Below are 46,158 nucleotides of genomic sequence, written 5' to 3'. Positions count from 1 at the left end.
AAATAATTCTGTGACCTGATTCAAAGAAAATAAAAATAAAGGGAAATGATCTTAATGAAATTAAAATCTAATATTTATAACTATTGATAAACTAGAGTTCAGATTTTAGAAAAGTAAATTGGAAACTCATCGAAATGAATCCGTCCACATATTTTTTTAAATAAGGAAATTAAATTAAAAATCTTGGTGGCTAAAGCTTTATGATCTTTAAACCACCGCTGAAAAATTATCATCCAACTTAACTGCATTTGAATGCAGCTTGATTTCAGCAAAATGTTGTATGTCAGATTCTGGAAAGTGTAGTTTCCTTAGACTGTTCCAGTATCCTCATTTTACTTCCTTCTTCCTGAAGAGCGGGATTGATGCGACTGCTCTTTAATTTGATCTGCAAACGCATTTCATTACTTGAATCTGCATTACGCAAGGCTTCGTCATAAGAAATAATTTCCTGGTTATACAAATCAAATAATGCCTGATCAAAGGTCTGCATGCCGAGTTCACGCGAACGCGCCATAATAGTTTTCAACTCGTAAAAATCTCCTTTACGGATAAAATCAGACACCAGTGGCGTATTCAATAAAATTTCAACGGCAGCTCTACGGCCTTGCCCATCCTCGGTACGGATCAAACGTTGCGAAATCACAGCTTTCATATTGGCGGATAAATCCATTAATAGCTGATTGCGGCGTTCTTCCGGGAAGAAATTAATAATGCGGTCTAAAGCCTGATCGGCATTATTAGAATGCAGGGTGGCTAAACACAGATGACCGGATTCAGCAAAGGCAATCGCATGCTCCATACTTTCGGTATCCCGGATTTCACCAATCACGATCACATCCGGTGCCTGACGCATGGTATTGATCAGCGCGTTATGCCAGGAAACACAATCTACGCCAATTTCACGTTGGGTAATCATGGACTTTTTATGTTGATATACGTATTCCACAGGATCTTCTATGGTAATAATATGTCCTTCAGAATAGGTATTGCGGTGATCAATCATGGCTGCAAGTGTGGTAGATTTACCAACACCTGTCGCACCTACAATCAGAACCAGCCCACGTTTTTCCATAATCACTTGTTGCAAAGAGTTTGGTAGTCCTAATTGCTGAAAGCTTGGAATCTCCGTAGTAATGGTTCTGATTACCATCCCAACATTATGCTGTTGCTGAAAGACATTGACCCGGAAGCGTGATACACCTGGTACACTGATACCGAAATTGCATTCCATCACTGATTCAAATTCCTTGATCTGTCGTTCATTCATTAAAGCATAGGCAAACAAACGAGTTTTATCCGCTGCCAGTTTTTGCTGACCAAAAGGCTTCATCAGACCCTGCTGTTTGATACTTGGTGGAAAATCTGCGGTAATAAAAAGATCGGAGCCTCCATATTCAACTACCTTGGTCAGCATATGGTGCATAAATTTACGTGCTTCATCGAGCAATTCGGGTGTATACATATCCAGGTCCCTCAGATCCTGTTCATCGCGTGATATAAAACGGTTTGATGCAGATCCTGAAAAATTATTGTTATTGTGAAATCACTTATTTTCTGATGTTTTTATAAATATATGTTTATTGATTATTATTCTGTATGTTCAACATAGTAAAGATGCTGATCGAAACTTTATAAGCAGTCTTTCTCTCAGTAGCATTCACTCATGCCTTTCCCTAACAGTGTGAGGAAAGGCATGACCGCAAATTTAAGCACTACGCTTTAAACCTTCCAGTCGCAGTGAATCTGTCATATTTAACAACAGTTGTTCGGTTTTTGTCCAGCCCAGACATCCATCTGTAACCGACTGTCCGTAAACCATACCATCTGAAATTTTCTGATTGCCATCAACCAAATGGCTTTCCAGCATCACACCGCGAACATTGGTCTGTAAGCGTTCTGCCACGATCTGTTCTAAAACTTCCGGTTGTAGCATCGGATTTTTAGAACTGTTGCCATGGCTACAGTCAATCACTAATGCCGGCAATTCCGCTGAATGTTTGGCTTTGATTTTTTCGATTTCAGATAACTGGTAGTTCGGACCACTATTTGATCCACGCAGAATCAGATGGGCTTTTGGATTTCCTTTGGAATTTAAAATACATGGTAAACCCGATTGGCTCATGCCCAGGAACTGATGCGGATGAGAAGCTGACTGAATCGCATCTAAAGCAATCTGAATCGAACCATCAGTGCCATTTTTGAAACCGATGCTGTATGGCATATGGCTGGAAATTTCGCGGTGGATCTGAGATTCACTGGTACGTGCACCAATCGCACCCCAAGCCAGTAAATCATCGAAATACGCCGTCGCCATTGGACTGAGGATTTCCGAAGCAATCGGTAAGCCCATACCAATAATTTTCAGGTAAAGTTCGCGAGATTTTTGCAGACCTAACTGCATATTGGATGAACCATCCAGTGCAGGATCGTATAGGAAACCTTTCCAGCCGACTGTGGTACGAGGCTTTTCAATGTAAGCACGCATGACCAGGAAAATCTGATCAGAAATTTGAGCCTGTAACTGTTTTAATTTTTCTGCATATTCAAGTGCGGAGGCTTCATCATGGATGGAGCATGGTCCAGTAATCACCATCAGACGGTGATCTTTACCCTCTAGAATGTTCTGTATGGTTTGTCGCTGTCCGGCAATCTGTTCAGCCAATTGTGGAGACAATGGCAATTGTGCTTTCAGTTCTGCCGGCAGGCTTAATAGAGTTTCAGTTTGCTGTTGTTGTGATGTAATAACGCTATTCATGACTTTCATCCTTTGGACTGATCAATACAGTCCGAACTTTTATTTGAGCTTTATGGGTCTATGTGTCTGGGTGCTAAGGTTCATCAACTGGTTAAAGTAGAACCAATAAAAGTTGCTAAAGTATGAATAATTAAAATAAGTCATGGCTGTCTCCAAAATTAGTAAATATAACAAGCATAAAAAAACCTGATCAGGGTTGCCGATCAGGTATAAACTGGGTGGGCAACCTTTTACTTGCCCGAACGCATTCAGGCAATCATCTAAACTGCCAGAAATAATAATAAGCGTTTGAGTTTACAGGTTGCTTGAGCATGTTATGTCATTTATAAAAATGTGAATATGAAATTTAAAATACGCGGTATATCAGTATTTGACAAGTAAAAATTGTAAAAAAAATATTTATTAGTGTAGCTATTTTTATTTATCAATCCACGTATTTGTCATAGCTATACCAAAGTTTGACAAGATCTGAAGCTACTTCAGACCTTGTCAAGATTCAATGACTCATTATTAAAGCAGAATCAACGTGAAACACGGTTCCAGGCATCGCGGATCGCATATTTAGCCTGCTCCCAGTTCAGACGCGACTCGCCTTTTACCTGTTCCCATTTGATTCTTAAATCGGATTCGACATCTTCAAAACGGGTGTTAGCATCATAATGGGCACGATTTTCATAACCGACCTGATACGCCGTATGATAATCACGATCATAATCCAGATCGCTATAACTTGTACGTGCTTCAGTATAATAAGGCGTATTTAATGAATTTTCACGCCAATATGCTTCTTCTTCGGTTGGGTTTACCACTTCACCTACACCATGACCCGCTAACCCGCCAACCACTGCACCGACTACGCCACCGACAGCAGTTCCAACCGGACCAGCAGCAGAACCAATTGCTGCACCTGCAGCTGCACCGCCTGCAGCACCGACACCTGTACCTACCGGATGCGCACCCGGTTCACCAGTAATTGGATCGGCATTTAAATCATCACGTACTTCTTTTGGAGAATTCTTGATTAAATCACGATCAAAATTATCATTCGACATAGAGCTTATCCTTATTGTTGAAAATTGTTTTCTTAACGCATATCAATATGCTTTCATCACTATAAAGCTCTGAGCCAAAATGACTTTAGAAGGCTTGTGCGGATTCAGTTAAGCTTTGTGAGGGTTTAAGAGGCAAATGTATCCAATTTAAAATAAATAAACATAAAAAAGACCGGTATTTACCGGTCTTTTAAAATTAATCCGCTTAGTCAAAATGAATCACTGTACGGATCGACTTACCTTCATGCATCAGATCAAATGCTTCGTTAATCTGCTCAAGCGGCATGGTATGGGTTACAAATGGTTCCAGCTGGATATCACCTTTCATGGCCTGTTCAACCATTCCTGGCAATTGTGAACGACCTTTTACGCCACCAAATGCCGTCCCCATCCATTTACGGCCAGTCACGAGCTGGAATGGACGAGTCGAAATTTCCTTACCTGCACCAGCGACACCAATAATGACTGATTGACCCCAGCCACGGTGTGCACATTCCAGTGCAGAACGCATTACGTCGACATTACCGATACATTCAAATGAATGATCTACACCCCAGCCTGTCATTTCCACAATGACTTGCTGAATTGGCTTGTCATAGTCTTTTGGATTTAAGAAGTCGGTTGCACCGAACTGTTTTGCCAGTTCAAATTTATCAGCATTGGTATCTACTGCAATAATACGGCTGGCTTTGGCTTGACGGGCACCTTGTACCACTGCCAACCCGATACCACCCAGACCGAATACTGCAACCGTATCACCTTCCTGTACTTTTGCTGTGTTATGTACTGCACCAATACCTGTAGTGACACCACAGCCTAATAAGCAAACGTGTTTATGATTTGCTTCCGGATTGATTTTCGCCAGAGAAACTTCAGCAACCACGGTATATTCAGAGAATGTTGAACAGCCCATGTAATGGTAAATTGGCTCGCCATTATAAGAGAAACGCGTGGTACCATCCGGCATTACCCCTTTACCCTGAGTCGCACGTACAGCAACACACAAGTTAGTTTTTCCAGATTTACAGAACAGACATTCACCACATTCGGCAGTATATAGAGGAATCACGTGATCACCCGGTTTTAAGCTGGTGACACCTTCACCTACTTCAACCACCACACCTGCACCTTCATGGCCCAGAATTGCCGGGAATACACCTTCGGGATCTTCACCAGATAAAGTGAAGGCATCAGTATGACACACGCCCGTATGGCTGATTTTTACCAGAACTTCGCCAGCTTTCGGTGGTGCGACATCAACTTCAACGATCTGTAATGGCTCGCCTGGACCGAACGCTACCGCTGCACGTGATTTCATTTAAAACTATCCTTTGTTTGCTGATTTAACAGATGACTAACAGTAACCTCTTTCTATTCTGAGATTCAACCATTAACATCCTTAGTATGGGAAGAATAAAGCCAAATAATTAATGGAAACTCAATGACTCACCGAACTAAAACACTTTGTATCAGTTTTATTAGCTTATCCATTTTTTTGACAGGCTGTGAGTTAGATCCAAACATATCGACTAAAGCAAAAATTACACCGGTACAATCCCAGCACTGGATTCAAAAAACCGAAGCCCGGGAAAATGTTCAGGAAGGTTTAACCGCTTATTTGCCGCTATATGACGGTTTTATGAGTATTGCAGCACGGCTGCACCTGATCAATCACGCAAAGCATCATCTTGATTTGCAATATTATATCTGGAACGATGATTTTATTGGCAATCTGGTATTGTCCCAGTTGCTGAATGCCGCCGATCGCGGAGTTAAAGTCCGGCTATTAATTGATGACCAGAATGGTACTCAGCTGGATGATAAACTGCTTGCGCTGAGCCAACATCCTAATATCGAAACCAAATTATTTAATCCTTATAAATTTCGTCACTTTCGCGCCCTAGATTATGGGCTGCGTTTAAAGAAAGTGAATCACCGTATGCACAATAAATTGATCATTGCCGATGGCAGTGTGGCTGTCACCGGTGGCCGCAATATCAGTAGTGAATATTTTGAAGCCAGCAATGATTTTCAGTTTACCGATGTCGATATTTTCTTTGCCGGCAATGCGGTCACAGATGCCAACCAGTCTTTTATCAACTTCTGGAATGATACACTGAGTTATGATATCCAGCAGATCTTAGAGGAAAGGTCTAAACCGGATGATTTGATTGAATTAAGAAAATTATTTGCTCAAACCCGTGTGGATGCCAAGGAGACCCAGCGTCGCGTCAATATTGCCGAGCAACAAGTTGCCAAACAATTACAGTCACAACCTGTGCAATGGGCCAGTGCGCACTTTGTTGCCGATTCACCCAGAAAGGCACGTCACACGATAAATGATGAAGACTTCATCTATACCCAGATGTTAGATCTGATGGGTGAACCAAAAAATCAGTTAGACTTGGTGTCTTCCTATTTTGTTCCCACTCAATGGGGAACGGATTATCTGAGCAAGCGTGCCAGAAATGGCTTGAAAATTCGAGTTGTCACCAACTCATTTTTGGCGAATGATGTGCCTGTGGTACATGCCTACTATCAGCAATACCGTAATCAGTTACTCAAAAATGGTATAGAAATCTGGGAATTTAAACCTTATATCGAACGTCGGGAACGTACCTGGTATGAGAAAATGACAGGTAATGTGATTCCAGCTAAAAATAAAAACAGCTCCAGCCTGCATGCCAAGTTTTTCCATGCGAATGGCAAAGTCTTTATCGGCTCTTTTAACTTTGATCCCCGTTCAGCACGCCTGAATACTGAAGTCGGACTGGTGATCGAATCAGAGAAGCTTCAAAATGAAATTGCAGCCTCACTAGATAAATATCTGCCACGTATTGCTTATCAACTTAAGCTGAATGATAAAGGGGAAATTATCTGGCTAGACCAACAGAAAGACGGAAAAATTTTAAAATTTACCCATGATCCTGAAACAACCCGATTCCAGCGTTTTATGATGCATTTAGTCACGACTTTCCCAGCTGAATGGGCAATGTAATGACAAACAGATGACGAAATTGAATTTCAATCTCATTTTAAAGATTGTTAATTTTAGGATTAATTGAAAATCGTGCAGGTTTTAGACGTTTATTCGATCAATACGGTCATGATCTATACCATAGCTCTAGATTGCCTTAAAATTACACTTTTCCAGTTTTCGCGAAGTTTTTTCGCCACACTCCCATGCAATTTTTTGATTTAAGCCGCCAGTTTAAGTTAAGTGATATCCTTACACCAAACAAAACCCTTCAAGAATTATCCGCTCAGGAGTGGTTTCTCGCCAAAATCCGTGTAGAGCATGACTGTATTTCTGATACAGAGGTGATTGAAGGTCAGGCTATCATCCAGTCCAATGAAAATATCCAGATTGAACTGGAATGGCTGATTCAGGATTCTGGCTATGATCTGCAGGTGCTGTTTAAAGGTGTAGAAACTGAAGTTAATGAAGAAACTTTGGTCGTCGTCAAAGGTGCGAAACTGGTTGATGAGCAGCAACAATTACTATCTTCAAAAGCTTTGAGTTTATGGATCGATGGCACGCTGTTGCCTTTATTACCGAATATTCGTCGTGAAATTAAATCCCGTTTAAATCTTTGGGATTATGTGGAATATGATAGTTAATATTTAAAGCTATCACTTAAAACTTTTAGGGCGATTCAATCGCCTTTTTTATTTTAGAATTTCTATAGAGATGAATGGTAAGTCGTAATGTCTCAGCAAGTTTATATATGCTCTATGCTATGTTAATGAAAATAATAAAAAATGAAGATGACCTTATGATGGTAAATATTCAGCCTCAAGATTGGCTTAAGATCCGGAATGTCTTTGCTGATGCCCAGCGTGCTGCCATGCACTGTTCGGTCTCTACAATCAGCTCTGATGGATTTCCTACAAGCAGTCCCATCGGCACTTTATTTTTACATGAATATAAACCCACAGGCTTTTTCTTTGACCGCTACTGTACCAGCCTGAAACAGAACCTTCCACATAGTTCGAAAGCGTGTATTCAAGCAGTAAATAGTAGCCAGTCATTTTGGCTAAAATCTTTAATGAGCGGTAAATTTAGCAGTTATCCAGGTGTACGTTTATATGCAGAAATCAGTGAACTGCGACCTGCAACTGAAGCTGAACTGGAGCTGGTCCATTGCAGAATAAAACTATTAAATTGGACCAAAGGCAGCCGCCTGATCTGGTCTGACTTTACCCATGTTCGGGATTTTCAGGCGCATGGTTTTAAATGGGTGGAATATCCACAAATGATGCCAGATACATAGATTTAATACTTACTATTGGTTGGTAATTAACTATAAGTATGCGTGTATTTTATTTTCTTAATCCCAAAATGAAATATGTGCTTCAATCAAGATAGATTTAACGTAAACAGTATAAGTATCGCATTCACATTTATCGCTAAAGCCTAAATCAGTCCAGCATCTCTAAACAATTCCCGATAGGCTTCCGCTTTTTTCTCCAAAGCCAATGGATAGGCTCGTGATGATGATGGCATTCGATAGAGTTTTAGTTCGCGTCCAGCAAAATGTGCTTTACTCGGCTGCCCGATAGCAGGTTTTTCTGTGCCTTCAGGCATGGATAGCATCAGGGTTTCGGCCGCTTTATCGCCTGTGGTCATAATGCTATGACATAAAGGCATCTGAACAAGCAGTTTGTTGAGGTCAGTTGGCGTAACAATTTCCAGAAATTTATCTGAAGCATTCCCTTTCAATCGCCGGATCTGATACGCCGTATCAAAAATCGCAATACCTTTTTCCAGCAAAAATTCCCGAATCAGCATCTCCTGAAAATTCTTATTGGCAAGATCTAGAAAGTAATCTTTATTATGAAAGAAAATTAAACCAAATATCCGCCACATATCATTTTGATAATTTGGATAATAGAAACGCATTTTCCAACGTGTTTCTGGTGGCGGAAAACTGCCCATCATCAGAAGTTTGGAATTTTCCGGTAAGAAAGGTTCTAGAGGATGGGTTTCAATATCCGACATAAAATTCCATTAAATTAGTATATAGAAATTCTATTCTAAAATTTTTGGCGGATTTTTGTAGCAACTTCCTGTCCCCAAAGCGTATAAACTTCTTTACTCGGGTGAAAACCGTCTTTGGCCATTTCCAGATTAAGTGCCTGATATTGTTTGATATCGTACTCAATCCACTGCATATTGGCTTTCTTGCTGACAAATTTCTCCAGCTCAGAGTTCATGGCTTTGGCATAACGACCAAATAACCAGGCCAATGGATTTGGTAAAGCCGGGAACATGTTCATTGGTGGAACGCCGGCCGCGATAATTAACTCAGGACTAAAGCAACTTTCAATTGTCTGATAAAGTTTCTGCTGCTTTTTAATCCACACATCTGCGGGTATCAGCTTGGTAACATCATTTACACCGACTGAAGTCACCACAACATCATAGTGTTCAGCCGGAATTTTTTCTAATACGCGAATGACGTTGGAAGTCGCATCTCCCGTTTTCGCCTGAAGTTTCCAGCGAATCTGATAATCTTGCTGGAGCTGACTTAAGATTGCCCCAGTTAATGCGTCTTCTTGATGATCTACGCCTACACCGGCTGCTGCCGAATCTCCAACAATCAGGATGGATAAAGGTTTCCCCTGCCCAATCAGACCTTCGCGTTCCCCAGCAGGTTCTGGTAATCGTAGCGTTTTTTTCTTGACGCGATTACCCTGGATGACTAGAGCAGGTATTAAGGCAATCGTGGCAGCTTTGAGCAACATAATAGATTAATTTACATAAGAATAGGATGAATTTTACCCCAGTTTATAATTTTCGAGGGCTTTGTTGCACAAACCTATCATTAAAGGCTTATTCAGCAATATAATTTCCGAATGAATAAGCCTACACCTAAAATCTATCGTACAATGAATTGGTCCTCTTATAATCGTGCCTTAATCAATCGAGGAAATATCTCGATTTGGTTTGATCCTGGCACTCAATGGTATGCCCAGCCAAAAGGCAAACAAGGAAGAAATCAAACTTATTCCGATACAGCCATTCAATGCTGTCTTATGATCAGATCTCTATTTCGACTCTCTTTACGTATGGCAACCAGTTTTGTTCAAAGCCTCATTAAACTTTGCGGGTTAGATTGGACAGCTCCGGATTATTCCAGCCTCTGCAGAAGACAAAAACATATTGATATTGCAATTAGCTATTTTTAGCAGATAGAGCAGGTATTTCAGTATCGGAAGTTACTGCATCACTTAATGATGAAAGCTGTAAAATCATAGCTGAAGAAAATCGAAAAGAATTACTAGATAAAGGCTTATGGGGGGTTCCATCATTTTATGTGGAAGGATACTCCGCCTTATGGGGGCAAGATCGGATTTGGATGCTTGAAAGAGATTTAATTCAAAGCCTGTCTATCTAAATATTGCTAAATGCTTAATTCATTTTTAATGAAAATATTTTGAAATCGATTTTCAAAATTAGGGGAAAATAAATCTATTCTCCTCAAGAAAAATCCCCATTTAATATAATAGCGGTTATACAAAGTGAAATAAGAAATCGTTAAATATATTTTAACGATTTCTTTTAAAGACCAGATCACATTTACCCGGTATCTGTTCACCATTTACATTCATGACAAGAGTCGAACCACGTGCTTTGCCCTTACATGCATTTTGCACAGCGGGAGCGCGCATTGCGTCATAGTCCAAGGCATTTACTTGAGCAGGTTTAAAGCCGATCTGACATGAGCCTTTTATGGTACGACCCTCAATTTTAACCGTAAGCTTTACATGAGGTCCTTTTCCCTCACACAATCGGGTCATATCCGGATTTTTTCCTTCATCAGATGCTGCTTGAGCATATGGCATTGCTGTCAATACCAGAATAATGATAAAAGCTAATTTTTTCATTTGGTTATAAGCCCATATACATATATTCACCAACCCTTAGCTATGCTAAACCATAATGTATGATCATATTTATAAAAAATAATTTCCAGACATTATTTTCTTAATTTTTAAAGTCAAAATGCTTCAATTCCAAAAATAAAAAAGCCCCGTTAGGAGCTTTTTGATCATACAAACAAGAATTATCCTAGTTTATTCACTAGTTTTAGTGGCAATACTTTCATAGCCAAGCCCAACGGTAACCAAGGCCATTTTGGTACATACGCTTTAACCGGTGCTTTTTCAATTTCAGCAGCCAATAAACGCGAACCCGTTTTTTCGTCTACCTCAAATGGCAGTTTTTTCGCACCTTCATTAATTTCAGTACGAATATAACCCGGGAAAATCGTCGTCACTTTAATAGGTGTATCAATCAGCTCTGCACGAATTCCTTCTGCCAGATGCGCGACTCCGGCCTTACTTGCACCGTAAGCGGTCAGGTGTTTTGGCATACCACGCATTGCGCTCATGGATGAAATCATGACCAAATGACCTGAGTTTTGCGCACGAAAAATCTCCACTGCAGCTTCACACTGGGCTAAGGCAGAAATAAAATTGGTTTCCACCGTAGCTTTGTTAATAGCAAAGTTGCCTTTTCCAATACGACGACCTTCACCAACGCCAGCATTCACGATAATTCGGTCAATGCTACCAAACTCTTCCTTAAAGGCACGGAATACTTCAAAGACCTGATCATAGTTGGTCACATCCAGGGTTTTAGCACTCACTTTGATCCCGTACTGGTTTTCCAGTTCCTGCTTTAAAGATTCCAGACGTTCCATACGACGCGCACAGATTGCCAGGTTATAACCTTTTTGTGCAAATTCACGTGCCATACCTGCACCAATTCCGGAACTTGCCCCGGTAATTAGAATTGTTTTAGCCATTTTTTATTCCTTTAAAATCATTTTGTTCCAGATCTTTTAGATCCAGGTGAGTAATTCTGGTTGATTTGCCTTAATAAAATGATGTTCATTCAGACTAAGTAACTGCGGTTCATTACCCACCAAACGCAAAGTCGTCATGCTGGTATTGGCAATGGCCCAGTTTAAGGCAAAAGTTTTGCTTGGACTCAAGCCTAGAATTTTCCCTGCTGCCACAGAGATAACGCCACCCGAAGTAAATACTACAGCATAGCGCGGTCTTTTCTCAGCCAGTTCATCGCATAGATCTTGCAATCCAGATTCAACACGGTTTTTAAAATCTGGCCAGGATTCTTCATATTCATGGTGATAATCTCCCCCCGTCCAGCGTTCAATTGCCCCTTCAAAGATTTTGCTTAAATACGCTCGAGGATTGGCATGTTGTGCCACATCTTCTTTTAATAATTCCGGCTGATTAAATCGCGGCTCATACCTAGCAAAGACTTGAGTATGATTAAACTCATTCCAGGCAGGATTGGTAATCAATTCACTTTCAGGAAAACACTCATCCAGGCACAGTTGCGCCGTTTGCTGATGACGATGCATTGATCCAGCCATCACCACAGGTGCTTCTTTAAGAATAGAGTCGAAATAACGTCCAAGTAACTTGGCTTGCAGTTCACCGTTGGGAGAAAGCTGATCATAGCTTTCTGCTCCAAAAGATGCCTGGCCATGTCGAATCAGGTAAATGGTGGTCATTTTGGCATTAACTCTTTAAATTTATTCATATACTTCTGGGCAAGATCATTGGCTTCGATCTTTTGTTTGCCAATCAGCTTTAAGGCACGGATATGCAATGCATGAATCACCACCCAAAAATCTTTAAACGCCGGGTTATTGGTCTGCTTATGGTAGTAACGATAATAAATCTGCTGGGCAATTACCGCTAAACGGAAAATGCCAAATACTTCATAGAAGGTCCAATTCTCTGGCTGTAATCCAGTTTTTTCCAGGTAGTAATCCACAACCTCCTTACGGGTAAACATCCCTTTTAGATTGGTCGGCTGACGGCGGGTTGCCTTGAAAATTGCATTGTCAGTCTCTTCCACCCAATAGGCTAAGGCAGAACCCAGGTCCATCAGTGGATCGCCTAGAGTCGCCATTTCCCAGTCCAGTACCCCAATCACCTGTGTTGGATTGTCAGGATCCAGAATAACATTATCAAAACGCCAGTCATTGTGAATCACACAGGTTTTAGAATCGGCAGGAATATTATCTTTTAGCCAGTTACGTACATATTTAAATGAAGGCACGTTAATCGTTTTAGCTTTGTCATAACGGCTATCCCAACCTTCTACCTGACGTCGGCAGTAACCCTCACCTTTGCCTAAATTTTCCAGTTCAGTACCGTGATAAGGAACCTGATGCAACTCGATCAGTTTATCAATGACATTAATACAAAGTTCGCGTACCTGAGCTTCACTAAAGTTCATCTCTTTGGGCAAGTTCGCTCGTGGAATAATGCCTTCAATGCGTTTCATCACATAGAAATCACAGCCAATCACTGATTCATCCTGACATAGCAACAACATTTCCGGAACAACTGGATAGTGATCAGCCAGTGCCCGTTGTACATGATATTCACGCGCCATGTCATGTGCAGATTTGGCTTTGGTGCCTTTAGGTGGACGACGCAGAATTAAATCGGCATTGCTATATTTCAGGCGATAAGTCCAGTTCGACGCACCACCAGAATATTGGGTGACTTCAACAGGACCCTCAATATTTTCACCGTGTTCAATCAGCCAGTTTCCTATAGCACGGACATCCAGTTCTTCACCCTCACGAACTTTTCCACCGACATCAATGACTGCCATAATATTTCCTTAAAATCTTTTTACTATCTAAATATCTTTAAACTTAAGACTTATTTTTTACGACGCGTACTATAACCACGTTTTGCCAACTCTAATTTTGCAATCATGCCCTTATGTACTTCATCCGGGCCATCTGCCAAACGTAGCGCACGTGCCTGGGCAAAGAATCCGGTCAATGGTGTATCACGTGAAACACCAGCGCCACCATGAATCTGGATTGCCATATCCACGACTTTTTCCAGCACACTTGGTGCCACGACTTTAATGGCAGAGATTTCTGTCAAAGCCGCCATGTTCCCTAAAGTATCCATTTTATAGGCAGCATACAAGGTTAATAATCGCGCCTGATCAATCGCAACCCGTGCTTCTGCGACCCGTTCCAGATTGCCACCCAGTTTCAAAATCTCTTTACCAAACGCCGTGCGGCTCATGCCACGGTCAATCATCAGTTCTAGAGATTTTTCTGCTGCGCCAATACAACGCATACAGTGATGAATACGACCTGGGCCTAAGCGACCTTGGGCAATTTCAAAGCCCTGGCCAGCGCCCCCAATAAAATTGGATACCGGTACCCGCACATTATCAAAACTAACTTCGCCGTGGCCATGCGGAGCATCATAATCACCAAAGACGGGCAACATACGCTCGATTTTCACACCCGCAGTATCAACTGGAACTAAAACCATGGAATGCTGGTGATGACGGTCTTTAGTTTCATCGGGAGTATGTGCCATAAAGATAATGACTTTGGCATTTGGATCACCCAGACCAGAGGACCACCATTTACGACCATTAAGAACAATTTCATCACCTTCAATGACCGCCGTTGCCTGCATGTTGGTGGCATCACTGGATGCAACTGCGGGTTCAGTCATACAGAACACCGAGCGGATTTTTCCCTCTAATAACGGCATGAGCCATTGCTGTTTCTGTTGTTCAGATCCATAACGCCACAATACTTCCATATTGCCGCTATCTGGAGCATTACAGTTAAATACCGTTGGTGCAATCAGGCTACGTCCAGACAGTTCAGCAATATGCGCATATTCATTGACTGACAATCCTTGACCCAATTCAGCACAAGGCAGGAACATATTCCATAGCCCTGCTGCTTTGGCTTTGGCTTTTAAATTTTCCAGTTCAGCCGGCCATTGCCATTTGGTCCAGTCACCACCCTGATTCAGCTCATGCACCTGATGCCAGAAATCTGCCTCAATTGGCTCGATCTCATCTCTAATAAATTTTCTGGTGCGTTCAACGTAGTCCTGTGCACGTGCTGATAGCTCAAACATGGCAACTTTCCTCTGGATATGATTATTCTGCTTTACAAGACCTTAACCTAAAACCTATTATGAATAAAATGATTTTATTCCATAGTTTAATATGCAACAGATTCATAATAAAAACAGTATTGATCTTCGCAGTTTCCATCGGATCGATATTAATTTATATCCACTTTTTGTTGCTGTCTTTGAACAGAAAAGTATTTCTCGGGCTGCACAAATCCTGTCAATTACCCAGTCTGCTGCCAGTCATGCCTTACAGCGTCTAAGACAGCATCTGCAGGATGATTTGTTTGTACGGACTGGTAGTAAAATGCAGCCAACGCCGTTTGCGGAACAGATTTATTCAGAAATTAAACATGCTCTCATCACCATCCAGAATATTTCCATCCAGAACCAGCAATTTGAGCCCACCTTGGTACAAAATCTAAAGATTGCTGTGCATGATGAAATCGAACCGATGATCTTGCCAAAACTGGTCGCACATTTTCAGAGTTTTAATCTGGATATTCAGTTTGTCAGTATTAAACTGGACCGAAAGAATATTGTTTCTGATTTAGCAACCCAGCAAGTTGATTTTGTGATCGATCTGGAACAGCCTTTGGGCGACAAAATCCAGTTTGAATTACTGGATCAGGATGAGTTTGTCGTCTGTACTCAACAGCAACAAGTCACGGAAAAAAGTTATCTCGCCTCCCCACATATTGGTGTGTCTTCGCGCCGGACTGGGGTATTGGTTGAAGATCTGTATTTAAGCCGTAATCACCTATCCCGGCAAATTTTCCTGCGTTGTCAGCATTACTCGACGGCGTTACAGATTTTGCAGCAGCATCCCTCAGCGATGCTCACCATTCCTCGAAATGTTTTAAATCATTTGCATATTGATAAAAGCCTGAAAATTTTTGAAGTCCCTGTAAAACTGCAGAAAATTAATATGGGGATGTATTGGTATAAGGATTTACAAGAGAATAAGAGACATCAATTTTTACGAAGTGAAATTAATAAAATTTTTGCTTAGGCTATTTTTATAAGTGAATTTTAAAAATGCTTAGGCTATTTATGGAGCCTTAAAAAGTTTATTCCTAAGAATCGCAGCTTGGTTTTTTTGTTATTTGCTTAGGCTATTTTGTTTGCTTAAAAAATCCTCGTATGAATAGTTACAAAGCCTTAAGACGTGAGGCTTTGATCTAGAATGAACACTTTATAAGTCAGCTATTTCTTCACCTGACTACGCTTGTTCTGGATTTTAATTTTGTTGCATCTCTCAACTTCTTGGCAAATTGTACTTGGCCTTGTGGCTCTATGTTTCTCCTATTATTTGCTGCACAAACTTGTAGTGTTTTTACAAGAACTGTTCCGCCCCTTCAAAAAAGGCAAAAAATACTGGTGTCGAGTTAAGGCCGTCAGCGATGGCGACACCCTCACCTGCTATCGTTTCAATATCCGTCGTTCAGAAACCCGCTTACGCTTTGCCTATGTGGATGCACCTGAATCCAGTCAGGCCTATGGCAAGGAATCCCAGCAGCTGGTCGCAAAAATGATCAAGAATAGACTGGTCCGTGTACAAATTACCGATATTGACCGTCATGGACGCTGTGTTGGAGTCATTTACCGACGTCGTAAAAATGTCAATGAAGAACTGATCAAGCGTGGTGCGGCTTGGGTTTATGAAGAATATATCCGTGACAAGAAACACCTCTCCTATCTGATGAGCCTGCAAAGCAATGCCAAGAAAAATAAGAAAGGTCTCTGGCGCGGCACACATCCGGTACGACCAAGTGTTTACCGTAAACAGAAAAAATCCTGAACAGAATAAAGAGCCTTTGGCTCACTGCCGTCTCACAATTTTAATCAGGCTATGTATTAGGTCATCAGAGCAATTCGATAATTTTTAAATATATGATATTATTATATATTTATAATTATATATGCACAGCCTTATCTTCTCTTTAAAAGTTTAAATGGCTTTGTGCAGGCAGAATCATACTTTGGAAAAACTCAAAATAGGCAAAAGTCTTTTATTTCCCCATTACGACGTCGTGTCGTGATGGGGAATGTGTTGCATCCCTGCCACCCGCGCGTATCTAAAATCTAATCACTGCAACTCTGGGACATGCCTTTCCGCTATCTTTTATTTTAGCTGATGCTTATAAATAGTTTCGGTAAATTCGCCAAAGACTGAGACTTTTTCGAACAGATGCTCGCTATACATCAAGTCATCAATTAGACGCTCGGCATCGGCATGCTGTATTCCGCTAAGTTGAGTAACTAATTCAATATTAGCTGACGTGATCTCTTCACAAGTGACGGCAACTGAATCTGTCTTCCTTTTCCATAACAGTTTTTTAAATTCGATTTCAGTTAAATCAAAATGCTGTTGCATCAATTTGTGCTGGATAACCTGTATACCGAATGATTCAAGTAATATTTTCAACCCAGCATCCAGTTCATTTCCGATGACAATCAGGCTCTTACAATTTGGGTCAAGTAAGGCCTTGAATACGGCATAGCGCTGTAAATCTGGCATGGAACAACCATCAGTTGCCAAATCAAAGCAAATATCCATTTCCTGTAAGGCCTGGGTATGGTTTAGTTTCAGCGCTTCTACCCGGAAATATTCTCCCAGCACCTGTTGCAGTTCAGTATTGGCTGGAGCGATAAAGATAGTTTTATGTTTTAGCACGGACAGAATAAGCGGACTAAAGACATAACTCAGTCGAGAAGCATCAAATTGATCCAGCAACATTACATGATGAATTGTTTCAGTATATCCGCGTGTCTGTGCTGCCTCTTTAACTGCGTGGATCAGCTGTTCAGGTAAGGTAATTGCTGGTTGATGTAAATCCATGATTAAATTAGAACTGCTTTTAAAACATTCACTAATAATTGTTGTTAGGTCTAAATCCTGCATAAATTCACCTTAGCCACTGCTCGCATCCAGATTTGCATGTTAAAGAAAACCAAAGATTTTTCCCACCAGATTAGCTCATTTACTCCTTGAAATATCTGTTAAGCCATATCGGAGCAACTGATACATCACTTGAATTTTTATATTTATAAGCGTAAATTAAGCAAATTTAGTTAACTAGGTTAACATTATTCCTTATGGATACTACCTCCCGTTTTAGATTTGCATTATTACGCTGTGCAAGATTGCTCGGGGATGAAATGAATGCTGTGTTAATTGAACACGGCTTAAATTATTCCTTATGGCAAAGTCTGGTCATTATCAAAATGAATGGTCAATGTACAGCACTGGATATCGCCCAGGAACTCAGGATTTCAAAACCTGCTGTAACTAAGCGTTTAAATACTTTGATGGAAATGAACTTTATTGAATCACAACCAATGACAGATAAACGCCAGAAATTACTGCAGCTATCTGAAATGGGTGAACAACAGTTCCAGCAATGTTGCGGCAAAATTGATGTTTTGGAAGCAGAATTACTGCAAGACTTCAATAAAGATGAGCTGAAACGTGCTCATGCTTTTGTTTTAGAGTTTATGCATTCCCTTCAGGCGAGAAAGGAGCTTCAACATGACTGAGGCTCCATCCAAGCTTTGGACGAAAAATTTTATTTTTCTTAGTGCAATGAACTTCCAGCTGGTTCTGGTGTTCTATCTACTGGTCATTGTCAGTGTTGGTTATGCTTTAGCTGAACTGGATGCCACTACTGCACAAGCAGGGTTAATCTCCGGTGTATTCGTGGTCGGGACTTTAGTTGGCCGATTGCTGATAGGAAAATTCCTGCCCAATCTGGGTGCCAAAGCCAGTCTGGTTGCTGGAGCCTTGGGCTTTTTCCTGTTCTCTGGTCTGTATTTTATTCCAGTAGATGTACCTTATCTGATTGCGATCCGCTTTGCTCACGGCTTTATGATGGGTGTCGCAGGGACTGTTATTGGAACTGTCATTGCCCAGACCATTCCAGCAACTCGACGTGCTGAAGGCATTGGCTACTTCAGTACCAGTAGTACGCTAGCCACTGCAGTTGGTCCATTCCTGGCGATCTGGCTAATGTCACAATATGACTATAAGGTGATTTTTACTTTTACTTCTATTGTGGCTTTCACCTGTCTGCTCTTCAGTTTTGGTGTTGATACTTCAAAAGTAAAACTGACTGCAAAAGCTGGTACGCAGCAGTCTGCTCAGCCTACTTCACGTCTGGCGCAGTTTGTTGAGCCTAAAGCTTTTCCTATTGCAGTTATTATCCTGATTGCTGGTGCATGTTATTCTGGCGTACTGTCTTTTCTTAACCTGTATGCCAAGGAAATTGATCTCTTGCAGGCAGCTTCGTTCTTCTTCCTGATGTATGCAGCCGCAATTTTGATTTCTCGCCCATTTACCGGCCCATTGATGGATCGTAAAGGCGAAAACATCATCATGTATCCTGCGATTGTGATTATGGCAATCGGTATTGGTTTGCTCAGTCAGGCACATAATTCATGGATGCTCCTCACTAGTGCAGCGTTATTAGGTTTTGGTTATGGCAATATTCAATCCATTTGCCAGACCATTGCGGTAAAAAGTACCACAATAGAGCGTATGGGACTGGCAACATCAACCTTCTTTATTGCTCTTGATGCTGCACTTGGTTTTGGACCGTATTTTATTGGCCAGTTTCTGGATCAGATCGGTTATCAGCATTTGTATTTGTATAGTGCGGTCATTACACTCAGCTGTCTGCTTTGGTATTATCTGCTGCATGGACGTAAAGTTAAAGCTGCTGCAACTTGATGACATGCTAAAAGCGCCGGCTAAATCGACGGCGATATTCTAACGGGGTTAACCCCGTTTTTTTATGGAATAATCGCCTGAAAGAGCTTGGATCATGATAACCGACATGTTGCATGATCAAATCCACCGCCTGTTCAGTTTCTTCCAGCCTTTTACGGGCTGCTTCAATCCGAAGGGCTTGCAGATACTGATTGGGTGGCACATCCAGTGCCTGTTTAAAACGTCTAATCAAAGTACGTGTGGTGAGGTTAAAACGTGTTGCCAGTTGTTCCAGATTAAGTGCTTCATGAAAATGCTGTTCCAGCCAATCCTGTACTTTTTGTACCAGCTCATCATGATGCGGCTTGCCAATTTTTAGTAAGGAATAAGACAGCTGGCTGTCACGCCGGTAATCAATCACAAAGGATTTGGCTGACTGCATCGCCAGCTCAAAACCATAGTAGCGTTCAATCAGGTGCAGTCCTAAGTCAAACCAGGCCAGGCCACCACCTGCACAGTAGATATGCTGATCCCGGCTAATCAGCTGATCGGCATGAAGCTTTACTTTAGGGTAAAGAGTCTGAAACATATCCTGAAAGCCCCAATGCGTGGTCGCCTGGCGATCATTCAAAATACCGGCTTCAGCCAAAAAGAAATTCCCCGTACAGTTTCCTGCAATCACTTTCTGCTGCCGGTCTGCTTCTTTTAAATAACGGATCAGTTCCGGATTCTGTTGCAAGGTTTCGATAATCGGCCCAGCAATCGTAGGGACAATGGCAATATCTACATCCTTGATATCTGCATAAGCTAAATGTGCCTGGATCAATATCCCATTAATACAACGGATCGCCTGCCCTTGGGCACTGGCAATTTCTACCTGAAACAGACGATGAATTTCCTGCTGCTGAATCCGGTTCCAGCTCACGCCCGCCATGGCAAATAAATCCACGACTCCAGTAATAGCCGATGCTAAAGCCCCATCAAAACCTAAAACCACCACCTTTTTCATCTGAATATCATTGTCACTTTTCACATCTTAAGTGTCATTATTGACAATTCTAAAAAATAAAAGCAACTACTAGTCTTAAACACATCATATGAATACTCGATTTAAAACTAAGTATGACTCAACTTATCAATGACAAAGACTTGAATTTCCTGCTGTATGACGTTTTTAAACTGGAACAGCTGACCGAGCTTGAACGTTATCAGGAACATGATAAAACCACCTTTGACAGTATTTTAGATACGGCCAAAGGCATCGCTACCGATTATTTTGCGCCGCACAATGCCAAAGCAGATCAGCACGAACCAACTTTTGACGGCAAAAAAGTCGAAACCATTGCTGAAGTCAAAACTGCATGGAAACAGTTTTCCGATGCCGGATTACTCTGCGCTCAACATGATTATAATGCCGGTGGTATGCAGTTACCGATTCTGGTCAATATGGCGTGTAATGCCTTTTTTATGTCTGCCAATCCATCAACGGTAGCTTATTCTTTCTTGACCGCTGCCGCAGCCAATGTGATTCAGGCTTTCGGCACTGAGGAACAGAAACACACATTTGTACCCCATATGTTCAGCGGCCGTTTTTCTGGCACCATGGCACTGACAGAACCGGATGTCGGTTCATCCCTTGGTGATCTGACTACGAAGGCCATCCCTCAGGCAGATGGATCCTATCGGATTAAAGGTCAAAAGATGTTTATCTCTGGGGGTGACCAGGACATTACTGAAAATATTGTGCATCTTGTGCTTGCCCGGATTCAGGATGCACCTCAAGGCGTGAAGGGTATTTCCCTGTTTATTGTGCCAAAATTCAAGACCCGTGCCGATGGTTCACTTGATGAGTCTAATGATGTTCAATTGGCCGGCCTACTGCATAAAATGGGCTATCGCGGGACTACCTCGACGGTGCTGAGCTTTGGGGAAAATGACAATTGCTTAGGCTATTTACTTGGTGAAGCAGGTCATGGTTTAAAATATATGTTCAAGATGATGAATGAAGCACGTGTCGGTGTGGGACTTGGTGCGGCAATGATTGGCTATCGTGGTTATCTGGAGTCTCTGAATTATGCCAAAAACCGTCCACAAGGACGTCCGGTAGCCGATAAAGATCCAAATAGTAAACCAGTGAATATCATTGAGCATAGCGATGTTAAACGTATGCTGTTGACCCAGAAGTCCTATGTTGAAGCATCACTGGCACTGTGTCTGTTTGCAGCCCGCCTGATTGATGAACATCAGGCAGCTCAGGATGAAGAGAGTGCTATTTTGCTGGATCTGATTACACCAGTGGTCAAATCCTTCCCTTCTGCCTATGGCCCCAAAGCCAATGACCTGGCGATTCAGGTCTTGGGTGGTGCAGGTTATACCCGTGAATATCCGATTGAACAGTGCTACCGGGACAACCGTCTGAATCCAATCCATGAAGGCACTTATGGCATTCAGTCTCTAGATCTACTCGGTCGTAAACTGTGGCAACACAACGGTAAAGGTTTAAGCCTGCTCATGCAGCGTATCCAGAAAACTTTATCCGAGATTCAGGATCATAAGTTAGCTGAACTGGCAGAAACTTTTAAAAAGCATCTTGCGACTGTGCAAAAAACCACGCAGGTTTTAGGTCAGGCTTTGCATCAAGGCCGAGTTGAGGCAGCATTGGCGAATTCAGGTTTATATCTGGATATGATGGGTAAAACTATTATTGCCTGGTTATGGCTGGAAATGGCGAATCAGGCACAGTTAAAATTTGCCTCGTCTGACTATGCGGAAGATCAACAATTCCTGACAGGAAAAATGCAGGCAGCTCAATACTTTATCCGCTGGGAACTGCCTGAAGTTGAACATCAGGCACAATTACTGATGAACTTTGATGATACCTGCCTGAATATGCAGCCAGAATGGTTTTAAGATTTAACGAAAATGAATAAAAAATGCGCCCTGAAAGGCGCATTTTTTATTCAAAACTGGAAATAGTTAAGCTGCATTATCTTGTATGCCAAATTTTCTGAAAATCTGCTTGCGTTTAGCAGGCAAGATATTGGCTTTGTTCAGGTCGCCTTGATAATGTTGATACACACGCTTATCCATCATTTTATACCACAATGGTGGTATCAAAGCTGGAATCAGCATGGTCGCATAACCGCTTGGCAAGACAGGTGCTTCCTCAAAATTGCGCAATGCCTGAAACGGCCGGCTTGGGAACGCATGATGATCAGAATGGCGTTGTAACTGATACAGAAACAGGTTGGTAACAATATTGTTATTGTTCCAGCTGTGTTCAGGCAAAGTACGCTCGTATTTACCTTTCTCAGTTTCAGCACGCTTCAAACCATAATGTTCAATATAATTGACAATTTCAAACAGGCTGATGCCATAAAATGCCTGTGTTAACGTATATGGAATAATCTTCTTGCCAAAGGTTTTCAGCATCAAGGCATGATAAGCAGCACTCATCCCCCAGCCATGAAACAATTCATTTTCCTTGCTAAAGAAACTCAAGCCTTTACGCTGTAAACGGCGTTTTTCAATTTCAATTGCAGATTTAAGTCCACCAAATACCGTACGTGGCCAGAATTTGTAAAATGACTCCCCCATTTTTGATGAGGCAGGGTCTTCAGGCGTCGCGACCCGTTTATGATGTCCATAAGGATGTTCAATCCGGAAATGGTTATAAGCCAATGGCATCAGGCTGGCATGTGACCAGTAGTGATCAGATTTATTCGGGCGGTGACTCAGTTCATGGGCGGTGTTTACACCGACTCCATTAATTGCACCCATCGAGATCCCGAGTAGAACCTGATCGGTCAATGAGACATTGGGGCGTGATACCACATAGCCTGCAAAAGCATTAGCAGCCATTTGCAAAGGAATAAACAATTTTACGATACGGTCATAATAAGGATCTTTGATTAAAGCTTTGATCTGATCATCGCTGGGATTATTTTCATCTTCACCAATCAGAGCATCTAGTGTCGGAATGATGACATGCAGTAATAATGGACCACCCAAGGCAAAAACTTTCTTGGTGGCTTTCGGTCCAAAATGGTAGCCGGCCAAAATACCCATACCGATGACTGGCAGACCGGGACTCAACAGCCATCCGAAACGTTTTTTATCTAGCTGGCGGCCCTTCAGCAACTGAGCGTCCTGCTCCAGGTGAATATTTGTGATTTTTGCAGGGGCATTCATTGCGACCCTCCTGTTTTATGTTACCCTGCCCTTATAGTTAAATAATTCAGCGCATGTGCACAGTTGTCAGCGTCCAGAAAAGCTATGTCAGCGTCTTTGTCCTGATCAGCCGATTTCTGACCTCAATTCACATGCAGACTTAATTAAAAATACCTTTTTAATTCAGAATAGAACACGCATGGATGCGCTTAGTAAAATTTTTGATGACATACATTTAGCCAAATCAGAATATATCTATCTGAATGTTCATCATCCTTATCGACTGTTATACAGACATGAACCGTCCATGCTGGCCTATGTGATTTTGCATGGACAGGCACAGCTCAGCTTTGAAGATTCAGACCATGTCATTGTCTTACAGCAGGGTGATCTGATTCTGCTTCCATCTGCCAAAGCGCACCAGCTGCATTGTCCAAATGATCAAGAACTAACACAAAGTAGTCCCATTAACAGCTTCTTTGCTTCGCATTCACAGCAAAGTATTGATTTCGGTCAGGTCCAGCCACAACGCAACTTTATTCTGGCGATTCGTTCAAAAATGGATATCCAGATGGCGCGACCGCTAATTACCTCTTTGCCGGATTATCTGCATATCCAGCATATTTTGAGTGATTCAGCCCCGGAATGGTTACAGATCGGATTACAGTTCCTGGCTTTAGAAACCCAGAATACACGTCCGGGCCGTGACCGTATTCTCGATCATCTGGTCAGTATTTTACTTATTGAATGTGTGCGGGATTATATTTTGAATGCCCGGCATGCCTCCAGCTGGTTAAATGCCTTAAGCCATCCTGAACTTTCCAGTGCCTTAGCTGCCATTCATGGCCAGCCAGAACAGAGCTGGACCGTTGAAAGTCTGGCTGAACAATGCCATATGTCACGTTCCAAATTTGCACAATTGTTTACACAAGTGGTCGGTGAAACGCCTTTGGCTTATCTGCAACAGCACAGGATGCGTCTGGCAGCACGTTATTTAAGAGATGGCTTAATGACCGTACAACAGATTGCGCATCGCGTAGGTTATTCTTCAGAAACTGCATTTAGTCAGAGTTTTAAAAAGCAGTTTGAACTGACTCCGAGCCAGTATCGTCAGCAGCATCAGGGTCAACAATAGCTGAGAAGATTATTTTACCAGTTCTAAAATGGCAGTCACAGGATCTTCACTATTCCCTGAAAGTAGTTGCTTATGCATGGTCAGATGCTGCATCGCCTGAATCTGTGCTGCTTCAATATTCATTAATGCTTCAATTTCGGCAGCAAGATTCTCGGGGGTTGCTTCAGATTGAATCAGCTCCTGAATCACTTTCTTGCCCGCAATAATATTTGGCAATGAATAGTACTGAATTTTCACCAGAAGTTTAACAATACGATAAGTCAGCCAATGTAATTTATAGAAAGTCACCATTGGACGATGTAACAACATTGCTTCCAGAGTTGCTGTTCCCGATGCCAAAGCGACGATATCTGCTGCATTCATGACCTGACGACCGATTTTAGAATCGCTACCGGTATTTTCCATCAGACGAATTCGGGTCTGTAAGCTTTCTGGATAAGTTTGCAGCAAGGCTTGAATTTGCTGCTTACGTGCATCATTGATGGCAGGAACCAGGAAGATATATTCAGGATGTTTTTGTTGCAAAATTTGTGCAGTATCCAGCACCAATGGCCCAAGACGTTCAATTTCTCCACGGCGGCTGCCTGGCAGCAAGGCAATATATTTCTGGGCAGGATCGAGTCCCAGCTCCTGCTTTGCTTCAGCCAGTGGATTCTGTATCGGCAATTGACTCGCTAATGGATGACCGACAAATGCAGCGGGTACCTGCCATTTTTGATAAAAGACTTTTTCAAATGGAAACAAACACAGTACCAGATCGATACTGGCTTTAATGCCATGTACACGTCCCTGACGCCACGCCCAGACAGAAGGACTGACATACTGAACGGTTTTGATCGGCAACTGTCGTTGCTTGATACTCTTGGATAAACGCAGGTTAAAGTCTGGTGCATCAATGCCGATAAATACATCGACTGGGTCTTTCGTCCAGGCCTCCACCAGTCCATCACGTACAGCAAACAGCTTACGGATATCTTTTAAGACTTCGACAATACCCATCACTGACAGAATATCCATTGGATAATAGCTTTTAAAACCTTCTGCCATCATCTGTGGACCACCAATGCCCTCAAATTCAGCATCAATACCCTGCTCACGAAAACGACGAATCAGACTGGCACCTAAGGTATCTCCCGATACTTCACCCACGACGATTCCAATTTTAAGCTTCCGTTTTTGCAAGATGTGATCCTCAGAGAATTGCTGTCAGCATATTAGCATAAGACGAAAAACTTAAGGCTGAACTTGATCCCGATCTGCATGAAATGGTTGAAAAATGATGAATCTAAGAATTTAAAGCGCTATATCTACAAATATAATGATGACTACAGGGATTTTCTGAATTTACTTTAGATAAGAATGACCAGGATCACCATGACTACAAATATGCTCAATTGAAAAATGATATAAAGAATGATCTACCAAACTTCTAATTTCCCTTATCACGACCAGCCTATTTTTAAATCAAATAAATTTGCTTATTTTAATAAAGAAGAAATTTTATACTATTAATTATATTTCATGAATTCAATTCCATTTATCTTCCTCGTATTTCCTAACTATAAGAAAATTCTTTAGAAAGCTTACCGGACTTATCCTTTAGACCAGTTTTTTCGATAATAAAACACCTCATTAATCACTTGCTTTATCTTATTTTGGAATAAGCAAATCATTAATCAAGACAACTACTTATCTTTAATAGTCATAAGATATGCTCGTTTTTTGATATTGGCATATATAGATGTTTGGTCCGATTGAGTTTATTTTAGCAGGTGTGTTAGTTGGTTTCTGTGTAGGGATTACTGGTGTCGGCGGTGGTTCACTGATGACCCCTATTTTAATCAGCCTATTCCGGATTGAACCGCACATTGCAATCGGTACTGACCTTCTATATGCCGCAATCTCTAAATTCTGCGGTTCTTTTGTCCATGCAAAAAAAATGAATATTATCTGGCCCATTGTGATCTGGCTGGCGATCGGCAGTATTCCTGCCTCATTTGCAACCCATTGGGTACTTGAGAACTATCTCAGTCAATCTACCCATTATAAAGCAGTACTCACCATGGTACTCGGTTTTATGCTAACGCTGACCGGTATTTCTATTGTATTCCGCGCTTCAATTGAGAAGTTCTTTAATAAATACCGTAAACAAGAACTGCCAGATATGACCCAGGATCTGGAAAAAGTCGATTTTAAATCTGGCAAAAAACGCGCTCTGATTATCATCATGGGAATCGTGCTTGGTGTTTTTGTGACCTTGTCTTCAGTGGGCGCAGGGGCATTCGGTATTATGGCATTGATTCTGATGTTCCCGAATTTGCCGATGATTCGTATTATCGGTTCTGACGTGGTGCATGCCGTACTTCTAACTTTAGTCGCAGGCTTGGGCCATATGAGCGCAGGTAATGTAGACTTTGCTTTGTTAGGCTGGTTACTGGTGGGTTCTATTCCTGCAATCGTGATCGGCACATTGATCAGTTCACGTATGCCTGAGAAAATTATCCGTAAAATTCTGGGTGTTACCCTGTTCTGTCTGGGTGTGAACTTTATGCTCAATCCAGTCAAATCCAAACCTGCTCAACCAGCTCAACCCGAGTTGGTAACCGAAGCAGAAAAATCTCAGGCCGTTTAAACTAAACCTCAGATTCATCACTTTTTTTTCAAAGATTTATTCATCTTTTTTATAACAAAGTGACGCATCATTCATGTTATATTCGGGCTATTAAACAACCTTTTGTATGATCGAACCAGTGACGGCAATGAATACACTACAGTCAAATCCTATTTCACAATCAGATATTGATGATGTGAATATCCAAAGCATGATTCCTCTTGTAACTCCAGCACAATTAAAGACTGAGTTGCCTTTGACTGAGAATGCTTATCAAACCGTACTGAAAGGTCGTGAAACGATTCGCAATATTCTGGATGGCAACGATAAACGTCTTTTTGTCGTGATTGGTCCATGTTCAATTCATGACCCTGAAGCTGCCAAAGAATATGCTGAGCGCCTGAAAGTGCTGAGCGAAAAAGTGAAAGACAGCCTGTATCTAGTAATGCGTGTGTATTTTGAAAAACCACGTACCACGATTGGCTGGAAAGGTCTGATCAATGACCCGGACATGAATGACTCGTTCAATATTGAAAAAGGTCTACGCATTGGCCGTAAGCTTTTACTTGAGCTGAATGAAAAAGGTCTGCCATGTGCAACCGAAGCACTTGATCCAAACTCACCACAGTATTATCAGGATTTAATTTCATGGTCAGCGATTGGTGCACGTACTACCGAAAGCCAGACTCACCGTGAAATGTCATCTGGCCTGTCTTCACCAGTAGGTTTCAAAAACGGTACTGATGGCGGCCTGACTGTTGCAACCAATGCCATGCAATCCGTGAAACACGGTCATAGCTTCCTCGGTCTGAACGATCAAGGTCAGGTTGCAGTCATTCGTACTTCTGGTAACCCATATGCTCATGTGGTACTTCGTGGTGGCAATGGCAAACCGAACTATGATGCAGGTTCTGTTGCAGAAGCTGAGACTGCTTTGGCAAAAGCGAAAGTTAGTACCAAAATCATGATTGACACCAGTCATGCAAACTCAAATAAAGACCCGTACTTACAACCATTAGTGCTAAAAAACATCACTGAACAAATTATTGATGGAAATAAATCAATTGTTGGTATTATGGTAGAAAGTCATCTTAAAGGTGGTCGTCAGGATATCCCGGCTAACCTTTGTGATCTGGAATACGGCAAATCAGTGACTGATGGCTGTATCGACTGGGAAACGACTGAAAAGGCATTACTTGATATGCATGAGGCGTTAAAGGACGTTTTACCGAATCGCTAAGCGATTGATCAAAGCGCCATCGTAAGATGGCGTTTGCATTTCTACATAAGGAAAATGATCTGATGAATGAAATTGAAACTGCACTCTGTCAAATCAATAATTTTCAATTCATCCATGAGCACCTGTTTACTTCAGGCCAGCCAACAGCAGAACAGCTCAAACTGATAAAGGAATACGGGATCTCGACCATTATCAATGTAGCTTTGAGCGATGCAGAGCCTCACCTGGACCATGAAGATAAAATCTGTCTGGAGCTTGGACTCAACTATATCCAGCTGCCAATTTCATGGGAAATGCCATCCGATGATCAATGCCTGCTAGTGCTGGACATGATTGATCATCTCATCAAGCAACAAGCCGTTTGGGTACATTGCAACCAGAACTTCCATGTCAGCAGCCTGATGTATTTATATCGCCAATACTATATGGATATGGATCTACCGACGGCGCAAGCAAGCCTGCATCAGATCTGGGAACCGAACGACACCTGGACGGGTCTATTGCATGCTGTTGCCTTACAGCTACAAGGCCGTAAAGCAACTGAAGAACTTAAATTGGCAATGATTAATCCTGATCACTTTGCATGAGCGATCAGGACCGTCGCCATAGACAGAATGCCTTCCTGACGCCCGGTAAAGCCCAGCTTTTCTGTTGTCGTCGCCTTAACGCTAATCTGGGTTACATCTACTTCTAGTACATCTGCAATGCTTTGACGCATTTCCAGATTATGCTTTGCCAGTTTTGGACGTTCACAGGCCACAGTAATATCTGCATTATTCAATACATAACCACGATCCAAGATCAGCTGATACACGTGCTTCAACAATACACGACTGTCAGCACCTTTAAAATTAGGATCCGTATCTGGAAAATGCTGACCGATATCTCCCAGCGCCAATGCACCTAATAAAGCATCACATAATGCATGTAATACAACGTCACCATCCGAGTGTGCTTTGAGGCCATGGGTATGTGGAATTTTCACGCCTGCCAGTGTGACAAAACCACCTTCTTCGAATGCATGCACATCCAGCCCCTGACCAATTCGAATTTGTGCAACCACTGTTTTCATCCTTAGAAATAACCAATTGAAATCTTGTACACTTCGTTTCTATTTCGCTATAGTTAGACCAAGCGTAACACAGTGAAAGTATAAGCGATCATGCTGCTGAAAACTGATATAAAAATGATGAAACTTCTGGGTCTCATGCTGGGTTTGAGCACTTTGGCAACAGGTGCTGCAGCATCCGTACGTCCGCTAGAATGTTCAGATAGCTCACAAGCCAGTAAAGCAACTTCGACGCTGTGTTCCGTGTCTCTGGCTGAATTTAGAAAAAATCTGGCGAGCCAGTATCTCACGGCCTACCTGATTACTGATGCACCTTTAAGTATTATTCAGGATACGCATCAACTATGGCTAACCCGCTTACAACAGTGCAAAACACTAGACTGTTATAAACAGCAGTTTGACGTGCGTTTAGATGATCTGAATATCTTTATTTCTTTAAATCAAAGCCTGACCCAGCATTATTTAAAATTTGAACAGGGCCAGATTGCCAAACAGCCGGCACACCTGAAAGTCCATCAGCTCAGTAAAGACCGCATCAAGATCGAAGGTATTGCCTATCGCAGTCCTAAAAATCGTATAGATACTCAAACTATCCCTTTTTTAGCTTATACCACTCCTGAAGCTAAAACTGAAATCACTGATAACGAAAACGACTGTAAGTATGAATTCCACTATACTAAGGCCATTCTTTTGGTAAAGACCCAGCAGAAAGGCTGTGAACGCTTTAGCGGTGTCTATCGCCTATATGACTAAACTCATTCAATTAACAAAAGATCATCCGAGGATGATCTTTTTTGTTTTAAGCTACAGGATAGTTTTGAGCCACCTGCTGGCTGATCATTGCTGCTGTCGCAGCAGAGAGCGTCCAGCCTAAATGTCCATGTCCGGTATTATAAAACACCCGCTTGTGTTTTCCTTGACGCACGACTGGCATCATATTCGGCATCATTGGCCTTAATCCGGTCCAGGGAATCACATATTCAGTGGAAATATCAAAATTACGATGCGTCCAGTCAATTAAAGGCTGAATCCGGTCAGCACGAATGTCGCGGTTATAACCATTAAACTCTGCCGTACCCGCAATACGCAGTCGGTCCTTACCCAATCGGGAGAGCACAATTTTAGCGCTTTCATCCAGCAGGCTGACCCACGGCGCATTTTGCTGACTTTGTTCATCGTTAAGCTGTACGGTAATTGAATATCCTTTCACCGGATAGACATTGACCCGGTCACCCAACAGATAAGAGAGTTGATAACTACCCACACCGGCACAGACCACGATGGCATCAGCTTTCAGTTCCAGTCGTTCTTGCGGATTGGTATTGGAGTTTTCACTGCTCGGCATACAACTGATCCGGATATAATCATCCTTCTGCTCTACTGCCTGTACATTCTGACCAAACAGGAAAAGTACACCTTTGTCTGCACAAGCCTTGGCCAGACCTGTAGTAAATTTATGAATATCCCCGGTAGCATCGCTACGGCTAAAGAAGCCGGCATAATAATCACCGGTTAAAGTGGGTTCAATCTGTTTAATTTCTTCATTGGAAATCGCATTGCGTTCCAGTCCACCACTGCAAAGCAGATCATTGACCTTCATCGCGACCTTATAATCCTGCTCGGTATGATAAAAATGCAGGATTCCCCTCTTTTCCAGATCAAACTCAATCTGTTCTGTTTCAGCAATTTCAAATAAACGTTTACGGGCCAATAACGCCATTTTTACCGTTTCCCGGGTATTGGTTTCGTAATGACGAATATTCCCCATAAATTCCATTAGCCAGCTGTATTTATGTATACTAAAAGACGGGTTGAGCAGTAATGGGGCAGTTTTTTGCGACATCCATTTCAGGCCTTTCAGTACCGTCGCTTTTTGGTTCCATACTTCTGCATTACAGGCGGAAAGTTGCCCGCCATTGGCATACGAGGTTTCCATGGCAGGGTAAAGATGCTGGTCGACTACAGTGACGTGATACCCTAATAAAGCCAGTTCATAAGCAGTGGTTACGCCGGTAATCCCGGCGCCAATGACAATTACATGACGCATAGACATCTCCTTTTTTATTATGATGTCTGCCCCATCTGTCATTTTTACCTGAGAGCTTTGATTTCAGTATTGGAGATCAATACCTTAACCTTCCCCTTCGGTGAGTGATTCAACACTTCTCTCCAGAGTTTTGCATTATTACAGTCCTTCTGCCTGAGAGTTTCCGGGGTCGTTGCTCCTTCGGCGAATGCGGGTGCATTTCTCTCCTGCAATAATGTGCATATGTATTGTTTTGCAATTTATATACCATGCTATAGCGCTTAATAAAAAATTACTGTGCAAAGTTGTAAAGACACAGTAATTAGCAAGGCATACGTTATGCTCGCTTAGCTATAAAATGAAATCTAAATGAAGTTTTAGATATTTGATTAAGTTATTTGAAACAGGATTATATTAATTAAAAATTTTAATTTGCTTAGGCTATTTTGAGTGAAAAATTTCTCTATTGGATTCTTTTAACTAGATGATAAAACTTAAGAATAATGGCAAGGTTAATCCTGCAACCAGGGTTTGCACACTAATAACTTTCGCCATAAGTTCACTGTCTCCACCCAGAACTTTGGTCAATACATAAGAAGCAGAAGCTGTGGGTAACGCGAAAAACAGTACCAGCACTTGAGTGGTCAGCGTGGATATTCCGAGTATCTTGCATACCCCCAAGCCAAGCAATGGCATGCAGATCATACGCCCAGTTGTGTTCCAGACGATGCGCCATAAATCCAGATTAATTTGCCCAAACTTTAATGCTGCCCCGACACACATCAAACCTAAAGGCAAACTGCATGCTGCCATCTGTTTCAATAACTGGTTCATACCCTGCCATATTCCCAATCCGGACAGATTATAAAGCCCACCTACCAGACAGCCTAAAATCAGTGGATTTTTCGCGAGGGATATGAAAATTTTTCCAAACTGCATATCGGCCGGTTTAGTAAATGCCAGCACAGAAACGGTATTTACGACTGGAATAAAGAATACCATAATGACGGCAAATACTGTCATCCCTGCCTGCCCAAATAAGGTGCTGACCGCAGCAATGCCAATATAGGTATTAAAGCGCAGTATGCTTTGTATATAGACCCCAAATCGGGCAAAGTTAATCCGGTATATCGCTTTTAGACTGTACAGCACTGCACAAACCAGTACAGTAATGATTGAAATAACCAGCACCACATCCTGGATAATATCTATATGAATCTGAGCAGTAGCCAGATTCAGGAATAGCATGATTGGAAATAGTACATAATAGTTTAGCTTTTCTGCCCCCAGCCAAAATCCGTCTTCTAACCATTTCCTTTGTTTTAATGTATAACCCAGGGTAATTAGGGCAATCAGTGGAAACAGGACGCTGAAGATAGTATGAAGCATTGAGCCACTCGTAACATGCAATTTTGTGGCAATCGAACCCAACTGCCTGTCAATGATTAAGGATACAACAACCGAAGAGTTGCAGGAGAGAAAATAGTGGAAAAATCAATGGATAATAAGTAAGAGAAAATCTCTTATGCGTTTTAATTAATAATAAACCAATTAAATCCAGCTTTCTTCTTTTGCAATATTTAATACCTCAACTTTTAAACCTTCTAACTCATTAAAAATTTTTGAATCATTTTTTGGATGAGTTTTCGAATTTCATTTTTAATAAACCTAAACTTCTTAAAAGCATAGGAAAAATAAGTTTCTCTCTACCTAAATCATCTATTGCCTTTGCAGATATAAAAAAAGCCAGACCGAAGTCTGACTTTTTGGATTCACTTCAGATCAGAAGCGAATTATTTCGGTTCAATTGGTGCAAACGGCGCAACCACATCGGCATTCTGTGCACGATGACGCATAAAGTGATCCATCAATACAATCGCCAGCATAGCTTCAGCAATCGGAGTCGCACGTACACCCACACAAGGATCATGACGGCCTTTGGTCAACACGTCAGTATCTTCACGATTGATGGTGATGGTTTTACCCGGCGTGGTAATAGACGCAGTTGGTTTCAAAGCAATCGATACGCGAATGTCCTGACCGCTAGAAATCCCACCTAGAATACCGCCGGCATGGTTTGCTAAGAAGCCATCCGTCGTTAATTCATCACGCGTTTCATGACCAAACTGCTCAGCAACGCCAAAACCGTCACCAATCTCAACACCTTTAACGGCGTTAATAGACATCATGGCATGCGCGATGTCAGCATCCAGACGATCGAATACTGGCTCACCCCAGCCTACTGGGACTTTAGAGGCAATAATTTCAAGGCGCGCGCCACAACTGGTGCCTTGTTCACGCAACGACGTGACCAGTGCCTCAAAACGTGGAACGGCATCAACATCACCACAGAAGAACGGATTATTTGGAACTTCATTCCAGTCCAGTTTCTCGGCTTTTTCAGTGCCAATCTGGGTGACATGACCGCGGATTTCAATACCGAATTTCTCAAACAGGAATTTCTTGGCAATCGCACCCGCTGCCACACGCATTGCAGTTTCACGTGCACTTGAACGGCCACCGCCACGATAATCACGGAAACCATACTTCTGGGTATAGGTATAGTCTGCATGACCCGGGCGGAAAGTCTGCGCGATATTGCCATAGTCTTTCGATTTCTGGTCAGTATTGCGGATTAAAAGACCGATTGAAGTGCCGGTGGTTTTACCCTCAAACACACCGGAAATAATTTCCACTTCATCCGGCTCTTTACGCTGCGTTGCAAATTTCGATGTACCCGGCTTACGACGGTCCAGATCCTTTTGCAAATCCGCTTCAGACAGTTCAATCCCTGGTGGAACCCCATCAATAATGGCCATTAAGCCAACACCATGAGATTCACCACAAGTCGTTACACGGAAGAGTTGCCCTATACTATTACCTGCCATGTGAACGACTCCTTATGCATTAACAGATTGAATAAATAAATCGCGATATTGACGGCATTGGGCTGCAGTCAATGCAAAGATACCTGAACCACCACGTTGGAACTGCAACCAGTGGAAATCAACTTTATTGAAGTTTTGCTTCATTGCCCATTCAGAGTTGCCGACTTCAATTACAATCAGACCATCTTCAGTCAGGTAATCAGCCGCTTGAGCCAGCATTTTACGTACTAGATCGAGACCATCCTGACCTGCAGCCAAAGCCATTTCAGGTTCGTGGTGGAATTCGTCTGGTAAATCTGCCATATCCTCTGCATCCACATATGGAGGATTCGACACGATTAGATCATATTGATTTTCAGCTGGAATTTTTGCGAACAGGTCCGATTCAAGCAATGCCACTTGATACTGCTTGTTATGATGCTCACAGTTGATCTGCGCTACTTCTAAAGCCTCTTTAGACAGATCGGTTGCATCCACTTCAGAATCTGGAAAAGCGTATGCCAATGCAATCGCAATACAGCCTGAACCGGTGCACATGTCCAGAATACGTTGTGGTGTTTTTGGATTCGGATTTTCTGGCAGGTTATTTACCGCTGCACCCATTTCACCATTTTCGCCCAGGCAATATGGTGCAAAACGGTTTTCAATCAGCTCAACGATTGGTGAACGTGGAATCAGTACACGCTCATCCACATAGAATGGCTTACCAAAGAAATAAGCCAGATTTAATAGATAAGATGTCGGCATTCTTTCATTGATACGACGTCCTAACAGATTCAAAAACTCTTCTTTTTCACTTGGAAGCAGTTTTGAATCCAGAATTTCTGGATCAGCATTCCAGTCCAGAGAAAGGGTTTGTAAAACCAGTGCTGAACTTTCAGCAAAATAATCTTCTGTGCCTTGGCCCAAGTGCGCATCGTATTGACGTAATGCTGTAACACCAAAACGGATAAAATCACGAATGGTTGTTAGATTTTCAGCGGCTTCCTGCAAATGTTCAGGGCTAATAGTCGGTCGATCCACTTAAGGCGTCTCCAGAGGTCATATTTTAAAACGCCTTATGATACCTTGTTTCGCCTGCTTTTATAATGCTAAAACCATGAAAAATACGAAAACAGCACGACTCCACTCTGGCTGAATCCGGTTTTAGAAGCCTGTTATTTGATGATGAGAATGGTCAACAATAGATCGCTTTAATCCGGATTTGAATGCTTTAAAGTATGAGAGATAAATCGAACGTTTTATGAAGTAGGTGATAAATAATACTGACTCACCTATTCAGCGCTTCTGTCCAGTTTTAATAAATCTCAAATTCTCGCCATAATTTAAAAAGTATAACAAACTTACATGTCCGTTATGCTTTTGAGTACCGATCAGATCCTCAGCGTTTTCCGACAAAAGAACGTGATTGATAATAATTGGACTGCTCAATTACCATGGCTAGGGCACATTGCCCTTGCTGGATTTTGGTGTAGTTTCCAGCACGGATACGACCACATTGCTTGTCCAGTCTGGATTCAAACAAGGCATAATGGTTTTTTACTACAGCAGCATTATTTGCGTTTAATTTAAGATAATTTTTATAGCTTTTTTTCAAGATTTTAGTCTGCCCTTTTAATTCCTTAGCAATACATTTTTCAGTCTTGGTACGGTCACCATAGGTGAACTTCATACACTGTGAATATTCCCTTGAATAATCCTGAGCTGCTTGTGTATATACAGCTGTACCTGCCAGAATAGCAGTTAATAACCATGCAAAACGCATACATTCCCCTTTGCCAAATTGGCATGATGCTTACAATCGCACTCATCAATTTTGTTTTAAGTTATATTCCGATACTACCTGAGTCCAGTGAAAATTCCTATTCCTTTATAAGCATCGATTTTATGCAAATGAGCAATTGAAACTCTCAGAATTGTCTCCATTATATAGCGAAGATATACAAGTAAACGAGTTGAATGTTATGAGCTACAAGCATAACAACCTGATGGCCATGCGCCTGAATTATTGGGATGATGTACAGTCTCATAACGTGCAGCAGGAAAAGGCATTTTTGCAAGACATGTTAATTCAGCAAGGTGTTTTTCAGCAGGCAACGCTAGAAGATGCACGCTACCTGTTTTTTAGTTTGCCCAGTATCGTGATTGTTAAAGGTTATGCTCTGGGCTTTCAGCATGAGTCCGTGATTACATTGATTCAACAGCACATTCAAACAAATATCCAACAGTTGCAACAAAGAACTGAATTAAAAATTCAATTTCAGATGCCATAATGCCTTGGCTAATATAAATACAGGTCATCGAGCCTGATCATGTTTAGCGTAAATTCAATCTGTTAAAACTTTTTTAATACGTGAAGACAGGTTAATATCCGCTACAATGATTTATTCTGCTATATGCTGGGAAAGGATTTATTCTACATGTCAGATCAGAACGATAAGCTCAAACAACTGAAAACCTCATCCATGGATCGACGCTTATCGATCGCCAAGGCATCCCTACTTGCAGGCACCCGCTGGGCAGCATCAAATGCCACTTCAATGTTCTCGAGTGAAGAAGAGAAAGAGAAAAAACGCAAAAAAGCCATGAAAGAGCAGGCAGATTATCTGGTTGCAGAAATCGGCAAGCTGAAAGGTTCTATCGTCAAGATTGGCCAAATGATGGCGCTCTATGGCGAACATTTTCTGCCTGAAGAAATCACTCAGGCATTAAATACATTAAATAATAAGACTGTAGCCTTGGCCTGGCCTGCGATTAAAGCGCAGTTACAAGCACAGCTTGGTTCAAAACTTGATGATTTAACTATTGATCATGAACCTTTAGGAACAGCCTCACTGGCTCAGGTACATCGCGCCAAACGCAAATCTGACGGGCTGGAACTGGTACTGAAAATCCAGTATCCAGGCGTTGCAGAAGCGATTGACTCAGATATGAGCCTGTTTAAGAACATGCTCAAATTGACCCGTATGGTGCCGCAAACCCGTGAATTTGATCAGTGGTTTGATGAAGTTCGTGAAATGATGCATCGTGAAGTGGACTACAAAATTGAAGCTGCGACAACCCGCCGTTTCCGTCAACGTCTGCAAAATGATCCACGTTATATCGTACCGACCATTATTGAAGATTACTCGACCGATCGCGTGCTCTGTATGACCTTTGAACGTGGTGTACCGATCAATAGTCCAGTGATGCTGTCTCTACCACAGGAACGTCGTAATAAACTGGGTGAAGCTTCCCTTGAAATCGCTGTACGTGAGATTTTTGAATGGGGCGAGATGCAGACTGACCCGAATTTCGGCAATTACCTGGTACGTCTAGGGGATGGCGAAAATATCCAGGACAAGATTGTGCTTCTCGACTTCGGTGCAATCCGTCAGTTTGACCAGCATCTACTCAATGTAGCGCGTAACCTGATCCAGGCCGGTTATCATCATGATTCAGACATGATGGTGAAAGCCATGACCGGTTATGAATTCTTTGATTCTATTCCGCCTAGCATCAAACCGGATATGGCAAAAGTCTTTCTGTTAGCCACAGAAGCCTTCAGCTCGCCAATGAACAATAAAGACTTGCCTCCAGGTGTGATGGATGAACATGACCGCTATAACTGGAAAAAAAGCCAGCTTCATAGCCGTGTGATGCAGCAGGCTTCTAAATCTATGGCTTCACGTTATTTCAGTGTACCGCCTAAAGAATTTATGTTTATCAGCCGTAAGTTCATTGGCGCTTATACCTTCATGACGGTGATTGATGCGAAAACTAATGTACGCGCAATGATTAAACGTCACCTCTAATAGACTAAGTTATTATTAGCCTTATATAAGACCCGGATGATTTTGTCATTCGGGTCAATTTTTGATAAAAACCAAATTTTTCTTATTTTATTTTTCTATTTATTTTCAATATCTTAAATATTTAAATCCTCTCTTTATTTTAATGATAGATTGACAATGATTCATGTCATTGATGACATGGTTTTTTCTAGAGCTGCATGTCAACATCAGGCAAATAAGATAACACCCCGTAGGATAATTAGAATGAACAATATGGTGAACAAAGCACAAGGATTTGGCTTGTCCATCCTGACCAAAGTGGCTGGAAGTGATTTACTCGACCAATTAAAGCTGCGTAAATTTTTAGAAAAATCACTTTATCAAAGCTCCAAAGCAGGTTTTAAAACACTCAGCCAAACTCAGAAAATTCTGAAATCTGGTCAGAAAATTCAAAGACAGCGTTTAACACATCAGTCCAAATCACTGTTTGATCTGAATCTGACTGAAGAACAGCAAATGACATGTGAGGCGATGCAACAGTTTGCCAGCGAAGTCCTTTATCCTTTGGCACATGATGCAGATCATCATGAAATCTTTCCAGAGGAACTCTGGCAATATTCAACCGATCTGGGTCTTAATTTTTATGCGCTGCCTGAAGCTCTAGGTGGCGTTGCTACAGAACAGAATATCGTCAGCAATGTCCTGATGGCTCAACAGTTGGCTCAAGGTGATTTCAGTCTGACTGCTGGACTGCTTTCTACCTTTAGTGTGATTAATGCGATTACCCGTTGGGGTTCAGAACAGGTTCAGACTGAGTATTTGACTGCATTCGCTGATGATCCTCATCTTAAAGCTACCTTCGCAGTACAGGAAGTAACAGCTGCCTTTAATCCTTATCAGTTAAAAACTAAAGCAACGTCGAATGGAGATCACTATTTAATTAATGGTGAAAAAACCTTGGTGATGCTCGGAGAAACTGCTGATATCTATCTGGTCAGTGCAGATCTGAATGGCAAAACCGAAGTATTTATTGTGCAACGCAATAATACTATTACTGCACAAAAATCTCCGGCTATGGGCCTGAAAGCCACTCAAACCATGAATCTAAAATTTAATAACACACTGGCACAACGCCTGGGAGATGACGATTTTGATTACACCGCTTTTATTGATCTGGGTAACTTGATGTGGTGTGCCATGGCGGTCGGTACCTGTGAAGCGGTTAAAAAATACTGTGTGCAATATGCCAATGAACGCACAGCCTTTGGTGAACCAATTTCCCATCGGCAAAGTGTAGCTTTTATGATTGCAGATATGGCGATTGAAATTGATGCTATGCAAATGCTGATCCTGAATGCCGCCAGTCTGGCAGAATCCGGACAGGATTTTCATCGTGAAGCTTATCTGGCCCGTCTGCTCTGTGCAGAAAAATCCATGAAAATTGGCACAGATGGCGTGCAGATCCTCGGCGGATATGGCTTCACCAAGGAACATCCGGTAGAACGCTGGTATCGGGACTTAAGAGCAACAGCAATCGTACATTCTGGCCTTCATGCCTGAGCAAAGAATAAGGAAAAAAATAGATGAACTTGCAAAATCCTAAAAAATTCAAATTGCTGATTGATCAGGCACATGAAGTTGCTCTAAATGTACTCCGCCCTATTTCACGCAAATATGACAAAGCTGAACATGCTTATCCGAAAGAGTTAAATATGCTCGCTTCTGTCATCGACGGCATGAACCAAGGCAGCGAAGGCATGAATGCGGGAGCTGCGGTCAATAAACGCGGTGATAACGATGAAAGCAATAAAAATGGTGTAAATATGTCGACAGCACTTAGTATTGTCGAAATGTGTTATGGCGATACCGGACTGCTTTTATCCATGCCGCGTCAAGGTTTAGGAAATTCAGCCATTGCTGCTGTTGCTAATGAGGAACAGTTACAACGCTTTCATGGCATCTGGGCAGCGATGGCAATCACTGAACCAGGCTGTGGTTCGGATTCAGCCGCCATTCGTACCACCGCCATTAAAGAGAGTGATGACTATATCCTGAATGGTGAAAAAATCTTTGTCACCTCTGGCGAACGTGCAGATGCGGTTGTGGTCTGGGCGACTTTAGATAAAAAACTTGGCCGTGCTGCAATCAAATCCTTTGTCGTACCTAAAGGCACACCCGGCATGAAAATCGAGCGTCTGGAACATAAGCTAGGCATTAAAGCCTCGGATACGGCTGCAATTAGTTTTATCGATTGTCGTATACCTGCTGCTAATTTGCTTGGACATGCTGAAATTGATGTGGCCAAGGGTTTTGCTGGGGTCATGGAAACTTTTGATAATACCCGACCACTGGTTGCTGCAATGGCAATTGGCTGTTCCAAAGCATCTCTAGAACGAATCAAAGAGATATTCAAAGACCAGCTAGATACGGATTACGGTACACCCTATTTACAGACCTCCCATATTGCAGCGCAGATTTACCGGATGGAAGCAGAATGGGAAGCAGCTCGACTGCTGATGCTCAAAGCAGCCTGGATGGCAGACAATCGTAAACCCAACTCTCGCGAAGCTTCAATTGCCAAAGCCAAGGCTGGTCGTATTGCTAATGAAATCACTTTAAAGTGCGTCGAGTTAGCATCTTCTGCAGGTTATAGCGAGACTGAGCTACTCGAAAAATGGGCTCGTGACTCAAAAATCCTCGATATCTTTGAAGGTACCCAGCAAATCCAACAGCTGATTATTGCTCGTCGTGAGCTGGGTAAATCATCTAGTGAGCTGAAGTAAGCCGTAGAATCTCTAACATGCTGACTCATTGATGGATTTATAAGCTAAAAAGATGGATTTTTTACAGTTTTAGGACTATAAAATTTCCATCTTTTTTTACATTTTATGATTTATGTATTCTATTCGACCGATCCAGCCTAAAGATAATCCCCAAATTGCCAAAATTATTCGTGAAGTTTCTATTGAATTTGGTCTTGCTGCTGAATCCGGTTTTGCAGTAGGTGATTCTATTCTGGACAGCTTATATCAGGTTTATCAACAACCAAACGCTGCTTACTGGGTTATTGTCGATGAAGATGATCAAATTTATGGTGGTGGTGGCATTGCTCCCTTACAAGGTGATAATAGCATTCTAGAAATCCAGAAAATGTATTTCCTCCCAGCCATTCGTCAACATGGGTTTGCCAAACAGATTTTGAATCTGGCTTTTGATTTCGCACAGCAACAGAAATTTCATAAGATTTATCTGGAAACGACAAAATCCCTTTGGCAAGCTGTCAAACTCTATGAAAAACTGGGCTTTGAACATCTGGCATATCCTGAAGGAAATACGGGGCATAGTGAAGCGTGTGAAATCTGGATGCTGAAAACTATATAAAATATGCCTCAAGTAAAGATCAAGCCAAAAAGCTGCAAAAATTATTGTAGCTCAGGTTTAAAAGGCTAATCAGCTTGACGCTGAACAGTTCATTTTTTAGTATCAAATTAATTTTATAATGCGGATATTTAATTTTGACCTACTTTAAGTCCTTTTCCTTAAAACGTCTTTTATCTCATTTTTTTACACCTTCGCATTTCAAACGACTCATCCTCCTAGGCAGTGCAATTACTTTAACTGCATGTTCTTCTTTAGGTGGAGGTTCCATAGAAAAACGCTCAGCTAAACTTTCCAAAGGGATACAAAATGCATATTCTATCTCTCCAGAAACAGCAAATCGCGTATCGCCACTGATTATTAAAAGTGCCGAACAGCACAATTTAGATCCACTCTTAGTCGCAGCAGTAATCCGACAAGAATCTACCTATCGTCCGTATGTCAGCTCATCCGCTGGTGCTGTAGGTTTAATGCAAATTATTCCACGTTATTGGCAAAGTAGTTGTGGAGCTGATTTATTCCATGAAGCCACCAATGTCCAATGTGGCTCCTATATATTAGCGCGTTATCAACAATCTGCAGGCGACTTAAAAAAGGGGCTAGGATATTATAATGTCGGTCCATCTGGTTTTGAAAATAATCGCAAGATGCGTAAGCAAGGTAAAAAATACGCTAAACAGGTACTTAACCATAAAAAAACGTTAAAAAACTCAATTTAGTTTTTCTAATAGATGTAATTAAGCATAATTATAGATTATGCTTAATTATTCATCTAAACCATGATTTTCCACTTTTATAATATTATTTGACCCACGTCACTATTAAATTTTTATATAGCATTTAAATCACATTTTGATTCAAATATATCAAAACTTATATTGTTTATTAATACAATATTTAAAATTCTCTGTTATATTTTTTTATATTATTTACAATATTAATACATAATGAATCAGCTTATGCATATAATTAGTTATTCAAATATGATGTTAATATTTAAAATTAATAAGAATTAAGTCACATAAAATCATTTTTAAATTAATTTTAAATAATACTCTATTTCAATTAATAGTTTTCATATAAGCTAATTTCTAAATATTTTCGATTTATTCTAACTTGTATTCTTGGTTCTTTTATATAAACATTCTTGCGATATTTTTTTATCTTTATTATTTAAAATTTTCCAGGGGATAGTATGGCCAAGCTTACTTTAGATGCACTTACAGATATTGACGGTTTCGTTGCAGCAGCACTCGTAGACAGCGAAAGCGGTCTTGCATTAGCAACTCTTGGCAATAATACAATTGATCTTGAGCTCGCAGCTGCAGGCAACACAGAAGTTGTACGTGCTAAACGTCGTGTAGCAGCGAGCCTGAATCTGAATGATTCTATCGAAGACATTCTAATCACTTTAGGTAAACAATATCACTTGCTACGCCCACTTGATTCAAATGAAAATTTATTCCTTTATCTAGTTCTTGACCGTAGTCGTTCAAACCTGGCTATGGCACGTCATGAATTGAAACACTTTGAAAAAGGTTTAGATTTTGCTTAATTAAGCTATTTGAGGGTTACTTTTTCCGGTAACCCTTAAATTGAGCATATCCTCATGAAAGATACTCTCTATATTTCCATTTTTGGACTCAGCCTATCTTTAATAAATGTATTTAAAAGTACAATGGTTGATGTTTTAAGTGAAAAATATAATCTGATATGAACCAATCTTACTGACCAAAAACTACAGCTTTTATTAGTAAATGCTGATTTTGTCGATTTACCCCATATTCAAAAAATTAAAAATAATAATCTTACACTTCTATAAGTTGAGAAAAACCCTACATTGTCATCTCAGGTGATTGAAAATACATTATTCTTACCCTTTGAACACCCCCATGCTTTAATTGAATGGTTACAACGTGAATTTTTATCAGGCACTCAATCGTCTCATTCAATTGAACAACCGATATTAATATTGCCCTCTTGTAGCGCCAAAATAGCATATCACTCATTTAAATTAATACTAGATGAGCTATTTCAGCCATCAGGTCATAGCAAATACATGATTAAAAATAGTGATAAACATGTAGCTCTTATTGATCTGGAACAACATTGCTTCTATCCAGCAATCGACTGGTATCCGCAACCTGATTCAGAATTCAGCCTTGAACCTGCCGATCTAAATAGTATTGTGCAATTTCGCGCTCAAGTGCGTCCAGAAGATCTTAACCAAGGGATCTGGAATTTTGTATGGCATTACCTGCAATTTACTAAACTTGAATATCCAGACTATTACCGCTTAGCTAAATGGCCACAAATTAAAGATTTCGACCAGCGCAAAGATCTATTCAAATTAGCTGCCCTTTTCAGTGAAGGTTCATCAGTTGCCTATGCACAACAATAGTTGAAATTAGGTGAAAAATATATTCATCAATTTCTATGTGCTTCACAACTAGCCAATATGCTTGAACCAATCTCATCGGATCAAGCCAAATTCACACAGCATGCAACTGCCGCTGTTCAAAAGGAAGCTAATAAAATGATGGGTTTCTTTAGCAAATTACGTAAGAAGCTCGGTATCTAGGAGTAATTCAGTTTGATCTTGCACCAATTTAAATTGGTATTTGCTGGTAGCATGGGTGCTGGCAAGACTACAGCCATTCGCACCATTTCTAATATTGATGTATTAAGTACCGAAGCAATTAATACCGACCTTGAAGCACACCAAAAATCACTAACAACAGTCGGTATCGATTATGGTGAACTGGTCCTGGAAGATGGGGTCAAAGTCGGCTTATTTAGCACACCAGGCCAGCAACGCTTTAATTTTATCTGGAACGTAATTACACAAGGCGCTATTGAAGTAATATTACTGATTGATGACAGTATTGATGAGCCACTAGAAGAGCTAGAATTTTATTTGAATTACTTCAAAGATAAAGTTAAAAACGTTGTGATTGGCATTACACATATTGATAAGAAAGCTAAAAATAATGCTGCTGTCTATCATGGCTGGGCTGAAAAGCAAGACAGTACTTATCCAATGTTCTTTATTGATGCCCGTGAAAAAAATGATGTTTTAATGCTGGTTGATGCCTTGATCGCCACAGCTGAAGTTCAACTTACTGTCTGAAGAAAATTCCATGTCCTTAAATAATCTTGCAAAACGTACTGCTCCCCAAGAATTAACTGAATTTGCAGCCAAGCAGATTCAAGAACTCTTATTCAATGTGCAAGGTATAGAACTTATCATGCTGTGCTCTTCAGATGGATTTGAATTAGCCTCATTTGAAAAAATTAAAACTAACGGTAAAGGAAAACTTGCAGCCGTAAGTAGTTCTATTGTAGCTATGGTCCAGGCATTTATGCAGGAATTACAGCTGGAAGGCTGTCAAAGCATTACACTGGATGCTAATAATGGTAAAGCGATCCTAACTGCAATTCCGCATCCAAAGTTTCCTATGCTGATCCTAGCCATGACCACTAATGATGTACTTTTAGGTCAACTGTTATATTGCACGAAAAAAATTGCTCAGGATATTTCTAACTTTCAAATCTGATTCCATATAAATATTACAAGCTTGAGTCAGGCTTGTAATATTACATAATCAAGATTCATAATAACTACTCATAATTCCAGTCGAGATTCCTACGAGAAAAGCATATTTAAATATATGGTCGACTATAGCTGAACTGATTAAAAGTAAGACAAATAAAATGGCAGAGCCCAAACTAGCCATCACGGGAGCAGCTGTTACTTCTGCCTGATTTATAGGATATTACTTAATCACAATTTTAATTTAAATAATCCTGAATAAAGAACCAGTAATTTAACGATCTAAGTTTCTATATAAACGTACAGCATATAACTAAAAATAATACTTATAGGTAAATCTTTCATCCTTTATGAAATATACACCGTAGATATCAATACCCTTCATATAAGGCATTTGAGTCCATACAGCTATAAGTCTATCTACCGATAGCTCGCAAAACGTTTTATTACCACCATGGTGGTAGGTAAACAAAGTTATTCACCTTTCACCCGTCCTCCTAGGCACTGTAGCGAAGTATTTAATAGCGATACTGCACTTAAGCATCAGCTAAAAAACACTACTAAAATCGATTACAGGGAATTCATCCTAGAAGATAACAACCACTATGAATTTATATAGTGTGCAGATTTTCTGCTGTGGCTTTATATAAAAATAATATTTGCAAGCTTTTGATTAAATCTCGGCCATAAAAAAAACACCCCCTGCCATTTGGCAGAGGGTGTTTAGAATAATGAGCTGGCGATGACTTACTCTCACATGGGAAACCCCACACTACCATCAGCGCTAAGAGGTTTCACTTCTGAGTTCGGGAAGGGATCAGGTGGTTCACTCTTGCTATGGTCG

44 protein-coding genes, 1 rRNA gene, 2 pseudogenes and 1 riboswitch are annotated in these 46,158 nt (G+C 41.2%); of the genes and pseudogenes, 25 read left to right on the top strand and 22 right to left on the bottom strand.

Going from position 1 to position 46,158, the window contains the following annotated elements:
* Nucleotides 1–283: 283 nt before the first annotated feature.
* The 4 genes from C3420_RS10245 to C3420_RS10230 all read right to left on the bottom strand — a co-directional run bounded on the left by C3420_RS10245 (nucleotide 284) and on the right by C3420_RS10230 (nucleotide 5,125).
* Nucleotides 284–1,462 carry a PilT/PilU family type 4a pilus ATPase gene (locus C3420_RS10245; protein ID WP_103800093.1) on the bottom strand — a complete coding sequence of 393 codons (1,179 nt, stop codon included), beginning with the start codon at nucleotides 1,460–1,462 and terminating at the stop codon, nucleotides 284–286.
* Nucleotides 1,463–1,705: 243 nt separating this feature from the next.
* The gene (locus C3420_RS10240; RefSeq protein ID WP_103800094.1) at nucleotides 1,706–2,755 is read right to left on the bottom strand and encodes a 3-deoxy-7-phosphoheptulonate synthase; all 1,050 of its coding nucleotides are present in this window, start codon (nucleotides 2,753–2,755) and stop codon (nucleotides 1,706–1,708) included.
* A gap of 521 nt (nucleotides 2,756–3,276) precedes the next feature.
* A complete protein-coding gene (locus tag C3420_RS10235; protein ID WP_005222291.1) occupies nucleotides 3,277–3,807 on the bottom strand; it encodes a hypothetical protein in 531 nt (176 codons plus the stop codon).
* Between the two features lie 205 nt (nucleotides 3,808–4,012).
* A complete protein-coding gene (locus C3420_RS10230; protein WP_048881095.1) occupies nucleotides 4,013–5,125 on the bottom strand; it encodes an S-(hydroxymethyl)glutathione dehydrogenase/class III alcohol dehydrogenase in 1,113 nt (370 codons plus the stop codon).
* A 123-nt stretch (nucleotides 5,126–5,248) separates the two neighbouring features.
* Between C3420_RS10230 and C3420_RS10225 the strand changes: the two genes are divergently transcribed.
* From C3420_RS10225 to C3420_RS10215, 3 genes are all read left to right on the top strand, one after another.
* Complete coding sequence (locus C3420_RS10225; RefSeq protein ID WP_103800095.1) at nucleotides 5,249–6,805, top strand: phospholipase D family protein; 1,557 nt, start codon at nucleotides 5,249–5,251, stop codon at nucleotides 6,803–6,805.
* A gap of 185 nt (nucleotides 6,806–6,990) precedes the next feature.
* Nucleotides 6,991–7,428: a hypothetical protein gene (locus tag C3420_RS10220; protein WP_103800096.1), complete on the top strand. Its 438-nt coding sequence runs from the start codon at nucleotides 6,991–6,993 to the stop codon at nucleotides 7,426–7,428.
* Nucleotides 7,429–7,553: 125 nt separating this feature from the next.
* Nucleotides 7,554–8,081: a pyridoxamine 5'-phosphate oxidase family protein gene (locus C3420_RS10215; RefSeq protein ID WP_171294463.1), complete on the top strand. Its 528-nt coding sequence runs from the start codon at nucleotides 7,554–7,556 to the stop codon at nucleotides 8,079–8,081.
* Nucleotides 8,082–8,224: 143 nt separating this feature from the next.
* Here C3420_RS10215 and C3420_RS10210 read toward each other — a convergent pair whose 3' ends face one another.
* Nucleotides 8,225–8,809 carry a uracil-DNA glycosylase family protein gene (locus C3420_RS10210; protein WP_103800098.1) on the bottom strand — a complete coding sequence of 195 codons (585 nt, stop codon included), beginning with the start codon at nucleotides 8,807–8,809 and terminating at the stop codon, nucleotides 8,225–8,227.
* 35 nt (nucleotides 8,810–8,844) lie between these two features.
* Nucleotides 8,845–9,555: an SGNH/GDSL hydrolase family protein gene (locus C3420_RS10205; protein ID WP_004809536.1), complete on the bottom strand. Its 711-nt coding sequence runs from the start codon at nucleotides 9,553–9,555 to the stop codon at nucleotides 8,845–8,847.
* Nucleotides 9,556–9,666: 111 nt separating this feature from the next.
* Between C3420_RS10205 and C3420_RS10200 the strand changes: the two are divergent.
* Nucleotides 9,667–9,993: pseudogene (locus tag C3420_RS10200) on the top strand (transposase); the annotation flags it as partial.
* A 17-nt stretch (nucleotides 9,994–10,010) separates the two neighbouring features.
* Nucleotides 10,011–10,208 (top strand): annotated as a pseudogene (locus C3420_RS10195) (DsbA family protein); the annotation flags it as partial.
* Nucleotides 10,209–10,359: 151 nt separating this feature from the next.
* On the opposite strand, the gene C3420_RS10190 reads toward C3420_RS10195, so the two are convergent.
* The 5 genes from C3420_RS10190 to C3420_RS10170 form a co-directional block, all read right to left on the bottom strand.
* Nucleotides 10,360–10,698, bottom strand: coding sequence for a hypothetical protein (locus tag C3420_RS10190; protein ID WP_076753634.1), 339 nt, complete (start codon nucleotides 10,696–10,698; stop codon nucleotides 10,360–10,362).
* A 179-nt stretch (nucleotides 10,699–10,877) separates the two neighbouring features.
* Nucleotides 10,878–11,621, bottom strand: coding sequence for an SDR family oxidoreductase (locus C3420_RS10185; RefSeq protein ID WP_103800099.1), 744 nt, complete (start codon nucleotides 11,619–11,621; stop codon nucleotides 10,878–10,880).
* A 36-nt stretch (nucleotides 11,622–11,657) separates the two neighbouring features.
* Nucleotides 11,658–12,356, bottom strand: a complete 699-nt coding sequence (locus C3420_RS10180; protein WP_103800100.1) for a histidine phosphatase family protein — start codon at nucleotides 12,354–12,356, stop codon at nucleotides 11,658–11,660.
* Nucleotides 12,353–13,474 carry a phosphotransferase family protein gene (locus tag C3420_RS10175; protein WP_103800101.1) on the bottom strand — a complete coding sequence of 374 codons (1,122 nt, stop codon included), beginning with the start codon at nucleotides 13,472–13,474 and terminating at the stop codon, nucleotides 12,353–12,355. Before C3420_RS10175 ends, C3420_RS10180 begins: the two co-directional genes overlap by 4 nt.
* 50 nt (nucleotides 13,475–13,524) lie before the next feature.
* Nucleotides 13,525–14,766: an acyl-CoA dehydrogenase family protein gene (locus C3420_RS10170; RefSeq protein WP_103800102.1), complete on the bottom strand. Its 1,242-nt coding sequence runs from the start codon at nucleotides 14,764–14,766 to the stop codon at nucleotides 13,525–13,527.
* A 91-nt stretch (nucleotides 14,767–14,857) separates the two neighbouring features.
* On the opposite strand from C3420_RS10170, the gene C3420_RS10165 reads away from it, so the two are divergent.
* Complete coding sequence (locus C3420_RS10165; protein ID WP_103800103.1) at nucleotides 14,858–15,775, top strand: LysR family transcriptional regulator; 918 nt, start codon at nucleotides 14,858–14,860, stop codon at nucleotides 15,773–15,775.
* 234 nt (nucleotides 15,776–16,009) lie between these two features.
* A complete protein-coding gene (locus C3420_RS10160) occupies nucleotides 16,010–16,564 on the top strand; it encodes a thermonuclease family protein (protein WP_103800104.1) in 555 nt (184 codons plus the stop codon).
* Between the two features lie 324 nt (nucleotides 16,565–16,888).
* Here the strand turns inward: C3420_RS10160 and C3420_RS10155 are convergent, their stop codons facing one another.
* On the bottom strand, nucleotides 16,889–17,605 hold the full coding sequence (locus C3420_RS10155) for a hypothetical protein (RefSeq protein WP_228152961.1): 717 nt from the start codon (nucleotides 17,603–17,605) through the stop codon (nucleotides 16,889–16,891).
* Nucleotides 17,606–17,925: 320 nt separating this feature from the next.
* Here C3420_RS10155 and C3420_RS10150 point away from each other — a divergent pair, with 320 nt between their 5' ends.
* Complete coding sequence (locus C3420_RS10150; RefSeq protein WP_227591011.1) at nucleotides 17,926–18,303, top strand: MarR family transcriptional regulator; 378 nt, start codon at nucleotides 17,926–17,928, stop codon at nucleotides 18,301–18,303.
* Entirely contained in the window at nucleotides 18,296–19,492 is a 1,197-nt protein-coding gene (locus C3420_RS10145) for an MFS transporter (RefSeq protein ID WP_008307414.1), read from the top strand. The genes C3420_RS10150 and C3420_RS10145 overlap by 8 nt, the downstream gene beginning before the upstream one ends.
* Before the next feature lie 7 nt (nucleotides 19,493–19,499).
* Here C3420_RS10145 and C3420_RS10140 read toward each other — a convergent pair whose 3' ends face one another.
* A complete protein-coding gene (locus C3420_RS10140; RefSeq protein ID WP_103800117.1) occupies nucleotides 19,500–20,480 on the bottom strand; it encodes a GlxA family transcriptional regulator in 981 nt (326 codons plus the stop codon).
* 113 nt (nucleotides 20,481–20,593) lie between these two features.
* On the opposite strand from C3420_RS10140, the gene C3420_RS10135 reads away from it, so the two are divergent.
* Entirely contained in the window at nucleotides 20,594–22,381 is a 1,788-nt protein-coding gene (locus tag C3420_RS10135; protein ID WP_103800106.1) for an acyl-CoA dehydrogenase, read from the top strand.
* A gap of 66 nt (nucleotides 22,382–22,447) precedes the next feature.
* On the opposite strand, the gene C3420_RS10130 is transcribed toward C3420_RS10135, so the two are convergent.
* On the bottom strand, nucleotides 22,448–23,662 hold the full coding sequence (locus C3420_RS10130) for an alkane 1-monooxygenase (RefSeq protein WP_103800107.1): 1,215 nt from the start codon (nucleotides 23,660–23,662) through the stop codon (nucleotides 22,448–22,450).
* A 178-nt stretch (nucleotides 23,663–23,840) separates the two neighbouring features.
* On the opposite strand from C3420_RS10130, the gene C3420_RS10125 reads away from it, so the two are divergent.
* Nucleotides 23,841–24,776: an AraC family transcriptional regulator gene (locus tag C3420_RS10125; protein ID WP_034423948.1), complete on the top strand. Its 936-nt coding sequence runs from the start codon at nucleotides 23,841–23,843 to the stop codon at nucleotides 24,774–24,776.
* A 9-nt stretch (nucleotides 24,777–24,785) separates the two neighbouring features.
* Here C3420_RS10125 and lpxB read toward each other — a convergent pair whose 3' ends face one another.
* On the bottom strand, nucleotides 24,786–25,958 hold the full coding sequence (lpxB, locus tag C3420_RS10120; protein ID WP_103800109.1) for a lipid-A-disaccharide synthase: 1,173 nt from the start codon (nucleotides 25,956–25,958) through the stop codon (nucleotides 24,786–24,788).
* A 559-nt stretch (nucleotides 25,959–26,517) separates the two neighbouring features.
* Here lpxB and C3420_RS10115 point away from each other — a divergent pair.
* The 3 genes from C3420_RS10115 to C3420_RS10105 all read left to right on the top strand — a co-directional run bounded on the left by C3420_RS10115 (nucleotide 26,518) and on the right by C3420_RS10105 (nucleotide 29,214).
* Nucleotides 26,518–27,408, top strand: a complete 891-nt coding sequence (locus C3420_RS10115; protein ID WP_004809572.1) for a sulfite exporter TauE/SafE family protein — start codon at nucleotides 26,518–26,520, stop codon at nucleotides 27,406–27,408.
* A gap of 127 nt (nucleotides 27,409–27,535) precedes the next feature.
* Complete coding sequence (locus tag C3420_RS10110; protein ID WP_111810749.1) at nucleotides 27,536–28,627, top strand: 3-deoxy-7-phosphoheptulonate synthase; 1,092 nt, start codon at nucleotides 27,536–27,538, stop codon at nucleotides 28,625–28,627.
* Nucleotides 28,628–28,689: 62 nt separating this feature from the next.
* Nucleotides 28,690–29,214, top strand: a complete 525-nt coding sequence (locus C3420_RS10105) for a protein tyrosine phosphatase family protein (protein WP_103800119.1) — start codon at nucleotides 28,690–28,692, stop codon at nucleotides 29,212–29,214.
* Here the strand turns inward: C3420_RS10105 and ispF are convergent.
* Complete coding sequence (gene ispF / locus C3420_RS10100) at nucleotides 29,202–29,690, bottom strand: 2-C-methyl-D-erythritol 2,4-cyclodiphosphate synthase (protein ID WP_103800118.1); 489 nt, start codon at nucleotides 29,688–29,690, stop codon at nucleotides 29,202–29,204. The two genes, C3420_RS10105 and ispF, sit on opposite strands and share 13 nt — an antisense overlap.
* Before the next feature lie 99 nt (nucleotides 29,691–29,789).
* Between ispF and C3420_RS10095 the strand changes: the two genes are divergently transcribed.
* Complete coding sequence (locus C3420_RS10095; protein WP_103800110.1) at nucleotides 29,790–30,449, top strand: hypothetical protein; 660 nt, start codon at nucleotides 29,790–29,792, stop codon at nucleotides 30,447–30,449.
* A 46-nt stretch (nucleotides 30,450–30,495) separates the two neighbouring features.
* Here the strand turns inward: C3420_RS10095 and C3420_RS10090 are convergent, their stop codons facing one another.
* The 5 genes from C3420_RS10090 to C3420_RS10070 form a co-directional block, all read right to left on the bottom strand.
* Nucleotides 30,496–31,743, bottom strand: coding sequence for a D-amino acid dehydrogenase (locus C3420_RS10090; RefSeq protein WP_103800111.1), 1,248 nt, complete (start codon nucleotides 31,741–31,743; stop codon nucleotides 30,496–30,498).
* Nucleotides 31,744–31,874: 131 nt separating this feature from the next.
* Nucleotides 31,875–31,962: riboswitch (glycine riboswitch) on the bottom strand.
* Nucleotides 31,963–32,202: 240 nt separating this feature from the next.
* Complete coding sequence (locus tag C3420_RS10085) at nucleotides 32,203–33,111, bottom strand: AEC family transporter (protein ID WP_103800112.1); 909 nt, start codon at nucleotides 33,109–33,111, stop codon at nucleotides 32,203–32,205.
* Between the two features lie 404 nt (nucleotides 33,112–33,515).
* Nucleotides 33,516–34,610 carry a chorismate synthase gene (gene aroC, locus C3420_RS10080; protein ID WP_103800113.1) on the bottom strand — a complete coding sequence of 365 codons (1,095 nt, stop codon included), beginning with the start codon at nucleotides 34,608–34,610 and terminating at the stop codon, nucleotides 33,516–33,518.
* Nucleotides 34,611–34,622: 12 nt separating this feature from the next.
* The gene (gene prmB / locus C3420_RS10075; protein WP_004809587.1) at nucleotides 34,623–35,633 is read right to left on the bottom strand and encodes a 50S ribosomal protein L3 N(5)-glutamine methyltransferase; all 1,011 of its coding nucleotides are present in this window, start codon (nucleotides 35,631–35,633) and stop codon (nucleotides 34,623–34,625) included.
* 358 nt (nucleotides 35,634–35,991) lie between these two features.
* Nucleotides 35,992–36,375 (bottom strand): hypothetical protein, encoded by a 384-nt coding sequence (locus C3420_RS10070; protein ID WP_004895092.1) that lies wholly within the window; start codon nucleotides 36,373–36,375, stop codon nucleotides 35,992–35,994.
* A 199-nt stretch (nucleotides 36,376–36,574) separates the two neighbouring features.
* Here C3420_RS10070 and C3420_RS10065 point away from each other — a divergent pair, with 199 nt between their 5' ends.
* The 10 genes from C3420_RS10065 (at nucleotide 36,575) to C3420_RS10020 (ending at nucleotide 45,318) form a co-directional block, all read left to right on the top strand.
* Complete coding sequence (locus C3420_RS10065; RefSeq protein ID WP_004809591.1) at nucleotides 36,575–36,883, top strand: hypothetical protein; 309 nt, start codon at nucleotides 36,575–36,577, stop codon at nucleotides 36,881–36,883.
* 147 nt (nucleotides 36,884–37,030) lie between these two features.
* On the top strand, nucleotides 37,031–38,404 hold the full coding sequence (locus C3420_RS10060) for an ABC1 kinase family protein (protein ID WP_103800114.1): 1,374 nt from the start codon (nucleotides 37,031–37,033) through the stop codon (nucleotides 38,402–38,404).
* 252 nt (nucleotides 38,405–38,656) lie between these two features.
* The gene (locus tag C3420_RS10055) at nucleotides 38,657–39,943 is read left to right on the top strand and encodes an acyl-CoA dehydrogenase family protein (protein WP_171294464.1); all 1,287 of its coding nucleotides are present in this window, start codon (nucleotides 38,657–38,659) and stop codon (nucleotides 39,941–39,943) included.
* 23 nt (nucleotides 39,944–39,966) lie between these two features.
* Entirely contained in the window at nucleotides 39,967–41,166 is a 1,200-nt protein-coding gene (locus tag C3420_RS10050) for an acyl-CoA dehydrogenase family protein (RefSeq protein WP_103800116.1), read from the top strand.
* Between the two features lie 112 nt (nucleotides 41,167–41,278).
* Nucleotides 41,279–41,764: a GNAT family N-acetyltransferase gene (locus C3420_RS10045; RefSeq protein ID WP_008306269.1), complete on the top strand. Its 486-nt coding sequence runs from the start codon at nucleotides 41,279–41,281 to the stop codon at nucleotides 41,762–41,764.
* Between the two features lie 134 nt (nucleotides 41,765–41,898).
* A complete protein-coding gene (locus C3420_RS10040) occupies nucleotides 41,899–42,480 on the top strand; it encodes a lytic transglycosylase domain-containing protein (protein WP_004809600.1) in 582 nt (193 codons plus the stop codon).
* A gap of 476 nt (nucleotides 42,481–42,956) precedes the next feature.
* Nucleotides 42,957–43,316 (top strand): hypothetical protein, encoded by a 360-nt coding sequence (locus tag C3420_RS10035; RefSeq protein WP_004895102.1) that lies wholly within the window; start codon nucleotides 42,957–42,959, stop codon nucleotides 43,314–43,316.
* A 285-nt stretch (nucleotides 43,317–43,601) separates the two neighbouring features.
* Entirely contained in the window at nucleotides 43,602–44,162 is a 561-nt protein-coding gene (locus C3420_RS17620) for a hypothetical protein (RefSeq protein WP_228152959.1), read from the top strand.
* Between the two features lie 192 nt (nucleotides 44,163–44,354).
* Nucleotides 44,355–44,891 carry a GTP-binding protein gene (locus tag C3420_RS10025; protein WP_103801063.1) on the top strand — a complete coding sequence of 179 codons (537 nt, stop codon included), beginning with the start codon at nucleotides 44,355–44,357 and terminating at the stop codon, nucleotides 44,889–44,891.
* Between the two features lie 10 nt (nucleotides 44,892–44,901).
* Nucleotides 44,902–45,318, top strand: a complete 417-nt coding sequence (locus C3420_RS10020; RefSeq protein ID WP_004809610.1) for a roadblock/LC7 domain-containing protein — start codon at nucleotides 44,902–44,904, stop codon at nucleotides 45,316–45,318.
* Nucleotides 45,319–46,048: 730 nt separating this feature from the next.
* Here the strand turns inward: C3420_RS10020 and rrf are convergent.
* Nucleotides 46,049–46,158 (bottom strand): 5S ribosomal RNA (gene rrf / locus C3420_RS10015); the annotation flags it as partial.

Source organism: Acinetobacter sp. ACNIH3 (assembly GCF_002918965.1).
In the GTDB taxonomy this organism is placed as follows: Bacteria; Pseudomonadota; Gammaproteobacteria; order Pseudomonadales; family Moraxellaceae; genus Acinetobacter; species Acinetobacter schindleri.
Note: the sequence above shows the minus strand (reverse complement) of the source record. Positions and strands in the feature narration are given on the sequence as shown.

Coding starts and splice junctions, on each gene's coding strand:
- C3420_RS10245 (WP_103800093.1), bottom strand. CDS start 1,462: ATGTATACACCCGAATTGCTCGATGAAGCACGTAAATTTATGCACCAT.
- C3420_RS10240 (WP_103800094.1), bottom strand. CDS start 2,755: ATGAATAGCGTTATTACATCACAACAACAGCAAACTGAAACTCTATTA.
- C3420_RS10235 (WP_005222291.1), bottom strand. CDS start 3,807: ATGTCGAATGATAATTTTGATCGTGATTTAATCAAGAATTCTCCAAAA.
- C3420_RS10230 (WP_048881095.1), bottom strand. CDS start 5,125: ATGAAATCACGTGCAGCGGTAGCGTTCGGTCCAGGCGAGCCATTACAG.
- C3420_RS10225 (WP_103800095.1), top strand. CDS start 5,249: ATGACTCACCGAACTAAAACACTTTGTATCAGTTTTATTAGCTTATCC.
- C3420_RS10220 (WP_103800096.1), top strand. CDS start 6,991: ATGCAATTTTTTGATTTAAGCCGCCAGTTTAAGTTAAGTGATATCCTT.
- C3420_RS10215 (WP_171294463.1), top strand. CDS start 7,554: ATGAAAATAATAAAAAATGAAGATGACCTTATGATGGTAAATATTCAG.
- C3420_RS10210 (WP_103800098.1), bottom strand. CDS start 8,809: ATGTCGGATATTGAAACCCATCCTCTAGAACCTTTCTTACCGGAAAAT.
- C3420_RS10205 (WP_004809536.1), bottom strand. CDS start 9,555: ATGTTGCTCAAAGCTGCCACGATTGCCTTAATACCTGCTCTAGTCATC.
- C3420_RS10190 (WP_076753634.1), bottom strand. CDS start 10,698: ATGAAAAAATTAGCTTTTATCATTATTCTGGTATTGACAGCAATGCCA.
- C3420_RS10185 (WP_103800099.1), bottom strand. CDS start 11,621: ATGGCTAAAACAATTCTAATTACCGGGGCAAGTTCCGGAATTGGTGCA.
- C3420_RS10180 (WP_103800100.1), bottom strand. CDS start 12,356: ATGACCACCATTTACCTGATTCGACATGGCCAGGCATCTTTTGGAGCA.
- C3420_RS10175 (WP_103800101.1), bottom strand. CDS start 13,474: ATGGCAGTCATTGATGTCGGTGGAAAAGTTCGTGAGGGTGAAGAACTG.
- C3420_RS10170 (WP_103800102.1), bottom strand. CDS start 14,766: ATGTTTGAGCTATCAGCACGTGCACAGGACTACGTTGAACGCACCAGA.
- C3420_RS10165 (WP_103800103.1), top strand. CDS start 14,858: ATGCAACAGATTCATAATAAAAACAGTATTGATCTTCGCAGTTTCCAT.
- C3420_RS10155 (WP_228152961.1), bottom strand. CDS start 17,605: ATGGATTTACATCAACCAGCAATTACCTTACCTGAACAGCTGATCCAC.
- C3420_RS10150 (WP_227591011.1), top strand. CDS start 17,926: ATGAATGCTGTGTTAATTGAACACGGCTTAAATTATTCCTTATGGCAA.
- C3420_RS10145 (WP_008307414.1), top strand. CDS start 18,296: ATGACTGAGGCTCCATCCAAGCTTTGGACGAAAAATTTTATTTTTCTT.
- C3420_RS10140 (WP_103800117.1), bottom strand. CDS start 20,480: ATGAAAAAGGTGGTGGTTTTAGGTTTTGATGGGGCTTTAGCATCGGCT.
- C3420_RS10135 (WP_103800106.1), top strand. CDS start 20,594: ATGACTCAACTTATCAATGACAAAGACTTGAATTTCCTGCTGTATGAC.
- C3420_RS10130 (WP_103800107.1), bottom strand. CDS start 23,662: ATGAATGCCCCTGCAAAAATCACAAATATTCACCTGGAGCAGGACGCT.
- C3420_RS10125 (WP_034423948.1), top strand. CDS start 23,841: ATGGATGCGCTTAGTAAAATTTTTGATGACATACATTTAGCCAAATCA.
- C3420_RS10115 (WP_004809572.1), top strand. CDS start 26,518: ATGTTTGGTCCGATTGAGTTTATTTTAGCAGGTGTGTTAGTTGGTTTC.
- C3420_RS10110 (WP_111810749.1), top strand. CDS start 27,536: ATGAATACACTACAGTCAAATCCTATTTCACAATCAGATATTGATGAT.
- C3420_RS10105 (WP_103800119.1), top strand. CDS start 28,690: ATGAATGAAATTGAAACTGCACTCTGTCAAATCAATAATTTTCAATTC.
- C3420_RS10095 (WP_103800110.1), top strand. CDS start 29,790: ATGCTGCTGAAAACTGATATAAAAATGATGAAACTTCTGGGTCTCATG.
- C3420_RS10090 (WP_103800111.1), bottom strand. CDS start 31,743: ATGCGTCATGTAATTGTCATTGGCGCCGGGATTACCGGCGTAACCACT.
- C3420_RS10085 (WP_103800112.1), bottom strand. CDS start 33,111: ATGCTTCATACTATCTTCAGCGTCCTGTTTCCACTGATTGCCCTAATT.
- aroC (WP_103800113.1), bottom strand. CDS start 34,610: ATGGCAGGTAATAGTATAGGGCAACTCTTCCGTGTAACGACTTGTGGT.
- C3420_RS10070 (WP_004895092.1), bottom strand. CDS start 36,375: ATGCGTTTTGCATGGTTATTAACTGCTATTCTGGCAGGTACAGCTGTA.
- C3420_RS10065 (WP_004809591.1), top strand. CDS start 36,575: ATGAGCTACAAGCATAACAACCTGATGGCCATGCGCCTGAATTATTGG.
- C3420_RS10060 (WP_103800114.1), top strand. CDS start 37,031: ATGTCAGATCAGAACGATAAGCTCAAACAACTGAAAACCTCATCCATG.
- C3420_RS10055 (WP_171294464.1), top strand. CDS start 38,657: ATGGTGAACAAAGCACAAGGATTTGGCTTGTCCATCCTGACCAAAGTG.
- C3420_RS10050 (WP_103800116.1), top strand. CDS start 39,967: ATGAACTTGCAAAATCCTAAAAAATTCAAATTGCTGATTGATCAGGCA.
- C3420_RS10045 (WP_008306269.1), top strand. CDS start 41,279: ATGTATTCTATTCGACCGATCCAGCCTAAAGATAATCCCCAAATTGCC.
- C3420_RS10035 (WP_004895102.1), top strand. CDS start 42,957: ATGGCCAAGCTTACTTTAGATGCACTTACAGATATTGACGGTTTCGTT.
- C3420_RS10020 (WP_004809610.1), top strand. CDS start 44,902: ATGTCCTTAAATAATCTTGCAAAACGTACTGCTCCCCAAGAATTAACT.